This is a genomic window from Pseudomonas alkylphenolica (genome assembly GCF_016009175.1).
GTDB lineage: Bacteria > Pseudomonadota > Gammaproteobacteria > Pseudomonadales > Pseudomonadaceae > Aquipseudomonas > Aquipseudomonas alkylphenolica_B.
Map to the genome: position 1 here is coordinate 1 of NZ_JADUCM010000018.1, position 56,690 is coordinate 56,690.

General features: G+C 61.4%; 51 protein-coding genes (1 of these 51 running past the window's edge). 19 read left to right on the forward strand and 32 right to left on the reverse strand.

Features of this window, described 5'->3' with window-relative positions:
- Positions 1-143: 143 nt before the first annotated feature.
- From I5S59_RS16130 to rpsB, 17 genes are all read right to left on the reverse strand, one after another.
- Positions 144-1,091 carry an acetyl-CoA carboxylase carboxyltransferase subunit alpha gene (locus I5S59_RS16130; protein WP_197877515.1) on the reverse strand — a complete coding sequence of 316 codons (948 nt, stop codon included), beginning with the start codon at positions 1,089-1,091 and terminating at the stop codon, positions 144-146.
- 98 nt (positions 1,092-1,189) lie between these two features.
- Positions 1,190-4,711, reverse strand: coding sequence for a DNA polymerase III subunit alpha (gene dnaE / locus I5S59_RS16135; protein WP_197877516.1), 3,522 nt, complete (start codon positions 4,709-4,711; stop codon positions 1,190-1,192).
- A 108-nt stretch (positions 4,712-4,819) separates the two neighbouring features.
- A complete protein-coding gene (rnhB, locus tag I5S59_RS16140; RefSeq protein ID WP_197877517.1) occupies positions 4,820-5,449 on the reverse strand; it encodes a ribonuclease HII in 630 nt (209 codons plus the stop codon).
- The gene (gene lpxB / locus I5S59_RS16145; RefSeq protein WP_197877518.1) at positions 5,450-6,577 is read right to left on the reverse strand and encodes a lipid-A-disaccharide synthase; all 1,128 of its coding nucleotides are present in this window, start codon (positions 6,575-6,577) and stop codon (positions 5,450-5,452) included.
- Between the two features lie 2 nt (positions 6,578-6,579).
- A complete protein-coding gene (gene lpxA / locus I5S59_RS16150; RefSeq protein WP_128322419.1) occupies positions 6,580-7,356 on the reverse strand; it encodes an acyl-ACP--UDP-N-acetylglucosamine O-acyltransferase in 777 nt (258 codons plus the stop codon).
- Positions 7,353-7,793, reverse strand: a complete 441-nt coding sequence (fabZ, locus tag I5S59_RS16155) for a 3-hydroxyacyl-ACP dehydratase FabZ (protein WP_010224833.1) — start codon at positions 7,791-7,793, stop codon at positions 7,353-7,355. Before fabZ ends, lpxA begins: the two co-directional genes overlap by 4 nt.
- A 112-nt stretch (positions 7,794-7,905) precedes the next feature.
- Complete coding sequence (gene lpxD / locus I5S59_RS16160) at positions 7,906-8,961, reverse strand: UDP-3-O-(3-hydroxymyristoyl)glucosamine N-acyltransferase (RefSeq protein ID WP_420066458.1); 1,056 nt, start codon at positions 8,959-8,961, stop codon at positions 7,906-7,908.
- A 2-nt stretch (positions 8,962-8,963) separates the two neighbouring features.
- On the reverse strand, positions 8,964-9,467 hold the full coding sequence (locus I5S59_RS16165; protein ID WP_197877520.1) for an OmpH family outer membrane protein: 504 nt from the start codon (positions 9,465-9,467) through the stop codon (positions 8,964-8,966).
- A 44-nt stretch (positions 9,468-9,511) separates the two neighbouring features.
- The gene (gene bamA, locus I5S59_RS16170) at positions 9,512-11,860 is read right to left on the reverse strand and encodes an outer membrane protein assembly factor BamA (protein ID WP_197877521.1); all 2,349 of its coding nucleotides are present in this window, start codon (positions 11,858-11,860) and stop codon (positions 9,512-9,514) included.
- Positions 11,861-11,934: 74 nt separating this feature from the next.
- On the reverse strand, positions 11,935-13,287 hold the full coding sequence (rseP, locus tag I5S59_RS16175; RefSeq protein WP_197877522.1) for an RIP metalloprotease RseP: 1,353 nt from the start codon (positions 13,285-13,287) through the stop codon (positions 11,935-11,937).
- Positions 13,288-13,329: 42 nt separating this feature from the next.
- Positions 13,330-14,520, reverse strand: a complete 1,191-nt coding sequence (gene ispC, locus I5S59_RS16180; protein ID WP_197877523.1) for a 1-deoxy-D-xylulose-5-phosphate reductoisomerase — start codon at positions 14,518-14,520, stop codon at positions 13,330-13,332.
- A complete protein-coding gene (locus tag I5S59_RS16185) occupies positions 14,517-15,332 on the reverse strand; it encodes a phosphatidate cytidylyltransferase (protein ID WP_197877524.1) in 816 nt (271 codons plus the stop codon). The genes ispC and I5S59_RS16185 overlap by 4 nt, the downstream gene beginning before the upstream one ends.
- Positions 15,332-16,087, reverse strand: a complete 756-nt coding sequence (uppS, locus tag I5S59_RS16190; protein ID WP_197877525.1) for a polyprenyl diphosphate synthase — start codon at positions 16,085-16,087, stop codon at positions 15,332-15,334. Before uppS ends, I5S59_RS16185 begins: the two co-directional genes overlap by 1 nt.
- Positions 16,088-16,104: 17 nt before the next feature.
- Entirely contained in the window at positions 16,105-16,662 is a 558-nt protein-coding gene (frr, locus tag I5S59_RS16195; protein WP_197877526.1) for a ribosome recycling factor, read from the reverse strand.
- Entirely contained in the window at positions 16,659-17,402 is a 744-nt protein-coding gene (pyrH, locus tag I5S59_RS16200; protein ID WP_027920035.1) for a UMP kinase, read from the reverse strand. The genes frr and pyrH overlap by 4 nt, the downstream gene beginning before the upstream one ends.
- Positions 17,403-17,583: 181 nt before the next feature.
- Positions 17,584-18,447, reverse strand: a complete 864-nt coding sequence (gene tsf / locus I5S59_RS16205) for a translation elongation factor Ts (RefSeq protein ID WP_197877527.1) — start codon at positions 18,445-18,447, stop codon at positions 17,584-17,586.
- A gap of 181 nt (positions 18,448-18,628) precedes the next feature.
- Complete coding sequence (gene rpsB / locus I5S59_RS16210; protein ID WP_038614011.1) at positions 18,629-19,363, reverse strand: 30S ribosomal protein S2; 735 nt, start codon at positions 19,361-19,363, stop codon at positions 18,629-18,631.
- Positions 19,364-19,703: 340 nt separating this feature from the next.
- On the opposite strand from rpsB, the gene map reads away from it, so the two are divergent.
- Genes map through dapC form a run of 3 tightly spaced genes read left to right on the forward strand, consistent with a single transcriptional unit; the run spans position 19,704 to position 24,436 of the window.
- The gene (map, locus tag I5S59_RS16215) at positions 19,704-20,486 is read left to right on the forward strand and encodes a type I methionyl aminopeptidase (RefSeq protein WP_128322427.1); all 783 of its coding nucleotides are present in this window, start codon (positions 19,704-19,706) and stop codon (positions 20,484-20,486) included.
- 34 nt (positions 20,487-20,520) lie between these two features.
- Positions 20,521-23,220 carry a [protein-PII] uridylyltransferase gene (locus I5S59_RS16220; protein ID WP_197877528.1) on the forward strand — a complete coding sequence of 900 codons (2,700 nt, stop codon included), beginning with the start codon at positions 20,521-20,523 and terminating at the stop codon, positions 23,218-23,220.
- Positions 23,221-23,242: 22 nt separating this feature from the next.
- The gene (dapC, locus tag I5S59_RS16225; protein WP_197877529.1) at positions 23,243-24,436 is read left to right on the forward strand and encodes a succinyldiaminopimelate transaminase; all 1,194 of its coding nucleotides are present in this window, start codon (positions 23,243-23,245) and stop codon (positions 24,434-24,436) included.
- Positions 24,437-24,524: 88 nt separating this feature from the next.
- Here the strand turns inward: dapC and I5S59_RS16230 are convergent, their stop codons facing one another.
- Positions 24,525-26,171, reverse strand: a complete 1,647-nt coding sequence (locus I5S59_RS16230) for a Na+/H+ antiporter (RefSeq protein WP_197877530.1) — start codon at positions 26,169-26,171, stop codon at positions 24,525-24,527.
- Between the two features lie 232 nt (positions 26,172-26,403).
- On the opposite strand from I5S59_RS16230, the gene I5S59_RS16235 reads away from it, so the two are divergent.
- Genes I5S59_RS16235 through I5S59_RS16250 form a run of 4 tightly spaced genes read left to right on the forward strand, consistent with a single transcriptional unit; the run spans position 26,404 to position 29,510 of the window.
- Positions 26,404-26,766, forward strand: a complete 363-nt coding sequence (locus tag I5S59_RS16235) for an ArsC family reductase (protein ID WP_197877531.1) — start codon at positions 26,404-26,406, stop codon at positions 26,764-26,766.
- Positions 26,767-26,808: 42 nt separating this feature from the next.
- Positions 26,809-27,843: a 2,3,4,5-tetrahydropyridine-2,6-dicarboxylate N-succinyltransferase gene (gene dapD / locus I5S59_RS16240; protein WP_128322432.1), complete on the forward strand. Its 1,035-nt coding sequence runs from the start codon at positions 26,809-26,811 to the stop codon at positions 27,841-27,843.
- 54 nt (positions 27,844-27,897) lie between these two features.
- Positions 27,898-29,103 carry an aminotransferase class V-fold PLP-dependent enzyme gene (locus I5S59_RS16245; RefSeq protein ID WP_197877532.1) on the forward strand — a complete coding sequence of 402 codons (1,206 nt, stop codon included), beginning with the start codon at positions 27,898-27,900 and terminating at the stop codon, positions 29,101-29,103.
- On the forward strand, positions 29,100-29,510 hold the full coding sequence (locus I5S59_RS16250) for a SufE family protein (protein ID WP_197877533.1): 411 nt from the start codon (positions 29,100-29,102) through the stop codon (positions 29,508-29,510). The genes I5S59_RS16245 and I5S59_RS16250 overlap by 4 nt, the downstream gene beginning before the upstream one ends.
- Here the strand turns inward: I5S59_RS16250 and tcdA are convergent.
- Entirely contained in the window at positions 29,489-30,313 is an 825-nt protein-coding gene (gene tcdA, locus I5S59_RS16255) for a tRNA cyclic N6-threonylcarbamoyladenosine(37) synthase TcdA (RefSeq protein WP_197877534.1), read from the reverse strand. The genes I5S59_RS16250 and tcdA overlap by 22 nt on opposite strands.
- 289 nt (positions 30,314-30,602) lie before the next feature.
- Here tcdA and I5S59_RS16260 point away from each other — a divergent pair, with 289 nt between their 5' ends.
- The 4 genes from I5S59_RS16260 to I5S59_RS16275 all read left to right on the forward strand — a co-directional run bounded on the left by I5S59_RS16260 (position 30,603) and on the right by I5S59_RS16275 (position 35,779).
- Complete coding sequence (locus tag I5S59_RS16260; protein ID WP_128322436.1) at positions 30,603-33,194, forward strand: glycosyltransferase; 2,592 nt, start codon at positions 30,603-30,605, stop codon at positions 33,192-33,194.
- A 224-nt stretch (positions 33,195-33,418) separates the two neighbouring features.
- Complete coding sequence (gene dapE, locus I5S59_RS16265; protein ID WP_197877535.1) at positions 33,419-34,570, forward strand: succinyl-diaminopimelate desuccinylase; 1,152 nt, start codon at positions 33,419-33,421, stop codon at positions 34,568-34,570.
- On the forward strand, positions 34,570-35,382 hold the full coding sequence (locus tag I5S59_RS16270; RefSeq protein ID WP_197877536.1) for a putative RNA methyltransferase: 813 nt from the start codon (positions 34,570-34,572) through the stop codon (positions 35,380-35,382). Before dapE ends, I5S59_RS16270 begins: the two co-directional genes overlap by 1 nt.
- A gap of 19 nt (positions 35,383-35,401) precedes the next feature.
- A complete protein-coding gene (locus tag I5S59_RS16275; protein WP_128322439.1) occupies positions 35,402-35,779 on the forward strand; it encodes a hypothetical protein in 378 nt (125 codons plus the stop codon).
- Between the two features lie 88 nt (positions 35,780-35,867).
- Here I5S59_RS16275 and I5S59_RS16280 read toward each other — a convergent pair whose 3' ends face one another.
- Positions 35,868-36,077 carry a cold-shock protein gene (locus tag I5S59_RS16280; protein WP_028942973.1) on the reverse strand — a complete coding sequence of 70 codons (210 nt, stop codon included), beginning with the start codon at positions 36,075-36,077 and terminating at the stop codon, positions 35,868-35,870.
- 218 nt (positions 36,078-36,295) lie between these two features.
- On the opposite strand from I5S59_RS16280, the gene plsB reads away from it, so the two are divergent.
- From plsB to I5S59_RS16295, 3 genes are all read left to right on the forward strand, one after another.
- Positions 36,296-38,782 (forward strand): glycerol-3-phosphate 1-O-acyltransferase PlsB, encoded by a 2,487-nt coding sequence (gene plsB, locus I5S59_RS16285; RefSeq protein ID WP_197877537.1) that lies wholly within the window; start codon positions 36,296-36,298, stop codon positions 38,780-38,782.
- 83 nt (positions 38,783-38,865) lie between these two features.
- Entirely contained in the window at positions 38,866-39,264 is a 399-nt protein-coding gene (locus tag I5S59_RS16290) for a YbaY family lipoprotein (RefSeq protein WP_197877538.1), read from the forward strand.
- 32 nt (positions 39,265-39,296) lie between these two features.
- The gene (locus I5S59_RS16295) at positions 39,297-39,986 is read left to right on the forward strand and encodes a DUF4197 domain-containing protein (RefSeq protein ID WP_197877539.1); all 690 of its coding nucleotides are present in this window, start codon (positions 39,297-39,299) and stop codon (positions 39,984-39,986) included.
- A gap of 54 nt (positions 39,987-40,040) precedes the next feature.
- Here the strand turns inward: I5S59_RS16295 and I5S59_RS16300 are convergent, their stop codons facing one another.
- Positions 40,041-43,106, reverse strand: coding sequence for an efflux RND transporter permease subunit (locus I5S59_RS16300; RefSeq protein ID WP_197877540.1), 3,066 nt, complete (start codon positions 43,104-43,106; stop codon positions 40,041-40,043).
- Positions 43,107-43,112: 6 nt separating this feature from the next.
- Positions 43,113-44,213, reverse strand: coding sequence for an efflux RND transporter periplasmic adaptor subunit (locus tag I5S59_RS16305; protein ID WP_197877541.1), 1,101 nt, complete (start codon positions 44,211-44,213; stop codon positions 43,113-43,115).
- Positions 44,214-44,407: 194 nt separating this feature from the next.
- On the opposite strand from I5S59_RS16305, the gene I5S59_RS16310 reads away from it, so the two are divergent.
- Positions 44,408-45,043 carry a TetR/AcrR family transcriptional regulator gene (locus I5S59_RS16310; RefSeq protein ID WP_128322445.1) on the forward strand — a complete coding sequence of 212 codons (636 nt, stop codon included), beginning with the start codon at positions 44,408-44,410 and terminating at the stop codon, positions 45,041-45,043.
- On the opposite strand, the gene I5S59_RS16315 is transcribed toward I5S59_RS16310, so the two are convergent.
- Positions 45,044-45,826 (reverse strand): class I SAM-dependent methyltransferase, encoded by a 783-nt coding sequence (locus I5S59_RS16315; protein WP_197877542.1) that lies wholly within the window; start codon positions 45,824-45,826, stop codon positions 45,044-45,046.
- A 95-nt stretch (positions 45,827-45,921) separates the two neighbouring features.
- Between I5S59_RS16315 and I5S59_RS16320 the strand changes: the two genes are divergently transcribed.
- A complete protein-coding gene (locus I5S59_RS16320; protein ID WP_197877543.1) occupies positions 45,922-46,545 on the forward strand; it encodes an energy transducer TonB in 624 nt (207 codons plus the stop codon).
- A 3-nt stretch (positions 46,546-46,548) separates the two neighbouring features.
- Here the strand turns inward: I5S59_RS16320 and I5S59_RS16325 are convergent, their stop codons facing one another.
- The 7 genes from I5S59_RS16325 to ppc form a co-directional block, all read right to left on the reverse strand.
- The gene (locus I5S59_RS16325) at positions 46,549-47,241 is read right to left on the reverse strand and encodes an extensin family protein (RefSeq protein ID WP_232239794.1); all 693 of its coding nucleotides are present in this window, start codon (positions 47,239-47,241) and stop codon (positions 46,549-46,551) included.
- A 5-nt stretch (positions 47,242-47,246) separates the two neighbouring features.
- Entirely contained in the window at positions 47,247-48,077 is an 831-nt protein-coding gene (locus I5S59_RS16330; protein ID WP_197877544.1) for an isocitrate lyase/PEP mutase family protein, read from the reverse strand.
- Between the two features lie 33 nt (positions 48,078-48,110).
- Positions 48,111-48,980, reverse strand: coding sequence for a DUF72 domain-containing protein (locus tag I5S59_RS16335; RefSeq protein ID WP_197877545.1), 870 nt, complete (start codon positions 48,978-48,980; stop codon positions 48,111-48,113).
- A gap of 3 nt (positions 48,981-48,983) precedes the next feature.
- On the reverse strand, positions 48,984-49,271 hold the full coding sequence (locus I5S59_RS16340; RefSeq protein WP_197877546.1) for a hypothetical protein: 288 nt from the start codon (positions 49,269-49,271) through the stop codon (positions 48,984-48,986).
- Between the two features lie 130 nt (positions 49,272-49,401).
- Positions 49,402-50,076 (reverse strand): tRNA (adenosine(37)-N6)-threonylcarbamoyltransferase complex dimerization subunit type 1 TsaB, encoded by a 675-nt coding sequence (tsaB, locus tag I5S59_RS16345; protein WP_197877547.1) that lies wholly within the window; start codon positions 50,074-50,076, stop codon positions 49,402-49,404.
- An 87-nt stretch (positions 50,077-50,163) separates the two neighbouring features.
- A complete protein-coding gene (adk, locus tag I5S59_RS16350; protein ID WP_197877548.1) occupies positions 50,164-50,814 on the reverse strand; it encodes an adenylate kinase in 651 nt (216 codons plus the stop codon).
- Positions 50,815-51,068: 254 nt separating this feature from the next.
- The gene (gene ppc / locus I5S59_RS16355) at positions 51,069-53,696 is read right to left on the reverse strand and encodes a phosphoenolpyruvate carboxylase (RefSeq protein ID WP_197877549.1); all 2,628 of its coding nucleotides are present in this window, start codon (positions 53,694-53,696) and stop codon (positions 51,069-51,071) included.
- 135 nt (positions 53,697-53,831) lie between these two features.
- Here ppc and I5S59_RS16360 point away from each other — a divergent pair, with 135 nt between their 5' ends.
- The 3 genes from I5S59_RS16360 (at position 53,832) to I5S59_RS16370 (ending at position 55,680) form a co-directional block, all read left to right on the forward strand.
- A complete protein-coding gene (locus I5S59_RS16360; protein ID WP_197877550.1) occupies positions 53,832-54,176 on the forward strand; it encodes a pilin assembly protein in 345 nt (114 codons plus the stop codon).
- 252 nt (positions 54,177-54,428) lie between these two features.
- On the forward strand, positions 54,429-54,842 hold the full coding sequence (locus tag I5S59_RS16365) for a DUF4398 domain-containing protein (protein WP_197877551.1): 414 nt from the start codon (positions 54,429-54,431) through the stop codon (positions 54,840-54,842).
- Between the two features lie 49 nt (positions 54,843-54,891).
- Positions 54,892-55,680 carry an OmpA family protein gene (locus I5S59_RS16370; protein ID WP_197877552.1) on the forward strand — a complete coding sequence of 263 codons (789 nt, stop codon included), beginning with the start codon at positions 54,892-54,894 and terminating at the stop codon, positions 55,678-55,680.
- A gap of 81 nt (positions 55,681-55,761) precedes the next feature.
- On the opposite strand, the gene I5S59_RS16375 is transcribed toward I5S59_RS16370, so the two are convergent.
- Together I5S59_RS16375 and I5S59_RS16380 are read right to left on the reverse strand one after the other, a co-directional pair.
- Positions 55,762-56,088 (reverse strand): hypothetical protein, encoded by a 327-nt coding sequence (locus I5S59_RS16375; protein WP_197877553.1) that lies wholly within the window; start codon positions 56,086-56,088, stop codon positions 55,762-55,764.
- Positions 56,085-56,690: the 3' portion of an alpha/beta hydrolase gene (locus I5S59_RS16380; RefSeq protein ID WP_197877554.1), read on the reverse strand. The gene runs 318 nt beyond the window's last position; the window shows 606 of its 924 coding nt (coding positions 319-924); the start codon falls outside the window, past its right edge; the stop codon is at positions 56,085-56,087. Before I5S59_RS16380 ends, I5S59_RS16375 begins: the two co-directional genes overlap by 4 nt.

Sequence of the window (56,690 nt, forward strand, 5' to 3'; positions counted from 1 at the left end):
CCCCCCCCCCCCCCCCCCGCGCGCGCGCGCCCCCCCCGCCCCCGCGCCCCCCCGGGGCGGGGGGGGGGGGGGGCGGGGGGGCGGGGGGGGGGGGGGGGGGGGGGGGGGGGCCCCCCCCCCCCCCCCCGGCAGCTGACCTCAGATCAGAGGCCGTAGCTCATCAGGCGGTCATAACGGCGCTTGAGCAGCGCGTCATTGTCGAACTTCCTGAGCATGTCCAGCTGTTCGATCAGTTCGCCACGGATAGCGCCCGACATTTTCGCCGGATCACGGTGAGCGCCGCCCAGCGGCTCGGGGATGACCTTGTCGACAATACCCAGGCCCTTGAGGCGCTCAGCGGTGATACCCATGGCTTCGGCTGCGTCCGAGGCCTTCTCGGCGGTCTTCCACAGAATCGACGCGCAGCCTTCCGGCGAGATCACCGAATAGGTGGAGTACTGCAGCATGTTCAACTGATCGCACACACCGATGGCCAATGCGCCACCCGAACCACCTTCACCGATAACAGTGGCGATGATCGGGGTCTTCAGGCGTGCCATGACGCGCAGGTTCCAGGCAATCGCTTCGCTCTGGTTACGCTCTTCGGCGTCGATACCCGGGTAGGCACCCGGGGTATCGATAAAGGTCAGGATCGGCATCTTGAAGCGCTCGGCCATTTCCATCAGGCGGCAGGCCTTGCGGTAGCCTTCCGGACGCGGCATACCGAAGTTGCGGCGGACCTTCTCGCGCACTTCACGGCCTTTCTGGTGACCGATGACCATTACCGGCTTGTCATCCAGACGGGCGATACCGCCAACGATCGCAGCGTCATCGGCGAAGTGCCGGTCGCCGTGCAGCTCGTCGAACTCGGTGAAGATGTGATCAATGTAGTCCAGGGTGTAAGGACGACGAGGGTGACGGGCCAAGCGGGCAATTTGCCAGCTGGTCAGGTTGCCGAAGATGCTTTCGGTCAGGGTGCTGCTCTTGTCTTGCAGACGGGCGATTTCATCGCCGATGTTCAGCGAGTTGTCATTGCCGACCAGGCGAAGCTCTTCGATCTTGGCTTGCAGGTCAGCAATCGGCTGTTCGAAATCCAGAAAATTCGGGTTCATAGGCATCCGTCTTGGGTCTACGGCCAGGCGGCCGGCCGGTTGATCCGTTTGGCGCCCTACCTTAAGGGATCAGGCGCGTTCAGGTCGAGATTAAAAATTCATCGATATTGCAAAAAGACGTTCTCACGCCCGAACTGGTCACGCAGCGCCTGAATCAGGCCGTCTGCCGGGTCGATTCGCCAGCTCTCACCAAACTGCAGCATGGCTTTGGCGTCATTGCCGGTGTATTCCATGGTGATCGGGCAGGCACCGCGATGGCGCTTGAACAGCTCACCCAGCCAGGTCAGGCGATCGCCCTTGAGCGCATCGGTGCTGACCTTCAGGCGCAGGCTTTCCGCCAGGTTGGTACGCGCATCTTCCATGCTCATGACCCGCTTGACCCGCAGGCGCAGGCCGCCGGAAAAGTCGTCGTTGCTGACCTCGCCTTCGACCACCACCATCGCGTCGGTCTGCAACAAGGCCTGGGCCGCCATGAAGGCATCGGCAAACAGCGAAGCCTCGATGCGCCCCGAGCGGTCATCAAGGGTGACAAATCCCATCTTGTCACCCTTTTTGTTCTTCATGACGCGCAGCGCAATGATCATGCCGGCCACGGTCTGGGTATCGCGCGCAGGCTTGAGGTCAACGATGCGCTGGCGGGCGAAGCGTCGGATCTCGCCTTCGTACTCGTCGATCGGGTGACCGGTGAGGTACAGGCCCAGTGTGTCTTTCTCGCCGCGCAGGCGCTCCTTGAGTGTCAGCTCGCGGGCTTTGCGGTGGTTGGCGTAGACATCGGCGTCCTCTTCGACAAACAGCCCGCCGAACAGGTCGGCGTGGCCGCTATCGGCGGTACGGGCGGTTTGCTCGGCCGATTTGATCGCCTCTTCCATCGCGGTCAGCAATACCGCGCGGTTACGGTCGATGTTGGCCTGGTAAGCCTTGATCTCGTCATGGAAGTACGGCCCGAGGCGGTCCAGGGCACCGCTGCGCACCAGTGCATCCAGGGTGCGCTTGTTGATACGCTTGAGGTCCACCCGCTCACAGAAGTCGAACAGGTCCTTGAACGGGCCTTCCTTGCGCGCTTCGACAATAGCCTCGACCGGCCCCTCGCCCACACCCTTGATGGCACCGAGGCCATAGACAATGCGGCCGTCGTCGTTGACGGTGAACTTGAAGTCGGAGGTGTTTACGTCCGGCGCATCAAGGCGCAGCTTCATGCTGCGCACTTCTTCGATCAAGGTCACGACCTTGTCGGTGTTGTGCATATCCGCCGACAGCACAGCCGCCATGAACGGTGCAGGGTGGTGCGTTTTCAGCCAGGCGGTCTGGTAAGAGACCAGGCCATAGGCCGCGGAGTGCGATTTGTTGAAGCCGTAACCGGCGAATTTTTCTACCAGGTCGAAGATGTTACCGGCAAGGTCCGGGTCGATGTTGTTGGTCGCACAGCCCTCAATGAAACCGCCGCGCTGCTTGGCCATTTCTTCAGGCTTTTTCTTACCCATGGCCCGGCGCAGCATGTCTGCACCACCGAGGGTATACCCGGCCATCACCTGGGCAATCTGCATCACCTGTTCCTGGTACAGGATGATGCCGTAAGTCGGCGCCAGAACGGGCTTGAGGCCTTCGTACTGGTAGTCCGAATGCGGATAGGCCAGTTCGGCCCGACCGTGTTTACGGTTGATGAAGTCGTCCACCATGCCCGATTGCAACGGCCCCGGACGGAACAGGGCCACCAGTGCAATAAGGTCTTCCAGGCAGTCGGGCTTGAGCTTTTTGATCAGCTCTTTCATGCCGCGCGATTCAAGCTGGAATACCGCTGTCGTTTCGGCTTTCTGCAGCAGGTCGTAGGTTTTCTTGTCATCCAGCGGGATGAAGTCGATGTTCAGGTCATCCAGGCCTTGCTTGGCCTGCTCGCGGTTGATGGTTTCCATCGCCCACTTGATGATGGTCAGGGTCCGCAGGCCGAGGAAGTCGAACTTCACCAGGCCCGCCGCCTCAACGTCGTCCTTGTCGAACTGGGTAACCAGGCCGCCGCCCTCTTCATCGCAGGCGATCGGCGAGAAGTCGGTGAGCTTGGTCGGGGCGATTACCACACCACCCGCGTGCTTGCCGGTACCCCGGCAGACACCCTCAAGCTTGAGGGCCATGTCCCAGATTTCCTTGGCGTCCTCATCGGTTTTGAGGAAGTCGCGCAGCACCTCTTCCTGCTCGTAGGCTTTTTCCAGGGTCATGCCGACTTCGAACGGAATCATCTTCGACAGACGGTCGGCCAGGCCGTACGACTTGCCTTGAACCCGTGCGACGTCCCGCACCACCGCCTTGGCGGCCATGGTACCGAAGGTGATGATCTGGCTCACGGCATTGCGGCCGTAGGCGTCGGCCACGTACTCGATCACCCGGTCGCGACCGTCCATGCAGAAGTCGACGTCGAAGTCGGGCATGGAAACCCGTTCCGGGTTAAGGAAACGTTCGAACAGCAGGTCATAGGCCAGCGGGTCGAGGTCGGTAATTTTCAGCACATAGGCGACCAGCGAGCCGGCACCCGAACCCCGGCCCGGGCCTACCGGCACGCCGTTGTTCTTGGCCCACTTGATGAAGTCCATAACGATCAGGAAGTAACCGGGGAAGCCCATCTGGATGATGATATCCAGCTCGAACTTCAGCCGGTCCAGGTAGACCTGACGTTTTTCTTCATAGTTGGGCGTGGTTTCCTTGGGCCATAGCACGGCCAGGCGCTCTTCCAGACCCTCGTGCGAGACATGGCGCAGGTAATCGTCGATCCCCATGCCGTTAGGCGTAGGAAAGTCGGGCAGGAAGTGCTTGCCCAGCTGCACCTGGATATTGCAGCGCTTGGCAATCTCGACGGTGTTGGCAATGGCGTCAGGCAGGTCACTGAACAGCTCGGCCATTTCTTCCGGACTTTTCAGGTACTGCTGGTCGCTGTAGTTGCGCGAGCGCCGCGGGTCATCCAGTGCGCGGCCTTCACCGATGCAAACACGGGTTTCGTGGGCGTCGTAGTCCGATTGCTTGATGAAGCGCACATCGTTGGTCGCCACCAGCGGTGCGCCGACCTTGTCGGCCAAGGCTACGGCGGCGTGCAGGTATTCTTCGTCACCGGCACGGTTGGTACGCTGAATTTCGACATAGAAACGATCGGGAAACATCGCCATCCAGTCACGCAGCAAGGCTTCGGCTTCATCAGGGTTGCCGTTGAGCAACGCCATGCCGATATCACCTTCCCTCGCTGCCGAAAGCGCAATGACGCCTTCGCTGGCTGCGGCAATCCACTCACGTTCGATGATCACCAGGCCGTTGCGCTGACCGTCTACCCAGCCACGCGAGATCAACTCGGTGAGGTTGCGGTAGCCCTGCGGGTCCATGGCAAGCAGACAGATACGTGCCAGTGGCGCATCCGGGTCGCCATTGCTCAACCACAGGTCAACGCCACAGATCGGCTTGATCCCGGCCCCCATGGCGTTTTTGTAGAACTTGACCAGCGAGCACATGTTGCTCTGGTCGGTGACGGCTACGGCCGGCATGTTCATCGAGGCCAATGCCTTGGCCAGCGGCTTGATCCGCACCAGGCCATCGACCAGCGAGAATTCGGTGTGCAGGCGAAGATGAACGAAAGAAGCCGACATGATGATCCTATAGCAGCACAAAACAACAAGGCCCGGATTGTACCGGGCCTTGATCAAAACATCAGCCGGTACAGGGTGATCCTGACCGCTGAAACCAGCCCGACGTCCTCAGACCTCGGCGAAACCGTTGCTCAGGGCGTCGCGGGCTTCATACGCGGCACGCACCGGCGCAAAGGAACGCCGATGAATGGGCGTTGGCCCCAGCCGTGCCAGGGCTTCAAGGTGTACCGGGGTCGGGTAACCCTTGTGACCACCGATACCATAACCCGGATAGATCAGCTCGAAGGCTGCCATTTCCCGGTCGCGGGTAACCTTGGCCAGGATCGAGGCAGCGGCAATTGCCGGCACCTGGCTATCACCTTTGACCACCGGTGCCGACGGCACCGACAACTTGGGACAACGGTTACCGTCGATCAGCGCCAGTTTCGGCGTGACACTCAGCCCTTCGACCGCGCGCTGCATGGCCAGCATGGTGGCATGCAGGATGTTCAGTTCGTCGATTTCTTCGACTTCAGCACGGGCAATGCAAAAGCTCAGGGCTTTCTCGCAAATTTCGTCGAACAGCTTTTCACGGCGTGCTTCGGTGAGCTTCTTCGAATCGTTCAGGCCCAGAATCGGCCGTTGAGGATCGAGGATCACGGCTGCTGTCACTACCGCGCCACACAGCGGGCCCCGACCGACTTCGTCGACGCCGGCAACCAGGTCTTCGACCAGGGTAAAATCCAGTCCCATTTGCATCTATCGGGTTTCCAGCAGGGCCAGCACCGCTTCAGCCGCCTGATTCGAGGCGTCGCGGCGCAAGGTACGGTGAATCTGGTCAAAGCCTTCGGTCTGCTGTACGCCAGCCTCGACCAGCGGCGCCAACGCCTGGGCCAGGGCCTCGGGGGTGGCGGCATCCTGCAGCAACTCCGGAACCAGCATGCTCTGGGCCAGCAGGTTGGGCAGGGATACGTAAGGACTTTTGACCAGTCGTTTAAGAATCCAGTACGTCAGCGGTGCCAAGCGGTAGGCGACGACCATCGGCCGCTTGAACAGCAGTGCTTCCAGGGTGGCCGTACCCGACGCGATCAACACCGCATCGCAGGCCGCCAAGGCCTGGTGTGAACGGCCATCAAGCAAGGTCAGCGGCAGGTCCCGGCCCTCGAGCATCTGCTCAAGCTGGGCACGCCGCTCGGCATTTGCGCACGGCGAAACAAAGCGAACACCCGGCACCAGTTCACGCAAGCGCTGTGCGGTATCGAGAAACAGCGCACCCAGACGCCCCACTTCGCCGCCACGACTGCCAGGCATCAACGCGACCAGCGGCCCGTTGTCGAGCCCGAGCTGCTCGCGAGCAGCGCGGCGATCGGCTTCAAGGGGAATGGTGTCAGCCAGCGGATGGCCGACAAAGCGTACCGGCACGCCCTGCTCTTCGTAGAATTTCGCCTCGAAGGGCAGCAGGGTCAGCATCAGGTCGCAGCCTTCGCGGATCTTCAGCACACGCTTCTGCCGCCAGGCCCAGACCGAAGGGCTGACATAGTGCACCGTCTTGATACCGGCCTTGCGCAGCTTCAACTCGATATTGAGAGTGAAGTCGGGGGCGTCGATACCGATGAACACATCCGGGCGTTCCTCGATCAGGGTCTGGATCAGAGCCTTGCGCCGCTTGAGCAGCTCACGCAGGCGACCCAGCACCTCGACCAGGCCCATGACAGCCAGGCGTTCCATGGGGAAGTACGAGACCATCCCTTCGGCCTGCATCAACGGCCCGCCGACACCAATGAAACGCACCTGCGGGTGACGCGCTTTCAGCGCACGCATCAACCCGGCGCCAAGAATGTCGCCACTGGCCTCACCCGCCACCAGCGCTACACAGAGCTCAGCCATGATCAGCGTGTAATGCCGCGGGTGGAATTCTGGATCGACTTGAGGAACACATCGACTTCAGGGAACTGGGCTGCAGGCTCGGCCAGCTCGGCAATAGCCTGTTCAACCGTAAGGCCTTGGCGATAGACCACCTTGTAGGCCCGGCGCAGCGCATGAATGGCATCTTCGCTGAAACCACGACGGCGCATGCCCTCGAAGTTCATGCTGCGGGCCTCGGCCGGGTTGCCGAACACGGTGACATAAGCCGGTACGTCCTTACCGATGGCGGTCCCCATGCCGGAAAAGCTGTGGGCACCGATATGGCAGAACTGGTGTACCAGGGTGAATCCCGACAGGATCGCCCAATCGTCGACATGAACATGCCCGGCCAACGCAGTGTTGTTGACCAGAATGCAATGGTTGCCGATGACACTGTCGTGGCCGATGTGGGCGTACGCCATGATCAGGTTGTGGTCACCCAGGGTGGTTTCCGAACGGTCCTGCACGGTACCCCGGTGAATGGTCACCCCTTCACGAATGACGTTGTGATCGCCGATCACCAGACGCGTGGGTTCGCCTTTGTACTTGAGGTCCGGGGTGTCTTCGCCTACCGAAGAAAACTGGTAGATGCGATTGTGCCGACCAATGCGGGTCGGCCCTTTGAGAATCACGTGCGGACCGATAACGGTCCCCTCCCCGATCTCGACCCCGGCACCGATGATCGACCAAGGGCCGACCTCGACGCCATCGGCGAGCTTCGCCGAAGGATCGATGATTGCCCGAGGGTCAATCAACGTCATAGTTTACGTTCCGCACAAATGATTTCAGCCGAGCAGACTGGCTTGCCGTCTACCGACGCCTGGCATTCGAACTTCCAGATCTGACGCTTGCAGCTGATGAACTTGGCTTCAAGGATCAACTGGTCACCCGGCAGTACTGGCTGGCGAAAGCGCAGCTTGTCGGAGCCGACGAAGTAGTACAAGGTGCCGTCCGCAGGTTTCACGTCGAGCATCTTGAAGCCGAGAATACCGGCTGCCTGGGCCATCGCCTCAATGATCAGCACGCCCGGCATGATCGGGTGCGCCGGGAAGTGGCCATTGAAGAACGGTTCGTTGATGCTGACATTCTTGTAGGCACGAATGCGCTGAGCCTCGACGTCCAGTTCCACTACCCGGTCCACCAGCAGGAACGGGTAACGGTGAGGCAGGTATTCGCGAATCTCGTTGATGTCCATCATTTCGGGGGGAAGCCTGTAGTAAAGATAGGGAGCGCCTGCTTTCTTGCCAGGCGCTCCTTTTGCAAATCAAAGAGTCAGCCAGCGGCTATTCACTCTCGATCAGGAAATGGTATCAGCCTTCTGATGAAGGCTGGCTGCCTGAGGTCACGACCTCGACACGCTTTTCCAACTGTTGAAGGCGTTTCGCCATCTCGTCGAGCTGGCGGATCCGAGCGGCACTTTTGCGCCACTCGCCCAGCGGTTGCATCGCCGTACCGGAAGAATAAGCCCCGGGCTCGGTGATCGAGCGCGTGACCATGGTCATGCCGGATACGAAAACGCCGTCGCAGACATCGATATGCCCCACCATGCCAACACCGCCGGCAATAGTGCAATGCTTGCCGATCTTGGTACTGCCGGAAATGCCGACGCAGGCCGCCATTGCCGTGTGATCACCAATCTGTACGTTATGCGCGATCTGGATCTGGTTGTCGAGTTTGACCCCGTCGCCGATCCGGGTATCTGCCAGTGCGCCACGGTCGACCGCGGTGTTCACACCGATTTCGACATCGTCACCGATACTGACGCCGCCGATCTGGGCGATCTTCTGCCACACACCTTTCTCGTTGGCAAAACCGAAGCCTTCGCCACCGATTACCGCGCCCGACTGGATCACCACGCGCTTACCGATACGCACGTCATGGTAGAGGGTGACACGCGGGGCCAGCCAGCCACCTTCACCGATCACGCAACGCGCGCCAATGAAGCACTGGGCACCGATGGTCACACCCGGACCGATCTGCGCGCCACTCTCGATAACCGCACAAGCACCGACACTGGCACTGGCATCCACCCGGGCGTCGGCCGCAACCACGGCGCTGGGATGAATTCCCGCTACAGCCTTTGGTTTTGGATCGAACAGGTGGGAAATGCGCGCGTAGGCGAGGTACGGATCAGGGACGATCAACGCATGCCCGGCAAAGCCTTCGGCATCGCCGGCCTTGAGCAGCACGGCAGCTGCATGGCTGCTCCCCAGGTACTTGCGGTACTGGGGATTGGCGAGAAAGCTCAACTGACCCGGCCCGGCTTCCTGAAGGGTCGCCAGACCAGTGATTTCCAGCTCCGCAGGGCCACTGAGCGTAGCCCCGAGGAACTCGGCCAATTGACCGAGCTTCATAGTCACAGTCATGTTCAACGGGACTGGTTCATGCGCTCGATGACCTGGCGGGTGATGTCGTACTGAGGCTTGACATCAATTACCGCGCCACGCTCGAGCACCAGGTCAAAACCGCCCTTCTTGATCACTTCTTCAACTGCGCCGTCCAGCTTTGGCTTCAGTTGCTTGAGCATCTCGCGGTCGGCAACGGCTTTGGACTCGTTCAGCTCTTTGGACTGGAACTGGAAGTCACGGGCCTTTTGCTTGTACTCAAGCTCCAGGCGCTCGCGCTCTGGCTGGGCCATTTTGTCGCCACCGGCACGGATCCGGTCAGCAATGCCCTTGGCGCTGCTTTCCAGGTTCTTCAGCTTGGTCAGTTGAGGACCGAATTTCTTCTCGGCATCGACTGCGTACTTCTTCGCCGAGTCCGATTCCAGCAGGGCCATCTGATAGTTCAGGACGGCAATTTTCATTTCGGCGAAAGCCGGGGTTGCAACCAGGGTCGCAGCCAGTACTGCCAGTTGGGTCAACTTACGCACGATGCACTCCTACAGAATCCGATGTCGTTAGCAAGGGGCAGACCTTAGAAGGTCTGACCCAGAGAGAATTGGAACACCTGGGTATCGGCGTCGTCCGGCTTCTTCACCGGCATCGCCAGGCTGAAGCTCAGCGGGCCCAGTGCAGTAATCCACGTCACACCCAGACCAACGGAGCTGGCCAGGCCAGACAGACCGATGTCCTCACAGTCCGGCTTGGAACCACAGTTGGTGTCGAACACGTTACCCACGTCCCAGAATACCGAGGTACGCAGCGAACGCTGGTCCTTGACGAACGGCAACGGGAACAACAGCTCTACACCACCCTGAACCAGGACGTTACCACCAAACGGCAGCGGGTCCTGGTCCGGGTCGGCAATCGTGCCCGGGTTATGGCCATCACTTGGGGTACTGCGTGGACCCAGGCTGCTGTCCTTGAAGCCACGAACCGAGTTGAAACCACCGGCGTAGTAGTTCTCGTAGAACGGAAGGCCCGAAGTACCACCGAAACCATCACCATAGCCCAGCTCTGTGTGCATGCGCAGGGTGTAGTCGTTGGTGATCGGCTTGAACAGCTGGCCGCGGTAGTCGAGTTTGAAGAACGACAGGTCGCTGCCTGGCGTGGTTGCCTCGAGCACCAGGCTCTGGGAGTGACCACGGGTAGCCAGTACACCTTTGTTCAGGGTCGACTCGGACCAACCGGCGGACGCCTTGAAGTTCAGGTACTTGTCGCCTTCTTCGTTGACGAAGTCGAAAATCTCGTCGACGGTGTAACGACCGGTTTTGATTTCATCCTGCTGTGCAGTCAGGCCAAAGGTCAGACGCGAGGTTTCGCTGATTGGATAACCGACGCTGACACCGGCACCCAGGCTGTCAACCGCATAGCTGGCAACGTCGACGTCGAGGTCATCGTAGTCAGTGGTGCGATAGAAGGCGTTGTAGCCCAGGCTGACGCCGTCGGCAGTCCAGTAGGGGTCCACAAAGCCGAAGTTGTAGCGGCTCTGGTATTCACTGCGGGTCAGGCCGATGGACACCTTGTTACCGGTACCCAGGAAGTTGGTCTGGCTGATCGAACCACCGAGGATCAGACCGGCGCTCTGCGCAAAACCGACGCTGGCGGTGATCGAACCCGATGCCTGCTCTTCAACGCTGTAGTTGACGTCGACCTGGTCGTCAGTGCCCGGTACGGCCGGAGTTTCGACGTTGACTTCCTTGAAGAAGCCCAAGCGCTCCAGACGGGTCTTGGACTGGTCGATCAGGTAGGTCGAAGCCCAGCCGCCTTCCATCTGGCGCATTTCACGACGCAGCACTTCATCTTCCGACTTGGTGTTGCCACGGAAGTTGATGCGGTTGACGTAGGCACGCTTGCCCGGATCGACCACGAAGGTGATGTCGACAGTGTGGTCCTGGTCGTTTGGCTGCGGCACGCCGTTGACGTTGGCGAAGGTATAGCCTTCGTTACCCAGACGACGGGTGATCAGCTCGGAGGTGGTGGTCATCACTTTACGCGAGAACACCTGGCCCGGCTGAACCAGCATCAGCGACTTGACCTGGTCTTCCGGTACCTTCAGGTCACCGGACAGCTTCACGTCACGAACGGTGTACTTCTCGCCTTCGTTGACGTTGACAGTGATGTAGACGTGCTTCTTGTCCGGGGTGATCGACACCTGGGTGGAAGCGATGTCCATGTTGATGTAGCCGCGGTCCAGGTAGTAGGAACGCAGACGCTCCAGGTCACCAGAGAGCTTTTCACGGGCGTACTTGTCATCGTTCTTGAAGAACGACAGCCAGTTGGTGGTCTTCAGTTCGAACAGGCCGACCAGGTCTTCTTCAGGGAAGACGGTGTTGCCGACCACGTTGATGTGCTGGATCGCAGCAACGGTACCTTCGTTGATCTTGATCTTCAGACCGACGCGGTTGCGCGGCTGCGGTACGACTTCGGTGTCGACCTCAGCCGAGTAGCGACCCTGGGCAACGTACTGACGCTGCAACTCGTTACGCACACCTTCAAGGGTGGCGCGCTGGAAGATCTCGCCTTCGGACAGGCCAGACTGTTTCAGACCCTTCATGAGGTCTTCGGTGCTGATGGCCTTGTTGCCCTCGATCTCGATGCTGGACACCGAAGGACGCTCGACCACGGTAATGATCAGGACGTTACCGTCACGGCCCAGTTGGATGTCCTGGAAGAAGCCGGTCTTGAACAGTGCCCGGGTGGAATCCACCAGGCGACGGTCATCGGCCTCATCCCCGACGTTGAGGGGTAGCGCGCCAAAAACGCTGCCCGCGGAAACCCGCTGCAGACCGTTGACACGAATATCGGAGATGGTGAAGGACTCGGCGTGAACTTCAGCGATCATCAGTACGGCGAGAACCGCAGTTAGCAGCAGACGTTTCATGAAGTCCTTTCTTATTCCAACTGGCAATAAACGACCCGCCGCGGGACGCGGAAGGTTCGCAATTGAGCGAAGCTTTACAGTCGACCCAAATCGTTGATCAGGGCTAGCAACATCACCCCGACTACCAAACTGATACCGATCTGGATCCCCCAACCTTGCACCCGATCCGACAGCGGACGACCACGCGCCCATTCGATCAGGTAGAACAGCAAATGCCCCCCATCCAGCACTGGTATGGGCAGCAAGTTAAGAACCCCCAGGCTAATGCTCAGGTAAGCGAGGAAATTAAGGAAATCCCCAACGCCCGACTGGGCTGAAGCGCCCGCCACTTTAGCAATGGTTATCGGTCCACTCAAGTTTTTTACCGAGAGCTCGCCGAACAGCATTTTCTTCAACGATTCGAGGGTCAGGACGCTCATGTTCCAGGTCCGGGAAAGCCCCTCGCCTACAGCCTCCAGCGGGCCATAACTGACCTCTCGAAGCATGGCTTCTGGCCACTTGACTGGCTTTACGCCAGCCCCCAGGTAACCACTGGCCGATTTCCCCTCACCCCGGGTCGCCAGAGTGACAGGTACATCCAGTGTCGCGCCATCGCGCTCTACCTGCAGCACGACCTTGCCGCCAGCACGCGCCCGGACGCTGTCGACCACCTGCTGCCAGTCATTGAGCGCCTGGCCATCAAGGGCCAGCAAACGGTCGCCGGTCTTCAGCCCAGCAGCCTGAGCCGGGCCTTTCGGGTCCAGCTCGGCCAATACCGGAGCAAGCGCCGGGCGCCACAGGCGAATCCCCAGCGAACGGATCGGATCCGGCTCGTCCGCACCTTTGAGCCAGCTATCCAGCTTCAGTACGTGGGGGCTATCAACCGTCGCACCCTCTTCACGCACATTGATATGCAACTGGCCGCTTTCACCCAGGCGGCGGATCAATTGCAAATTGACCGCGGCCCAACCGCTGGTCGGCTTGCCATCGATTGAAACAATTTCTTGCCCGGCTTTGAGCCCGGCCACTTCAGCAATACTGCCGGTCTCAACCCCACCAATCACCGGGCGCTCTTGCTGAGTGCCGAGCATCGCCAGGATCCAGAAGAAGAAAATCGCCAGAAGGAAGTTGGCGACGGGACCTGCCGCGACAATGGCGATACGCTGGCGCACCGACTTGCGGTTGAAGGATTGATCGAGCTGATCGGCCGGCACCTCGCCTTCACGCTCATCGAGCATCTTGACGTAGCCACCCAACGGAATCGCTGCCACCACGAACTCGGTGCCATGCCGGTCGTGCCAACGAATCAACGGCGTACCGAAACCGACCGAAAAACGCAAAACCTTGACGCCACAACGCCGGGCCACCCAGAAGTGACCAAATTCGTGAAAGGTGACCAGCACACCCAACGCCACCAGGGTGCCGATAATCATGTAGAGCGCACTCATGTCTTTCTCCGAATGACGTTCAGCCCAACCAGGCGCACAACCTCAGCGCCCGCGATGATTCAACCACTGCCCGGCCAGCTGGCGGGCGCGCTGATCGGCAGCAAACACGGCATCGAGTGTCTGCACCGCCACGACCGGCTCCTGATCGAGTACTTGTTCGATCATACTCGCGATCTCTGGAAAGCGAATGCGTCGTTGGAGAAACGCCTCGACGGCCACTTCGTTGGCCGCATTGAGCATCGCCGGCGCACTGTTGCCTGCCTCTGCCGCCTGGCACGCCAAGCGCAGGCAGGGGAATCGCTGCTCATCGGGCGCCTGAAAGTCCAGGCGGGCGACGGCAAACAGGTCCAATGGCGCGACACCGGAGTCAATCCGCTGCGGCCAGGCAAGGGCATTGGCAATCGGTGTGCGCATGTCCGGGTTGCCCAATTGGGCCAACACCGAACCGTCAACATAATCGACCAGCGAGTGAATCACGCTCTGCGGGTGCACGACCACTTCAACCTGAGCTGGGCGCGCATCGAACAGCCAGCAGGCCTCGATCAACTCGAGCCCCTTGTTCATCATGCTGGCCGAATCAACTGAAATCTTGCGCCCCATGGACCAGTTCGGGTGCGCACAAGCCTGCTCCGGCGTCACCCCGGCCAGTTCGGCCAGCGGTGTTTCCCGGAAGGGCCCGCCAGAGGCCGTCAGCAGAATGCGTCGCACGCCCACCTGGGACAAGCCGCGGGCATAATCGCTCGGCAAACACTGGAAAATGGCGTTGTGTTCGCTGTCGATCGGCAACAATACGGCACCGCTGCGCTGTACGGCCTGCATGAACAGCGCACCGGACATCACCAGTGCTTCCTTGTTGGCCAGCAACACCTTCTTGCCCGCTTCAACTGCCGCCAAGGTTGGACGCAGGCCAGCTGCCCCCACAATCGCCGCCATCACCGCGTCGACCTCCGGAGCAGCTGCCACCTGGCACAAACCGGCCTCGCCTTCGAGCACTTCGGTGCGCGATCCGGCAGTGCTCAAGCCTGCACGCAACTGCTGCGCGGCTTCAGCCGACGGTACGACGGCAAATGCCGGCGCATGGCGAAGACACAGCGCCAACAGCTCGTCGAGCCTCGAGTAACCGCTCAGGGCGAAGACCTGGTAGCGGTCAGGATGCCGAGCGATCACATCCAGCGTGCTCAGGCCGATGGAGCCGGTGGCACCCAGTACGGTAATCCGCTGCACGCTGCTCACATCACGCCCCAGTTGGCAGCCCACAACAGCACGGCAAACAATGGAATGGCTGCTGTCAGACTGTCGATACGGTCGAGCACACCACCGTGTCCGGGCAACAGGTTGCTGCTGTCCTTGATACCGGAGCGTCGCTTGAACATGCTTTCGGTCAGGTCACCGACCACCGACACCAGCACCACGACAGCCGCACCGAGCAGCCCCAGCAGCAACTGTGCAACGCCCCAGTCGCGATTGAGCCCCACCACCAGGGTGATGACAAGGCTCAATGCCAAACCACCGTAAACACCTTCCCAGCTCTTGCCTGGGCTCACCTGTGGCGCCAGCTTGTGCTTGCCGAAGGCACGGCCGGAGAAGTAGGCACCGATATCCGCACCCCACACCAGCACCATGACGGCCATGATCAACCAGTTGCCCAGCGGCCAGTGCTTGAGCAGCACCAGGCCTTGCCAGGCAGGCAGCAGGATCAGCAAGCCAATCAGCAAGCGACAGGCGACACTGGACCACAGCTCACTGGTGCGCGGGTAGGTCAGCACCAGCCAGGTCGCTGTACCCCACCACAACACCGAGGCTCCCAGCACCCAGGGCGCCAGGTCCGGCATGAGATAAAGCAGCATCAGCAGCCCGGCCACCACGGCGGCGTAGGCGATGCGCACCGGTTGCGCAACAAGGCCGGCCAGACGCGCCCATTCCCAGGCACCCAGGGTGACGACCAGGCCGATGAACAGGGCGAAGTCGCCGCCCTCAAGGAGGAAAAAACCACCCAGAGCGATCGGCAACAGGATCAGCGCAGTGATGATGCGTTGTTTAAGCATTAAGCACGGGCTCCAGCTTCGACCTGCTCGCTGGTTTTCCCGAAGCGGCGCTGACGCGAAGCATAATCGGCCAGCGCTTTGCGCATGGCCTCGTGTTTGAAGTCCGGCCAGTACAGGTCGGAGAAGTACAGCTCGGCATAGGCCAGCTGCCACAGCAGGAAGTTGCTGATGCGGTGCTCGCCACCGGTACGGATGCACAGGTCAGGCAGCGGCAGATCACCGGTTGCCAGGCACGTCTGCAGCAGCTCGGGAGTGATGTCGTCCGGGCGCAGATGGCCGGCCTGAACCTCGCGCGCCAGGCGCTGGGCGGCCTGGGCGATATCCCACTGGCCACCATAATTGGCGGCAATCTGCAGGATGAAACGATTGCTGCCAGCGGTCAGCGCTTCGGCCTCGCGCATGGCGGCCTGCAGCTCAGGGTGAAAGCGTGAGCGATCACCAATGATACGCAGACTGATGTTGTTATCGTTGAGGCGCTTGGCTTCCCGGCGCAAGGCCGAGAAGAAAAGCTCCATCAACGCTCCGACCTCATCGGCCGGTCGCTGCCAGTTTTCGCTGGAGAAGGCAAACAGGGTCAGTACCTCGACCTTGGCCTCGGCACACACCTCGATGACCGCGCGCACTGCGTCAACGCCCGCCTTGTGCCCGGCAACTCCGGGCAACAGGCGCCGTTTCGCCCAGCGATTATTCCCATCCATGATGATCGCGACATGGCGCGGCACCGATGGGGACCCACCCTGTTTGGTCTTTTCCATTAAAAAAGTCCCGACCCTTAAACGGCCATCAGGTCCTTTTCTTTCTCTTCGGTGGCCTTGGTGATCTGGGCCTCGGTATCTTTCGTCAGCTTGTCGATATCAGCGATGGCACGACGCTCTTCGTCTTCACTGATTTCCTTGTCTTTGACCAGCTTCTTCAGTTCACCCAGAGCATCGCGGCGAATGTTGCGCACAGCAACGCGAGCGTCTTCGGCGGCACTGCGTGCCTGCTTGGTGAAGCCCTTGCGGGTTTCTTCAGTCAGGGCTGGCATGGTGATCAGCAGCAACTCACCCAGGTTGGTCGGGTTGAGATTCAAACCGGCGCTCTGGATGGCCTTGTCAACGGCTGCGAGCATGTTGCGCTCGAAAGCCACGACCTGCAGGGTGCGCGAATCTTTCACGGTGACGTTGGCAACACCGCTGATCGGGGTGTCGGCACCGTAGTAAGGCACCATCACGCTTGCCAGGATGCTCGGGTGTGCCTTGCCGGTACGAATCTGGCCGAACGCGTAAGCCAGAGACTCCAGGGATTTCTGCATCCGCGCTTGGGCGTCTTTCTTGATTTCGTTGATCATTTTTGAACTTCCTCGATCAGAGTTCCTTCAGCGCCGCCATGCACGATGTTCAGCAGGGCGCCGGGCTTGTTCATGTTGAAGACGCGCAGCGGCATCTTGTGGTCGCGGCACAGGCAGATTGCCGTCAGGTCCATTACGCCCAGCTTGCGATCCAGTACTTCATCGTAAGTCAGATGATCGAACTTCTCGGCATGCGGGTCTTTGAATGGATCTGCAGTGTATACACCATCGACCTTGGTTGCCTTCAATACCACGTCGGCATCGATTTCGATGGCGCGCAGGCAAGCGGCGGAGTCTGTGGTGAAGAACGGGTTGCCGGTGCCGGCAGCGAAGATTACAACTTCTTTCGCATTGAGGTGACGCATCGCTTTGCGGCGGTCGTAGTGATCGGTCACACCGACCATGGAGATGGCGGACATGACGATGGCGGTGATGTTCGCACGCTCCAGCGCATCGCGCATGGCCAGGCCGTTCATTACCGTTGCCAGCATACCCATGTGGTCACCGGTAACGCGGTCCATGCCAGCTGCACTGAGCGCTGCGCCACGGAACAGGTTGCCACCACCGATCACCAGGCCTACCTGGACGCCGATACCGACCAGCTGGCCGACTTCCAGCGCCATGCGATCCAGGACCTTGGGGTCGATCCCGAACTCTTCCGAGCCCATCAGGGCCTCGCCGCTAAGTTTGAGTAGAATGCGTTTATAGCGAGCTTGATGACCACTGCCCTGCTGAGCCATTGCGAATCTCTCCTGCGGCGTTTGTAAAAATCTGGCGGGCTGTTTTCAGCCTGCGCGTAACTCTAAGCGTGGCGCAGCGACTGCGCCAGCGAAAGGCGGTCTCGTAAACCGTCCTCGCTTTGACAAAGAGGCTGCGCGCGTGAGCGGGCAGCCTCTTCGGGGCGACAGATGTAAATCCGTCTTATTGCTTGGCAGCAGCCAGCTGTGCGGCAACTTCTTCAGCGAAGTTGTCGACTGGCTTCTCGATGCCTTCACCGACTTTGAAGTAGGTGAAGGAAACGATTTCAGCGCCAGCCTTCTTGGCCAGTTCGCCAACTTTGATTTCCGGGTTCATGACGAAAGCTTGCTCGACCAGCGAAGCTTCAGCCAGGAACTTCTTGATACGACCGTCGATCATGTTGGTGACGATGTTCTCAGGCTTACCCTTCATCTTCTCTTCGTTCAGCTGCATGAATACAGCCTTCTCGCGCTCGATTGCTTCAGCGGAGACTTCCGATGGGTTCAGGAACTCAGGGTTGCTTGCAGCTACGTGCATGGCGATTTCTTTGGCCAGCTGGACGTCGCCGCCCTTCAGGACAACAGCAACACCGATCTTGTTACCGTGCAGGTAGGTGCCGACAACGTCACCTTCAACACGTACCAGACGACGGATGTTGACGTTTTCGCCAACTTTGGCAACCAGCGCTTCACGAGCAGCTTCACGCGAAGCGATCAGCGGAGCGGCATCGGTCAGCTTCTCGGCGAAAGCCTGTTCAACGCTTTCAGCGACGAAGTTTTTGAAGTCGTCTTGCAGAGCCAGGAAGTCGGTCTGCGAGTTCACTTCCAGCAGGACGGCGGACTTGTCGTCGGCCTTGATGGCGATGGCGCCTTCAGCAGCAACGTTGCCAGCTTTCTTGGCGGCCTTGATGGCACCCGAAGCACGCATGTCGTCGATTGCTTTTTCGATGTCGCCGCCAGCCTTGGTCAAGGCTTTCTTGCAGTCCATCATGCCTTCGCCGGTACGCTCGCGCAGTTCTTTGACCAGCGCTGCAGTAATCTCTGCCATTTCAAATTCCTCTTGGATAGGTTTTCAACCATTCCACCCGATACTTGACGGGCGTTCAAATCTGTAAATCCAGTGCCAGCACACATGCAGTTTGCAACGGCGATGCTGACAGGAGGATTTCAAGGTGGCAAAAAGGGGGCCTAGCCCCCTTTTTGCGTGCCGAGTAGACGCCAGGCGTCAATTACTCAGCAGCTGGTGCGGCTTCTTCAGCGTAAACTTCAGTGCCGCCGGCAACGTTGTTGCGGCCACGGATAACGGCGTCAGCCATCGAACCCATGTACAGCTGGATGGCGCGAATGGCGTCATCGTTGCCTGGGATGATGTAGTCAACGCCTTCCGGGCTGCTGTTGGTATCGACAACGCCGATGACCGGGATGCCCAGCTTGTTGGCTTCGGTGATAGCAATGCGCTCGTGGTCAACGTCGATCACGAACAGGGCATCAGGCAGGCCGCCCATGTCCTTGATACCGCCCAGGCTGCGATCCAGTTTTTCCAGATCACGGGAGCGCATCAGGGCTTCTTTCTTGGTCAGCTTGGCGAAGGTGCCATCTTCGGCCTGGGTTTCCAGGTCGCGCAGACGCTTGATCGAAGCACGGATGGTTTTGTAGTTGGTCAGCATGCCGCCCAACCAGCGATGATCGACGTACGGCGAACCGCAACGTGCTGCTTCTTCAGCAACGATCTTGCCAGCGGAACGCTTGGTGCCGACGAACAGAATCTTGTTTTTGCCCTGGGCCAGACGCTCGACGAAAGTCAGTGCGTCATTGAACATTGGCAGGGTTTTTTCAAGGTTGATGATGTGAATCTTGTTGCGCGCGCCGAAAATGTACTTACCCATTTTCGGGTTCCAGTAACGGGTTTGGTGACCGAAGTGCACACCGGCCTTCAGCATATCGCGCATGTTGACTTGGGACATGATAGTTCCTTGATAAGTCGGGTTGGGCCTCCACGTATCCCAATGACCAACCCAGGATCCGTAGATCGAAGGCACCCAGGTCATCGTGTCGACACGTGTGTGGGTTTAAGCTTTCGGGGCTATCCCCGCAAAGCGGCGCATTTTATATCACAGAAGCAGGCCAAACGGAACCCGAATTAACAATGTCTGCCAGCTGCTTTTGCACCCGTGCGCTAATCGCGCCAGAATGCCCCTATATAAAGGCTGTATCACAGTCGTGGCCGCCGAAGCGGGCACTGCTCTGGTAGAATTCGGCCTTTCCCAGAATATTCGCGCTTCGATGCGCCGTAGAGAGCCTGCAATGACCGTTACCATCAAAACCGCCGAAGACATCGAAAAGATGCGCGTCGCCGGCCGCCTGGCCGCCGAAGTCCTGGAGATGATCGAAGAGCACGTCAAGCCCGGTGTCACCACCGAAGAACTCGACCGCCTGTGCCACGACTACATCGTCAACGTCCAGAAGGCAATTCCGGCCCCGCTCAACTACAAGGGCTTCCCCAAGTCGATCTGCACGTCGGTCAACCACGTGGTGTGCCACGGCATCCCGGGCGACAAGCCGCTCAAGGATGGCGACACCCTGAACATCGACGTCACGGTCATCAAGGATGGCTACCACGGCGACACCAGCCGCATGTTCCACGTCGGCAACGTGCCGGTCTGGGCCGAGCGCCTGTCCCAGGTCACCCAGGAATGCATGTACAAGGCCATCGAACTGGTCAAGCCCGGCTGCCGCCTGGGCGATATCGGTGAAGTGATCCAGAAGCACGCCGAAAAGAACGGTTTTTCGGTGGTCCGCGAGTTCTGCGGTCACGGCATCGGCAAGGTGTTTCATGAAGAGCCACAGATTCTGCACTACGGCCGTGCTGGCACCGGCATGGAGCTCAAGGAAGGCATGACCTTCACCATCGAGCCGATGATCAACCAGGGCCGTGCCGATACCAAGGTACTGGGCGACGGCTGGACCGCCATCACCAAGGACCGCAAGCTCTCGGCGCAGTGGGAACACACGCTGGTGGTCACCGCCACGGGTTACGAGATTTTCACCCTGCGCAAAGACGACACCATTCCCCGCACGTCGGCCTGATTCAAACAGGAAAGCCAAACAGGAAAGTCACTCGATGCCCCAGGTGGATCCCGAGCTGTTCGATCGTGGTCAGTTCCAGGCGGAACTGGCCCTCAAGGCTAGCCCTATCGCAGCCTTCAAGAAAGCCATCCGTCAGGCGGGCGAAGTACTCGACAAACGGTTTCGCGAGGGCCGCGAGATCCGCCGGCTGATCGAGGACCGTGCCTGGTTCGTCGACAACATCCTGCAGCAGGCCTGGAACAAGTTCGACTGGAGCGATGAAGCCGACATTGCCCTGGTCGCCACCGGTGGCTACGGCCGGGGTGAATTGCACCCTCACTCGGACATCGACCTGCTGATCCTGCTCGACAGCGCCGATCACGAGGTGTTTCGCGACTCGATCGAACGCTTCCTGACCCTGCTCTGGGACATCGGCCTGGAAGTCGGCCAGAGCGTGCGCTCGATCGACGAGTGCGCCGAGCAGGCTCGTGCCGACCTGACCGTCGTTACCAACCTGATGGAAAGCCGCACCATCGCCGGCCCCGAGCGTCTGCGCCTGCGCATGCTGGAGGTCACCAGCACCGCACACATGTGGCCGAGCAAGGAGTTTTTCCTGGCCAAGCGTGCCGAGCAAAAAGCCCGGCATCACAAGTACAACGACACCGAATACAACCTTGAGCCCAACGTCAAAGGCTCTCCCGGCGGCCTGCGCGACATCCAGACGGTACTGTGGATTGCCCGGCGCCAGTACGGCACCCTCAATCTGCACGCATTGGCAGGGGAAGGTTTCCTGCTGGAAAGCGAAAACGCCTTGCTGGCGTCCTCCCAGGAATTTCTCTGGAAGGTCCGTTATGCCCTGCACATGCTTGCCGGCCGCGCCGAAGACCGGTTGCTGTTCGATCACCAGCGCAGTATTGCTGCCCTGCTCGGCTTTGCCGATGAAAACCCCAAGCGCGCCATCGAGCAGTTCATGCAGCAGTACTACCGGGTGGTGATGAGCATCGCCGAGCTCAGCGACCTGATCATCCAGCACTTCGAGGAAATCATCCTCGATGATGACAGTGGTAGCACGCAGCCGCTCAATGCCCGTTTCCGACTGCACGACGGCTACATCGAGGCGGTACGCCCGAACGTGTTCAAGCGTACGCCGTTCGCCATGCTGGAAATCTTCGTATTGATGGCCCAGCACCCGGAGATCAAAGGGGTGCGTGCCGACACCATTCGCCTGCTGCGCGAGCACCGGCACCTGATCAACGACGAATTTCGCAACGATATCCGCAATACCAGCCTGTTCATCGAGCTGTTCAAGTGCGAAATCGGCATTCACCGAAACCTGCGGCGCATGAACCGCTATGGCATCCTCGGCCGCTACCTGCCGGAGTTCGGCCTGATTGTCGGGCAGATGCAGCACGACCTGTTCCATATCTATACGGTTGATGCCCACACCCTGAACCTGATCAAGCACCTGCGCAAATTGCAGTACACGCCGGTCTCGGAGAAATTCCCGCTCGCCAGCAAGCTCATGGGGCGCCTGCCCAAGCCCGAGCTAATCTACCTGGCCGGGCTTTATCACGACATCGGCAAAGGCCGCCAAGGCGATCACTCGGAACTCGGCGCGGTCGATGCCCAGGCCTTCTGCGTACGCCATCAGTTGCCCGTCTGGGACAGTCGCCTGATCGTCTGGCTGGTGCAAAACCACCTGGTGATGTCGACCACCGCCCAGCGCAAGGATTTGTCCGACCCGCAGGTGATCCACGATTTCGCCCAGCAAATGGGTGACGAAACCCGCCTGGACTACCTCTACGTGCTGACCGTGGCCGACATCAACGCCACCAACCCCAGCCTGTGGAACTCCTGGCGTGCCAGCCTCCTGCGCCAGCTCTACACCGAGACCAAGCGCGCCTTGCGCCGCGGCCTGGAGAACCCGCTGGACCGCGAAGAGCAGATCCGCCAGACGCAGACTTCCGCCCTGGACATCCTGATCCGCGAAGGCACCGACCCGGACGACGTCGAACAACTCTGGTCGCAACTGGGCGATGACTATTTCCTGCGCCACACCGCCGCCGACGTGGCCTGGCACAGCGACGCCATCCTCCAGCAACCCGCCGACGGTGGCCCGCTGGTACTGATCAAGGAAACCACGCAACGCGAGTTCGAGGGCGGTACGCAGATTTTCATCTACGCCCCCGACCAGCACGACTTCTTCGCCGTGACCGTGGCGGCCATGGACCAGCTCAACCTGAACATCCATGACGCCCGCATCATCACCTCGAGCAGCCAGTTCACCCTCGACACCTACATCGTGCTCGACAACGATGGCGGCTCGATCGGCGACAATCCGCAGCGCGTCAAGGAGATTCGCGACGGCCTGACCGAAGCCCTGCGCAATCCGGACGATTACCCGACCATCATCAAGCGGCGGGTACCGCGTCAACTCAAGCATTTCACCTTTGCACCGCAAGTCACCATCCACAACGACGCCCAGCGCCCGGTGACCATTCTCGAGCTCAATGCCCCCGACCGCCCGGGCCTGCTGGCGCGGATCGGCAAGATCTTCCTGGAGTTCGACCTGTCGCTGCAAAATGCCAAGATCGCCACCCTCGGCGAGCGGGTTGAAGACGTGTTCTTCATCACCGACGCCGACAACCAGCCGCTGTCCGACCCCCAGCTGTGCAGCCGCCTGCAGGATGCCATCGTCGAGCAATTACGCGTCGACCAGGCCACCGTGGCTTCTGTTTCCCGCCTGACCATTTAACGTTTGACGAGACCTTGTGCCGATGAACACCGATTTGCTCCAGCTTCAGCCCTACCCGTTCGAGAAACTTCGGGCATTGCTCGGCGGCGTCCAGCCTGCCGCCGACAAACGCGCCATTGCCCTGTCGATCGGTGAGCCCAAGCATGAATCGCCTGCGTTCGTCGCCAAGGCCCTGGCCGACAACCTGTCGCAAATGGCGGTGTACCCCACCACCGTCGGCCTGCCGGCACTGCGTCAGGCCATTACCCGCTGGTGCGAGCGTCGTTTCAACGTGCCGAGCGGCTGGCTGGATGCAGACAAGCATGTACTGCCGGTCAACGGTACCCGTGAAGCGCTGTTCGCCTTCACCCAGGCCGTGGTAAACCGCGAGGCCGATGGCCTGGTGATCAGCCCCAACCCGTTCTACCAGATCTACGAAGGCGCAGCCCTGCTGGCCGGCGCCACGCCGCACTACCTGGCGTGCCTGGACAACAACGGGTTCAACCCGGATTTCAACGCGGTGTCGGCCGAGACCTGGAAGCGCTGCCAGATCCTGTTCCTCTGCTCCCCCGGCAACCCGACCGGCGCTTTGGTGCCGATGGAAACCCTGAAAAAGCTTATTGCCCTGGCTGACGAGCACGACTTTGTGATTGCTGCCGACGAATGCTACAGCGAACTGTACTTCGACGAGCAAAGCCCGCCGCCAGGCCTGCTCAGCGCCTGCGTGGAACTCGGGCGTAGCGACTTCAAGCGCTGCGTGGTGTTCCACAGCCTGTCCAAGCGCTCCAACCTGCCGGGCCTGCGCTCGGGCTTTGTCGCTGGCGACGCCGAGATCATCAAGCCGTTCCTGCTGTACCGCACCTACCACGGCTGCGCGATGCCGGTGCAGACCCAGCTGGCAAGCATTGCCGCCTGGAATGACGAAGAGCACGTACTGGCCAACCGTGACCTGTACCGCGAGAAGTTCGACGCGGTGCTGGAAATCCTCGCGCCTGTCCTTGACGTCCAGCGCCCGGACGGTGGCTTCTACCTGTGGGCCAAGGTACCGATGGACGATGCCGAATTCTGTCGCCGCCTGTTCGAAGGCGAGCATGTCACCGTGGTGCCGGGCTCGTACCTGTCGCGGGAAGTGAATGGCGTCAACCCGGGTGCCGGGCGTGTACGCATGGCACTGGTGGCACCGTTGGCCGAGTGCGTGGAAGCGGCGCAGCGCATTCGCGCGTTTCTGAAGGGCTGACGCACGTAGGAGCCGGCTTGCTGGCGATGGCATCACCCAGGTTTCAGTACCGGGCAGTGCCATCGCTGGCAAGCCAGCGCCTACGGGGTTACTTCACCGGCCCCAGATTCGCTTCACTCAGGTCCAGTTCACCCAGCACCTGTCTGACCACATCATCCCCCACCTGATGATGGCGATGCAGCTTGTACAGTTCCAGGCGCTGTGCCCGCAGCGCACGCAGGCGCAAACGCCGCTCCAGCTGGTCCATCTGTTCGGCCAGGGCCTGGGCCTCGGCGCTGTCGTTGAAGTTTTCCAGTTGATGCCGGTACTCAGCCATCAGACGCGCCTTCAGTTCCGCTGCCAGCGCAGCCTGAGCCGCATCCTGTGGCGCACCGGGTTCGGCCAGTTCTTCAGCCTCGAGGGCGTGGATCGCCGCCTCAGCCGTACGCCGCCAGACCTCTTTGGCTTCCTGGCGCAAGGCATCGTCCGGACTGCGGGCCACACCACGCAACAACAACGGCAAGGCAATCACCGCCGATACCAGCGATAGCAGGATCACGCCGGCGGCAATGAAAATCAGCAAGTCACGCTCAGGGAACGCCTTTCCGGCACTGATCAGCAACGGCACCGACATTACACCCGCCAGGGTTACCGCACCGCGCACCCCACCCACGGTCAGCAGCCAGGCCGAGCGGGCATTGGGCAGCAACACCAGGTCTTCCTTGCCGCGCCAGCGCCGGATCACGCCAATCAGGCGCCACACGCTCTGCACCCAGACGAACCGCAGCCCCAGCAGCACCGCAAAGATCGCCACGACATCCAGGCAGCGCCACATCAGAGTGGGCCACAGCGATGCTTCGTGACTGGTCACCGCCTTGATGATGTCAGGCAGTTGCAGGCCCAGCAGCAGGAAAATCAGGCCGTTGAAGCTGAACTCCAGCAGCGACCAGACACTGCGGTTGAGCAGACGGGTGCTGGTCTGACGCGGCAGCAGGTCAAGCCAGCTTTGCATCATGCCGGCGGCCACGGCCGAAAGAATTCCCGAAGCCCCCAGACGCTCGGCCAGTACATAGGCCGCAAACGGCAGCAACAACATGAACACCACATGAGTGGCCGGGTCATCCCAACCACGGGCGATCATCCACGCACGCAAGCGCCCCACCAGCCAGCTCAGGGCCACACCGATGGCCAGGCCGCCGACAGCCACCAGGACAAAAGTGACGCTGGCCTCGGCCAGGGAAAACACCCCGGTAATCGCCGCCACCAGGGCAAACTTGAAGGTCACCAGGCCCGACGCATCGTTCATCAGCGCCTCGCCCTGAAGCATATGCATCAACGGTGTCGGCAAACGGTCCTGGGTAATGGCCGAAACCGCCACCGCATCGGTGGGCGACAGCACTGCAGCCAGGGCGAACGCCACCGGCAAGGGAATACTCGGCAGGATCCAGTGGATGAAGTACCCGGCACCGACCACCGTAAACAGCACCAGGCCCACGGCCAGGGTCAGAATCGGGCCACGCAGGCGCCACAGGTCGCGTTTGGGCATGCGCCAGCCATCGGCGAACAGCAGCGGAGGCAGGAACAAAAACAGAAACAGTTCGGGATCCAGCGCCACGTGCAGCCCCAGGGTCGGCCAGGCCAGTAGCGCCCCTGCGGCGATCTGCACCAACGGCAACGGCAGTGGTATCACGCGACCGACAAGTTTGGAGACACTCACCAGCATCAGCAGGATGAGAACGGTGTAGGCTGACTGCATACGGCGTGTTCCTTTCAATTCATGCACGATCAATGGCGCATCGTCTGCCCATTCTGGACATTGCCATTGAATCGACATAGTAGCCGTTCAGGCTGCTGACGCACCGCTGCACAAAAGTCGCAGAAGGTGCCGAAACCTGTAACACAATGCTACAAAGTGCCCCGGCAAGGCCAACCCAAACCGGTTGACCGTGGCATAATCCTTCACCAATTTTTCCCAGGAGGGGCAAGACATGACCAAACGCGACACGCCATTGCACCTTTATGGAATCAAGGCCTGTGACACCATGAAGAAAGCCCGTACCTGGCTGGAAGACCAAGGCCTGAGCTACGACTTTCATGATTACAAGACCCAAGGCATCGACCGTACCAGCCTGACCCGCTGGTGCGACGAGCATGGCTGGGAAACCGTCCTCAACCGTGCTGGCACCACCTTCCGCAAGCTCGAAGACGCCCAGAAGGCCGACCTCGACCAGGCCAAGGCCATCGAATTGATGGTGGCCCAACCGTCGATGATCAAGCGCCCGGTACTCGACCTCGGCGAGCGGACCCTGGTCGGCTTCAAGCCGGACCTGTACGCAGCCGCCCTTCAATAACGCGGCGTCACGCTTTCACTCTAATTCGCAAGAGGTAACTGCATGTCCACTACCCTGTTCAGCCTGGCCTTCGGTGTCGGCACCCAGAACCGTCAAGGCGCCTGGCTGGAAGTTTTCTACGCCCAACCGCTGATCCAGCCAAGCGCCGAACTGGTCGCTGCCATCACGCCTGTGCTGGGTTACGAAGGTGGCAACCAGGCCATCGCCTTCAGCAATGCCCAAGCTGCACAGCTGGCTGACGCCCTCAAGGGTGTCGACGCTGCCCAGGCTGCACTGCTGACCCGCCTGGCCGAAAGCAACAAACCGCTGGTGGCAACCGTGCTGGCCGAAGACGCTGCGCTGACGTCCACTCCGGAAGCCTACCTGAAGCTGCACCTGCTCTCGCACCGCCTGGTCAAGCCGCACGGCCTGAGCCTGGCCGGTATCTTCCCGCTGCTGCCAAACGTCGCCTGGACCAGCCAGGGTGCCATCGACCTGGCGGAACTGGCCGAGCAACAACTCGAAGCTCGCCTGAAGGGCGAACTGCTGGAAGTGTTCTCGGTGGACAAGTTCCCGAAAATGACCGACTACGTCGTACCTGCCGGCGTGCGTATCGCCGACAGCGCCCGTGTGCGCCTGGGCGCCTACATCGGCGAAGGCACCACCATCATGCACGAAGGCTTCGTCAACTTTAACGCTGGCACCGAAGGCCCTGGCATGATCGAAGGCCGCGTGTCGGCTGGCGTGTTCGTCGGCAAGGGTTCGGACCTGGGCGGCGGTTGCTCGACCATGGGCACCCTGTCCGGCGGCGGCAACATCGTGATCAAAGTGGGCGAAGGCTGCCTGATCGGCGCCAACGCCGGTATCGGTATCCCGCTGGGTGACCGCAATACCGTCGAAGCAGGCCTGTACATCACTGCGGGCACCAAGGTGAACCTGCTGGACGAGAACAACCAACTGGTCAAAGTCGTCAAGGCACGTGACCTGGCCGGCCAGACCGACCTGCTGTTCCGCCGCAACTCGCTGAACGGTGCCGTGGAATGCAAGACGCACAAGTCGGCGATCGAGCTGAACGAAGCGCTGCACGCCCACAACTAAGTGGTACCATCGGGTCTGGCTTACCGCCAGGCCCGATATTCAGGTTCGATCATCATGTTTCAGCCCTCCCCTTGGCGCGCCGATTTTCCGGCCATCGCCGCCCTGCAACGGCAGCACCAGACCTACCTGGACAACGCTGCAACCACGCAAAAACCACAACTGCTGCTCGATGCACTGAGCCATTATTACGGCCATGGTGCTGCCAATGTGCACCGTGCCCAACACCTTCCTGGCGCCCTGGCTACCCAGGCCTTTGAGCGCAGCCGGGAAAAGGTTGCCAGCTGGCTGAATGCCAGCGATCCGCAACAGATCATTTTCACCCATGGTGCAACCTCGGCAATCAACCTGCTGGCCTATGGCCTGGAGTCGTTGTTCGAGGCAGGCGACGAAATCGTCATCAGTGCCGTGGAGCACCACGCCAACCTGTTGCCCTGGCAACAACTGGCCCACCGTCGTGGGCTGCGGTTAATCGTGCTGCCATTGAACAGCCATGGCGTGATCGATCTTGACGTCGCCTTGCAACTGATCGGCCCACGTACGCGGCTGCTGGCGGTGAGCCAGCTGTCCAACGTCCTGGGCACCTGGCAACCGCTTTCGCCACTGCTGGCCCATGCGCAGGCTCAAGGCGCCCTCACCGTCGTCGACGGCGCACAGGGTGTGGTCCACGCTCGCCAGGACATGCAGTTACTCGGGTGCGACTTCTACGTATTCTCCAGCCACAAACTGTACGGCCCTGATGGGCTCGGCGTGCTTTACGGCCGTACCGAGGCACTGGCACGGCTGCGCCACTGGCAGTTCGGTGGCGAGATGGTGCAGGTGGCTGACTATCAAAGTGCCAGCTTCCGCCCGGCACCACTGGGCTTTGAGGCCGGCACCCCGCCCATCGCCAGCGTGATAGCACTGGGTGCCAGCCTCGACTATCTGGCAGGGCTGGATGAAAACGCGGTCGCCACCCACGAAGCGAGCCTGCATCGCCAGCTACTGCGCGGCCTGGACGATCGCGAAGGCATTCGCCTGCTTGGCACACCGCAATGCGCCCTGGCCAGCTTCGTGGTCGACGGCGTGCACAATGCCGACCTCGCTCACATGCTGACTGAACAGGGCATCGCCGTGCGCGCCGGGCACCATTGCGCCATGCCGCTGCTGAAAAGCCTCGGGCTGGACGGCGCGATCCGCGTCTCGCTGGCGCTGTACAACGACTCCGACGACCTGCAACGCTTCTTTGCGGCATTGGACCAGGCCCTGGAGCTATTGCGATGAGCCTGAACGATCACGCCCAGGCGGCACTCGACAGCTTCGAACAGGCCGCAGGCTGGGAGCAACGGGCACGGTTGCTGATGCAATGGGGGGAACGCCTGCCCCCACTGGAGGCGGCAGAACAGTGTGAAGCCAACCGCGTCCACGGCTGTGAAAGCCAGGTATGGCTGGTAGCGGAACAGCATGGGGGGCAGTGGCGCTTCAAAGGCGCCAGCGACGCCCGGATCATTCGAGGCCTGTTGGCGTTGCTGCTGGTCAGGGTCGAAGGCTTGTCCAGCCGCGAACTGCAACAGCTGGACTTACCCGGCTGGTTCAACCAGCTGGGCCTTGGCCGCCAGCTCTCACCCTCGCGCAGCAACGGCCTTAATGCCGTGCTGCAGCGCATGGCTCAGCTTGCCGCTGAGGCCTGAACCTGCTTGCGCTCGGACGGCCGCCGGGCACCAGCCACCAGTTTTTCCACGGCCTTGCTTGCCGCGACCATGCCAAAGGTCGCGGTCACCATCATCACCGCACCAAAGCCACCCGAGCAGTCGAGCTTGACGCCCTCGCCGACAAAACTTTTCTGCAGACAGACACTGCCGTCACCCTTGGGATAGCGCAGCTGTTCGGTGGAGAACACGCACGGCACGCTGTAGTTGCGGGTGACCGTGCGGGAAAAATTGTAGTCGCGGCGCAAGGTCGAACGTACCCGCGAGGCCAGCGGGTCGTTGAAGGTCTTGTTGAGGTCGGCGACCTGAATCTGGGTCGGGTCGATCTGCCCACCGGCGCCACCGGTGGTGATGATGGTGACCTTGTGCCGCTTGCACCAACCAATCAACGCTGCCTTGGCCATCACGCTGTCGATGCAGTCGATCACGCAATCGATGTGCTCGCCGATGTACTCAGGCAAGGTTTCCTTGGTAACGAAGTCCACCACTGCGTGCACCGTGCACGCCGGGTTGATCGCACGCAGGCGCTCGGCCATCACTTCAACCTTGGAGCGGCCGATATTGCCCTCCATGGCGTGCAACTGACGGTTGGTGTTGCTGACGCAGACGTCGTCCAGGTCGAACAGGGAGATTTCACCCACACCACTGCGGGCCATGGCTTCGGCAGCCCAGGAGCCAACGCCGCCAATACCGACGATAGCCACATGGGCTTCGCGCAGGCGCTGCAAACCGTTGTCGCCGTACAACCGGGCAACACCGGCAAAGCGTGGATCATCTGTACTCATGGCCATACCCCAAAAAACCGGCGCGCATTATAGGCCTCTTGGGGCCCGATGCCACCCTGCTTGAACCCGGAACCCCAGCAGTAATTGGTAAAGTCGGCGCTAATCCTGCTTTAATGTGGGGCGTAACCCCTAGTCCTGGACGACAACTGCACGGGCACAAGAACTTCAACGCTTGAAGTCAATCTAACCTACTGTCGCCGAACTGTTCCTACACAGCATAGGCGTGTAAAGCGCAGAATCCGCGCCCCGAGGCGCTCGCCCGTTCCACCCTTCGGAACCCGTACTATCTATGTCATCGCGTAAATTTGGTATCAACCTGGTGATAGTCATGGCCATTGCCGCGCTATTCACCGGGTTCTGGGCGCTGATCAACCGCCCGGTTTCCGCCCCCAACTGGCCGGAGCAGATTTCCGGCTTCTCCTACTCGCCGTTCCGCCTCGGAGAAAGCCCGCAAAAGGGTCAGTATCCCACTGAGGATGAACTGCGCCAGGACCTCGAACAACTGAGCAAGCTGACCGACAGTATTCGTATCTATACCGTCGAAGGCACACAGGCCGACATTCCGCGCCTGGCTGAAGAGTTCGGCCTGCGGGTGACCCTCGGCGTGTGGATCAGCCCGGACCTTGAGCGAAACGAGCGAGAGATCCAGAAGGCGATCGAACTGGCCAACAGTTCACGCAGCGTGGTACGGGTAATGGTCGGTAACGAAGCCCTGTTCCGCGAGGAAATCACCCCCGAGGCACTGATCCAGTACCTGGACCGTGTGCGTGCGGCAGTGAAAGTACCGGTGACCACCAGTGAACAGTGGCACATCTGGAAAGAACACCCGGAACTGGCCAAGCACGTCGACCTGATTGCGGCGCACATCCTGCCGTACTGGGAATTCATCCCGATGAAGGACGCCGGCCAGTTCGTACTCGACCGTGCCCGCGACCTCAAGCAACTGTTCCCGCGCAAACCGCTGCTGCTGTCCGAAGTCGGCTGGCCGAGTAACGGCCGCATGCGTGGCGGTGCCGATGCAACCCAGGCCGACCAGGCGATCTACCTGCGCACGTTGGTCAACCAGCTCAACCGCCGGGGCTACAACTACTTCGTCATCGAAGCCTATGACCAACCCTGGAAGGCCAGTGACGAAGGCTCGGTGGGCGCCTATTGGGGCGTGTTCAACGCAGCCCGCCAACAAAAGTTCAACTTCGAAGGCCCGGTAGTGGCCATTCCTCAATGGCGTGTGCTGGCCGTAGGTTCGGTTGTACTGGCGATGCTCTCGCTGACCTTGCTGCTGATCGATGGCTCGGCCCTGCGCCAACGGGGCCGCACCTTCCTGACGTTCATTGCCTTCCTCTGTGGCTCGGTGCTGGTGTGGATCGGCTATGACTACAGCCAGCAGTACAGCACCTGGTTCAGCCTGACGGTGGGCTTCCTGCTCGCGCTCGGCGCGCTGGGGGTATTCATCGTCCTGCTGACCGAAGCCCACGAACTGGCCGAGGCGGTGTGGATTCACAAACGTCGCCGCGAGTTCCTGCCGGTGCAGGCCGACAGCGCCTACCGTCCGAAAGTCTCGGTGCACGTGCCGTGTTACAACGAGCCCCCCGAGATGGTCAAACAGACCCTCAATGCTCTGGCGGCGCTGGATTATCCGGACTACGAAGTGCTGATCATCGACAACAACACCAAAGACCCTGCGGTGTGGGAGCCAATCAAGGCGCATTGCGAGATGCTCGGCGAACGCTTCAAGTTCTTCCACGTCTCGCCGCTGGCCGGCTTCAAGGGCGGTGCGCTGAACTACCTGATTCCGCACACCGCCAAGGACGCCGAAGTGATTGCGGTGATCGACTCGGACTACTGCGTGGACCGCAACTGGCTCAAGCACATGGTGCCGCATTTCGCCGACCCGAAAATCGCCGTGGTGCAGTCGCCGCAAGACTACCGCGACCAGAACGAAAGCACCTTCAAGAAGCTTTGCTACAGCGAATACAAGGGTTTCTTCCACATCGGCATGGTGACCCGCAACGATCGTGACGCGATCATCCAGCATGGCACCATGACCATGACCCGGCGCTCGGTGCTTGAAGAGCTGGGCTGGGCCGACTGGTGTATCTGTGAAGACGCCGAGCTGGGCCTGCGCGTGTTCGAAAAGGGCTATTCCGCAGCCTATTCGCACGAAAGCTATGGCAAGGGCCTGATGCCCGACACCTTTATCGACTTCAAGAAGCAGCGCTTCCGCTGGGCCTACGGCGCCATCCAGATCATCAAGCGCCACACCGCCAGCCTGCTACGCGGCAAGGACACCGAGCTGACCCGTGGCCAGCGCTATCACTTCCTCGCGGGCTGGCTGCCGTGGATTGCCGATGGCATGAACATTTTCTTCACCGTCGGCGCCCTGCTCTGGTCGGCAGCGATGATCATCGTGCCGCAACGGGTCGATCCGCCCCTGCTGATCTTCGCGATCCCGCCGCTGGCGCTGTTCGTGTTCAAGGTTGGCAAGATTGTGTTCCTCTACCGCCGCGCGGTCGGGGTCAACCTCAAGGACGCCTTCGCCGCAGCCCTGGCTGGCCTGGCGCTGTCGCACACCATTGCCAAGGCTGTGCTCTACGGTTTCTTCACCTCGAGCATTCCGTTCTTCCGCACGCCGAAGAACGCCGACAGCCATGGCTTCATGGTGGCCCTGTCCGAAGCCCGTGAAGAGCTGTTCATCATGTTGCTGCTGTGGAGCGCCGCAGCCGGTATCTACCTGGTCCAGGGGCTGCCGAGCAATGACATGCGCTTCTGGGTGACCATGCTGCTGGTGCAGTCGCTGCCATACCTGGCGGCGCTGATCATGGCGATGCTGTCGTCGCTGCCCAAGCCCGTGGATGCCGCTCAACCGGCGCAGGCCTCCTGACCTTCTGGGCGGCCTTGCCGCCCTTTTACCGGCAAGGCCGGCTCCCACAGGAATGTCATACACCCAGCCTACTGTGATGACATACACCCCACCTGTGGGAGCGGGCCCTGCCAGCAATGAGGCCCGGACAGACAGCATCGATCCACAGTCCTCACTCCCGCCGAATTGCTATAAGATAACGCCCCTCGAATTCGTGCCCCTGCCTTGCCCCCGGAGTTCCTTCAATGACGGCCCCAGCCGACCTCTCGCCTACCCTCGCACTGGCCTGCGACCTGATTCGTCGCCCCTCGGTGACCCCGGTTGACGCCGACTGCCAGAAACAGATGATGCAACGCCTGGGCGATGCCGGTTTCATGCTTGAGCCGATGCGTATCGAAGACGTCGACAACTTCTGGGCCACCCACGGCACCCAGGACGGCCCGGTACTGTGCTTTGCCGGTCACACCGACGTCGTTCCCACCGGCCCTGTACAGGCCTGGCAGAACGACCCGTTCGATGCCCTGATCGACGCTGACGGCATGCTCTGCGGCCGTGGTGCCGCCGACATGAAAGGCAGCCTCGCGGCAATGGTCGTGGCGACCGAGCGTTTTGTTGCCGACTACCCGAACCACCGCGGCAAAGTCGCGTTTCTGATCACCAGCGACGAAGAAGGCCCGGCCCACCATGGCACCAAGGCCGTGATCGAGCGCCTGGCAGCGCGCAAAGAGCGCCTGGATTGGTGCATCGTCGGTGAGCCATCGAGCACCAGCCTGGTCGGTGACGTGGTCAAGAACGGCCGCCGCGGCTCGCTCGGCGCCAAGTTGACCGTGCGCGGTGTGCAGGGTCACGTGGCCTACCCGCACCTGGCGAAGAACCCGATTCACCTCGCCGCCCCGGCCCTGGCGGAACTGGCAGCCGAGCACTGGGACGAAGGCAACGCCTTCTTCCCGCCGACCAGCTTCCAGATCTCCAACCTCAACTCCGGCACCGGCGCCACCAACGTCGTCCCTGGCGAGCTGACGGCGCTGTTCAACTTCCGCTTCTCCACCGAGTCGACCGTCGAAGGCCTGCAACAGCGGGTGGCGGCGATCCTCGACAAACATCAGCTGAACTGGCACGTAGACTGGGCATTGTCCGGCCTGCCGTTTCTCACCGAGCCGGGCGACCTGCTCGATGCCGTGTCGGCCAGCATCAAAGCCGTAACCGGCCGCGACACCCAGGCGTCGACCAGTGGTGGCACTTCCGATGGCCGCTTCATTGCCACCCTTGGCACCCAGGTGGTCGAGCTGGGCCCGGTCAACGCTACCATTCACCAGGTCAACGAACGCATTCTGGCCAGTGACCTCGACGTGCTGACCGAGATCTACTACCAGACCCTGACCCGGTTGCTTGCCTGATGCTCATCTGCCCGCTCTGCAGTGCACCGCTGAACACGCTCGACAACGGCGTGGCGTGCCCTGCCGGCCATCGTTTCGACCGTGCCCGCCAGGGCTACCTGAACCTGTTGCCGGTGCAGCACAAGAACAGCCGCGACCCGGGCGACAACCAGGCCATGGTTGAAGCCCGCCGCGACTTTCTCAATGCCGGCCACTATGCCCCGGTGGCCCAGCGCCTGGCGCAACTGGCTGCCGAGCGCGCGCCTGCGCGCTGGCTGGATATCGGCTGTGGTGAAGGCTATTACACCGCACAGATCGCGCAGGCGCTGCCGACGGCCGACGGTTACGCCCTGGACATCTCCCGTGAAGCGGTCAAACGCGCCTGCAAGCGCAACCCGGCGCTGACCTGGCTGGTCGCGAGCATGGCCCGTGTGCCGCTGGCCGACGCCAGCTGCCAGTTCCTGGCCAGTGTCTTCAGCCCGCTGGACTGGCAGGAAGCACTGCGCCTGCTCGCTCCCGGCGGCGGCCTGATGCGTGTCGGCCCGACCAACGAACACCTGATCGAGTTGCGCCACAAGCTCTATGATGAGGTGCGCGATTACGCCGACGACAAACACCTGGCCCTGGTCCCGTCGGGCATGCAGCACGCCCACAGCGAAACCCTGAAATTCCGCCTGAGTCTTGTCGATGGCAAGTCTCGCGCCGACCTGTTGGCCATGACCCCTCATGGCTGGCGTGCCAGCGCAGAAAAACGAGCCCGCGTCATCGAGCAGGCCGAGCCTTTCGAGGTCACGGTATCGATGCGTTACGATTATTTCGTGCGCCAAGACTGAGCACACCCGGAGCCCCTTCATGCGCCAACCCGATATCGAGATTTACCTCAAAGACGCCGACGTCGATCACAAACAGATCGCCGCCTGGCTCGGCGAGTCCCTGGGCCCATGCAGCGACTGGGTACAGAAAGGCCAGACCTATAAGTGCAAGGCCGGTAACATTCCGGTTACCTGGTTACCGAAGGCTGTAGGCAAATGGAACAGTCTCTACCTGGAAAGCGATCAGACGCCTTGGGAAGACGACATCGCCTGTGCCCGCGCGGCCTTTGCTGCACTGAACGTCGAAGTGCGCTGCGCCCCGGGAAGCTGGGTCGAGGAAGAAGGTGAGGAAGATGCCGACCGCTGGATCCGCATCAGTGCCGACGGTGAAGAGGAAATCACCTGGCGTACCGGCTGAACCGGCTTCTACGAAAAGGCCCGTCCCGGTCGTCCGGCGACGGGCCTTTTCGCGTGTGGACCCAGGCTCTAGGCCCGTGGCCCGGCGCTTACAGACCGATTACGTCTTCTGCCTGCAGGCCTTTCTGGCCCTGAGTCAGACTGTATTCGACCTGCTGCCCCTCAATCAGAGTGCGATGCCCTTCACCACGAATGGCACGGTAGTGAACGAACACATCCGCGCCACCTTCACGCTGAATGAAGCCATAACCTTTGGCGTCATTGAACCACTTAACACTTCCAGTCTCACGAGACGACATCTGAACTACTCCGGATTTTTATTTTGGAATCGCCTTGCAAGCGGAGAATCACCCCTCCGCCGACACAGCTTGAGGATTAACCCTGCAAGCTGCGGACCGAGTATATGACAGGCCACAAAGATTTTTTATGACCGGCCGGCTTTTTGCTGAACTTGCGCATATACGTCACACTAACCGACTGAGCCACCACTCGAAAAATCACCCAGAGCACACACTGTATGACCCGTTCCCCCCTGCGCCGCCTGATCTTTGGCGCCCTGCGTCGCCTGTTGTACTTGTGGGTTCGCTCCGAGACTATCAATCAGTCGTCCTTCACCCTGAACCTGGACCGTAGCCGTCCGGTGTTCTACGCCCTTCAGTCGCCTTCGTTGACCGACCTGGCCGTACTGGACCGTGAATGCACCAAAGCCGGGCTTCCGCGCCCGGTACTGCCGGTTGCGGTGGGTACCCTGCAGGAGCCCGCGGCGTTTTTCTACCTGACGCCCGAGCCGGACTGGCTGGGCCGTCAGGACAAACGCGGCGCACCACCGACCCTGGCACGCCTGGTCAATGCCGTTAGCCAGCACGCCGAAGAAGACGCGCAGATCATTCCCGTCAGCGTATTCTGGGGCCAGTCGCCGGCCAGCGAGTCCAGCCCGTGGAAACTGCTGTTTGCCGACAGCTGGGCGGTGACCGGCCGCTTGCGCCGCCTGCTGACCGTGCTGATCCTCGGCCGCAAGACCCGCGTGCAGTTCTCTGCACCGATCCACCTGCGCGAACTGGTGCAACACAACAAGGGCCACGAACGCACCGTGCGCATGGCCCAACGCATGCTGCGCGTGCATTTTCGCAACCTCAAGACCGCAGTCATCGGTCCGGACATCTCGCACCGACGCAACCTGGTCAAAGGCCTGGTCCACGACCCGCTGGTACGCCAGGCCATCGCCGATGAAGCCGAGCGTGAGAAAATCCCCCTGGCCAAGGCCGAAGCACAGGCCTTGCGCTATGGCAACGAGATCGCCTCGGACTACACCTATACCGCCATCCGCTTCCTCGAAGTGGTGCTCAGCTGGTTCTGGAACAAGATCTACGACGGCATCAAGGTCAACCACATCGAACAGGTGCAAGGCATTGCCCCCGGTCATGAGGTGATCTACGTGCCCTGTCACCGCAGCCACATCGATTACCTGCTGCTCTCCTACCTGCTGTTTCGCAACGGTCTGACCCCGCCGCACATTGCCGCCGGGATCAACCTGAACATGCCGGTCATCGGCGGCTTGCTGCGCCGCGGCGGGGCGTTTTTCATGCGCCGCACTTTCAAGGGCAACCCGCTCTACACGGCGGTGTTCAACGAGTACCTGCACACCCTGTTCACCAAGGGCTTTCCGGTCGAGTACTTCGTCGAGGGCGGTCGCTCACGTACCGGGCGCATGCTGCAGCCCAAGACCGGCATGCTGGCCATCACCTTGCGCAGTTACCTGCGTTCGTCGCGCACCCCCATCGTCTTCGTGCCGGTTTACATTGGCTACGAGCGGGTGCTTGAAGGGCGTACCTACCTGGGCGAACTGCGCGGTGCGAGCAAGAAGAAAGAGTCCATCTTCGACATCTTCAAGGTCATCGGTGCACTCAAGCAGCGCTTTGGCCAGGTGGCGGTGAACTTTGGTGAACCGATCCGCCTCGGCGCCTTCCTCGACGAACAGCAACCCGGCTGGCGTGAACAGTCGCACGCCCCGCAGTTCCGCCCGGCCTGGCTCAACGAAACCACCTCGCGCCTGGGTGAAAAGGTGGCCCGCCACCTGAACGAAGCCGCTGCGATCAACCCGGTCAACCTGGTCGCCCTGGCCCTGCTCTCCACCAGCCGCCTGGCTCTGGACGAGCGCGCCCTGGCGCGCGTGCTGGACCTGTACCTGGCATTGCTGCGCCAGGTGCCCTATTCGCCGCATACCACCCTGCCGGAGGGTGACGGTCTGGCCCTGATCAGCCACGTCAAAGGCATGGACCTGCTGGCCGAGCAGAGTGACGCCCTGGGTAAAATCCTTTATCTGGACGAGCAGAACGCCGTCCTGATGACCTACTACCGCAACAACGTCCTGCATATCTTCGCCTTGCCGGCATTGCTGGCGAGCTTCTTCCAGAGCAGCTCGCGCATGAGCCGCGACCTGATCCTGCAGTACACCCGGGCCTTGTACCCGTACCTGCAGTCGGAGCTGTTCATTCGCTGGGACCCGGAAGAGCTGGACGCGGTGATTGACCAATGGCTGCAGGCGTTTGTCGAGCAAGGCCTGCTGCGCTTCGAAAATGACGTCTATCTGCGGCCGGCGCCAAGTTCACGCCAGTTCGTGCTGCTGACCCTGCTGGCCCGGGCGATTACCCAGACACTGCAGCGCTTCTACATGGCCACCGCGCTCTTGCTCAACAGCGGCCAGCACACCCTGAGCGCCGAAGAACTCGAAGACCTCTGTGTGGTCATGGCCCAGCGCCTGTCGATCCTGCACGGTCTGAACGCGCCCGAGTTCTTCGACAAGACGCTGTTCCGCCACTTCATCCAGACCCAGATCGAGCAAGGCGTGTTGCGTCCGGACACGCACGGCAAGCTGGGCTACCACGAGAAACTGAGTGAGTTGGCCGAGGGGGCGGCCAAACGTGTGTTGTCGGCGGAGATTCGCCTGTCGATCCGGCAGGTGGCTTTGCATCGCAACGAGGAAACTACCGATACATCGGCATAGTCCATACTGGCCTGTGCCCTGGAGCCATACGACTTTACCTGGACGGCCGCCGACACTGTGGCACCGTCCTCAAGGAGCTTTACATGAAAAAACTGTCCCTGGTTCTACTCGGTGGCCTGCTGGCCGCTTGCAGCAGCACCCCGCCCGCCTCCAAGGTCAGCCTCGACGGTGAGGTGTTCTACCTGCAGCGCATTGCCCTGCCACCCGCGGCCACGTTGAGTGTCAGTCTGCAGGACGTTTCGCTGATGGACGCCCCCGCCGTCACCCTCGCCAGCCAGAACGGTCCGGTAAAGGGCAACGTTCCGCTGCCTTTCCACCTGAGCTATGACCAGGCCCAGGTCAAGCCAGGCCATCGCTACGCGATCAGCGCGCGGATCGAACTGGACGGCAAGCTGCTGTTCATCAACACCGAACACCATGGTGTCACGCTCGATGGCAAGGACCAGCAGTCGCTGCGCATTAAAGTCGATGCCGTTCGCTGATCGCCGTTCTGATTACTGATAAGGATGCTGCCATGTTTCGCCCTGCTCTCACCTTCACCGGCCTGTGTGCCGGCCTGCTGCTTTCGGCCAGCGCACTGGCACTGTCGCTGAGCGACCTGTCGCAAAAAGATGCAACGGGGGGACTCAAGGATGCCCTGACCCAAGGCGCCCAGGTGGCTGTAAAGCAGCTCGGCACACCGGGTGGTTTCAGCGCAAACCCGGACGTACGCATCGAACTGCCGGGCAACCTCGGCAAAGTTGCAAAAAAAATGAAACAGTTCGGCATGGGTGATCAGGTCGAGCAACTGGAAGCCAGCATGAACAAGGCCGCCGAAGCTGCCGTGCCGCAGGCCCAGGCGCTGCTGGTCGATGCCGTGAAGAAAATGACCGTCGATGATGCCAAGGGCATTCTTGCCGGTGGTAACGATTCGGCGACCCAGTACCTGAGCAAAACCAGTCGCGAGCAGATCCGCGCCAAGTTCCTGCCAATCGTCAAGCAAGCTACCGACCAGGTCGGCCTGGCCAAGCAGTACAACAGCTTCGCCGGGCAAGCCGCGACCCTGGGCGTGCTGGATGCCAAGAACGCCAATGTCGAAGGCTACGTGACCGAACAGGCACTCAACGGCCTGTTCGAGATGATCGCCAAGCAGGAAGAAGGCATTCGCCAGAACCCGGCGGCGGCAGCCACCGGCCTGGCCAAGAAGGTGTTTGGCGCGCTCTAAGCGCTCTCTGCAGGAGCCGGCTTGCCGGCTCCTGCAGTTTCAGGCAACGCCCATTCAAGCCTTTTTCACCCGGAACCACGCCGCATACAGCGCCGGCAGGAACAATAGCGTCAACGCCGTCGCCACGATCAGCCCGCCCATGATCGCTACCGCCATCGGCCCGAAGAACACACTGCGCGACAGCGGTATCATCGCCAGCACCGCCGCCAGCGCGGTCAGCACGATCGGCCGGAAACGCCTCACCGTCGCCTCGATAATCGCCTGCCAGCGGTCCAGCCCGGCCGCGATGTCCTGTTCGATCTGATCGACCAGGATCACCGAGTTGCGCATGATCATCCCCGACAGGGCGATGGTCCCGAGCATGGCGACAAAGCCGAACGGCTGACGAAACACCAGCAGGAACAAGGTCACGCCGATCAAGCCCAACGGCGCCGTGAGGAACACCATCACCGTGCGCGAGAAGCTGCGCAATTGCAGCATCAACAGCGTCAGCACCACGACGATGAACAGCGGCACACCGGCATTCACCGACTTCTGCCCACGCGTCGAATCTTCCACCGTGCCGCCCACTTCCAGCAGGTAGCCATCTGGCAGTTCGGCGCGCACCGGGTCCAGGGTCGGCAATATCTGTTTGACCAGGGTTACCGGCTGCTCCTTGCCGTAGATGTCGGCCCGCACGGTGACGCTAGGCAGGCGGTTACGGTGCCAGATGATGCCTTCTTCAAAGCCGTACTCCAGGGTAGCCACCTGCGACAGGGCGACACTGCGGCCATTGTCGGTAGGCACCGCCAGACTTGGCAGGTTGGCAAGCTCGGTGCGTTCCTGTTGCGTACCGCGCAACAGGATCTCGATCAGCTCGTTGTCTTCACGAAACTGGCTGACCGAGGAGCCGGTCAACGAGCTCTGCAGGAACTTGGCGAGGTTGGCCGTACTGACCCCCAAAGCACGGGCACGGTCCTGGTCGATGTTGAGATAGACCACCTTGCTCGGCTCTTCCCAGTCCAGGTGCACGTTGACCACATGCGGGTTCTCGCGCACCTTGACCGCCACCTTGCGGGCCAACGCGCGCACCTGTTCGATGTGCTCGCCGGTTACCCTGAACTGCACCGGATAGCCCACGGGCGGGCCGTTCTCCAGGCGCGTGACCCGTGAGCGCAGGTCCGGGAACTGCTCATCGAGGGTGGCAATCAACCAGCTGCGCAAGGCTTCGCGCTCTTCGATGGTTTTTGCCAGCACCACAAACTGGGCAAAGCTGGCTGCAGGCAGTTGCTGGTCCAGTGGCAGGTAAAAACGCGGCGAACCGGTACCGATGTAGGCCACATAGTTGTCGATGCCCGCACGCTCCTTGAGCATCGCCTCCAGCCGTTTGACCTGCTCGGTGGTATTGCTCAGCGAAACACCTTCGGCCAGTTTCAGGTCGACCATCAGTTCAAGGCGCCCGGAGGCCGGGAAGAACTGCTGTGGCACGAAACGAAACAGCAGGATGCTGCCAATGAACAATGCCAGCGTCGCCACGATCACGGTCTTGCGATGCCCGACACACCAGCCGACCAGGCCTCTTACGCGCTGGTAGAACGGGGTGCCATACGGGTCCGGGCCACCCTCGGTGGTACCGTGTTTGGCCGCGTGCAGCTTGGCCAGATCGGGTAACAGCTTTGCCCCGAGGTAAGGCACAAAGACAACCGCAGCGACCCAGGAGGCGAGCAAGGCGATAGTGACTACCTGGAAGATCGAACGGGTGTACTCGCCCGTGCCCGACTGAGCCGTCGCAATCGGCAGAAAACCCGCAGCGGTGATCAGCGTACCAGTCAGCATCGGGAAAGCGGTACTGATCCAGGCGTAGCTGGCCGCCTTGAAGCGGTCGAAGCCCTGTTCCATCTTGATTGCCATCATCTCGACGGCAATGATCGCGTCATCCACCAGCAAGCCCAGGGCCAGTACCAGCGCGCCCAGGGAAATCTTGTGCAGGCCGATCCCCAGGTAGTACATGGCGGCGAAGGTCATCGCCAGCACCAGTGGAATCGCCAGGGCGACAACCAGTCCGGTACGCATGCCGAGGGAGAAGAAACTCACCAGCAACACAATCGCCAGGGCCTCGACCAGTACCTGGACGAACTCACCCACACCGGTCTTCACCGCCGCTGGCTGATCCGACACCTTGCGCAGCTCCATGCCCACCGGCAGGTTGTGGGCAATCCGCGCGAACTCGGTCTCCAGCGCCTTGCCCAGTACAAGGATGTCGCCACCCGCTTTCATCGACACCGCCAGACCGATCGCATCCTGCCCCATGTAGCGCATGCGCGGTGCGGGAGGATCGTTGAAACCACGGCGTACCGTGGCAACGTCACCGATACGGAAGGTGCGTTCACCTACACGGATGGGAAACTGCTCGATCTGCTCGACAGTATCAAAGCGACCGCTGACCCGCAGTTGCAGACGCTCGCTGGGCGTCTCGAAGAAGCCCGCGGTACTGACCGCGTTCTGCTCCTCGAGGGCCTGCTGCACGGCAGCCAGCGGCAAACCCAGCGTCGCCAGCTTGAGATTGGACAGTTCGATCCAGATCTTCTCGTCCTGCAACCCCAGCAGCTCGACCTTGCCGACATCCTTGACCCGCTGCAGCTGTATCTGCACCCGGTCGGCATAGTCCTTGAGCACGGCATAGTCGAAGCCATCGCCGGTCAGCGCGTAGATGTTGCCAAAGGTGGTACCGAACTCGTCGTTGAAGAACGGCCCCTGGATACCCGGCGGCAAGGTGTGGCGGATATCGGCCACCTTCTTGCGGATCTGGTACCACAGCTCGGGAATCTCCACTGAGTGCATCGAATCGCGGGCGACAAAGGTGACTTGCGATTCGCCAGGGCGCGAGAACGAGACGATTTTCTCGTACTCCCCCGTCTCCATCAGCTTCTTTTCAATGCGCTCGGTGACTTGGCGCGAGACTTCCTCGGCGCTGGCGCCTGGCCACTGGGTGCGAATCACCATGGCCTTGAAGGTAAAGGGCGGGTCTTCACTCTGCCCCAGTTTGGTGTAGGACAGTGCGCCGACCACAGCCAGGAGAATCATCAGGAACAGCACGATCTGCCGATTGCGCAGGGCCCAGGCGGAAAGGTTGAAACCCATCGGGACTTACTCCTTGGCCGCCAGATTCACCACACGATTGGAACGATCCACCGGTCGTACCTGCTGCCCCTCCTGGAGCACATGCACGCCAGCCGCCACTACCCAGTCCGAGGCATTGAGCCCTTCGAGCACCGGGACACTGTGTTCACCATAAGGCCCTACCCGCACCGGAACGCGCTTGAGGGTATTGCTGGCGTCCACCCGCCAGACATAGGTCTGGCCGTTTTCGGCAGTCAACGCCGACAGCGGTACCGCCAGGGGTGCCTGTTGATCATGCTGGATATAAACGCGGGCGCTCTGTCCCAGCTCTGCCGGCACCTTGCCGGCGGTGAAGGCAATGCGTGCGGCGAATGTCCGCGAACGCGGGTCGGCCGACGGCGACAACTCGCGGATGCGCCCGTTGAAACGCTGGTCCGGTTGCGACCACAGTTCAACCGAGACCGGTTGGCCCACCTTGAAATGCCCGAACTGCTGCTCAGGCAGGCCGATCAGTACTTCGCGCTCGCCATCGGTGGCCAAGGTAAACACCGTCTGGCCTGCCGAAACCACCTGCCCCACTTCAACCTGGCGCTTGGCAATCACGCCATCCTGGGAGGCTCGCAGCACCGCGTATTCGGCCTGGTTACCGGCCACATCAAACTCTGCCCGCACCTGCTTGAGCCTGGCCAGGCCTGCGCGGTAGAGGTTTTCCGCGTTGTCGTACTGGGAGTGGCTGACCATTTGCCGGTCGAGCAGGGTTTTGTAGCGATCACGCTCGGCCTTGACCAGGGACAGGTTGGCTTCGGCTGCGGCCAACTGGGCGCGACTGGCTTCAAGCTGCAGACGCACGTCTTGCGGGTCCAGTTCGGCCAAGGGTTGTTCGGCCTTGACCCGTTGCCCCTCCTCCACCAGGCGCTTGCTGACCTTGCCACCGATCCGGAACGCAAGGTCCGGCTCGAAGCGTGCATGCACCTCGCCGGGGTAGCTGTCGGCAGCAGAGCTGGCGGGTTGCGGCTGCACCACCATGGCGGGACGCAGGGACGTCTGCGGCTCGCTTTCCTGCCCACAGGCGGAAAGCAGCAAGACAAGGCTGACGGGCAAAGCGAGGGGCAAGGCATGGCGCAACATGATGAATGACCTTTCGCGAATGGCGCTTTGAATATTTATACTGGCGAGTATATTAAATCAGCACGCAAGAGCGGGGAAGCCGCAGCCCAAGAGAAAAAACGCATTAACAATTACGCGTTATGACGATATCGGCCAGCCAGGACCGGGCTGGCGATGTACCCTATGCACTTACTGAAACGTGTAAACAGAGAACCATGCCCAACGATCTCACCGCTCCCGTCGGCCCCGGCCGGCCCAAGGATCTGGCAAAGCGCCAGGCCATACTCGAGGCGGCCAAGCAGCTATTTCTAACCCTTGGCTATGCCAGCACCAGCATGGATGCGGTCGCGACAGCGGCAGGTGTTTCAAAATTGACGGTCTACAGCCACTTTACGGACAAGGAAACGCTGTTCACCGCAGCCATCTCGGCCACGTGCACGGCGCAGTTGCCCGAGCTGATCTTCGACCTGCCTGACGATGTGCCACTGGAGCAGGTGCTGCTCAATATTGGCTGCGGGTTTCAGGCACTGATCAGCAGCGAACAGTCGGTGCAACTGACGCGGCTGATCATGACCCTGGGCAGCCAGGATCCGAAGCTGACGCAGATCTTCTTCGAAGCCGGGCCGCTACGGGTGCTGGGCGAGATGGAGGCATTGCTGCAGCGCGCCGACCAGCGCGGCCTGCTGCGCATCGAACATGCGGACAAGGCGGCGGAACATTTCTTCTGCCTGCTCAAGGGCGCGCCGAACTATCGTCTGCTACTGGGCTACGCCCCTGCACTGAATGCACAGGAGGCGCAGACGCACGTGGCAGAAGTGGTCAGCATGTTCCTGCGCGCCTATCGCTGCTGATCACGCCTTGAGGGCTTTTTTCGGGTAGATGTCGTAACGGCTCGACTTGCCCTCAAGACTATGGCTCGGCTTGGGCCCGTCGATGATCGGCGCCTTGCGTGGACGCTTGACCACCACCCGGTGGCTGGCCAGCGCCAGTGCCGCTTCCAGCAGTGCCGGGGCGTCCAGGTCGTCGCCCACCAGCGGACGGAACACGCGCATTTCCTTTTTCACCAGGGCGCTCTTGTCCCGGTGCGGGAACATCGGGTCGAGGTAGATCACCTGAGGCGGCTCGCCCTGCCAGTTGCGCATGCGCTCGATGGCATTGCCGGTGAGCAGCTGCATGCGCGCGACGATGGGGCCGACCTCGGCATCGCTGGCCGCCCGTGCCAGGCCGTCCTCAAGCAAGGCAGCGACCAGTGGCTGGCGCTCGATCAGGGTCATCTGACAACCAAGGCTTGCCAACACGAACGCGTCCTTGCCCAACCCCGCCGTGCAATCGAGCACTTGTGGCCGCACGCCCTGGGCAATGCCCACGGCCTTGGCAATCATCTGCCCGCTGCCGCCACCAAACACCCGACGGTGCGCAGCCGCGCCTTCGACGAAGTCGACACGCACCGGGCCGGGTGCCTGCGGCCCCAGTTGCTGGATCTGCAACCCGGCGGCACCGACCTGCACCGCAAATGCGGCGGTGTCATCTGCCAGCGGCAGTTCCAGGCGCTGCGCCCACTGCTCGGCTGTGGCCTGATAATCGGCCGTCAGTGCCTCGACCCGAATGCCGCCGTCCGCCAGTTGCTCCACCATCACATCCCGTACTCAAAAAAATTAAATGATCGCCGGCCACGGCCGATATACGAAGTATTCGCCATTTTGCCAGACCTTCACGGCCCGCGACTGCCATGACCGATATTCTTCAGCTCAGCTCAGGTTACTTATCGCCCGTCGGCGATTATGGCCGGCACAATACCCAGGAACTGGGCGGCGTCAGCCACCTGTGGCAGGATTTTTTTGCCCGCGCCCTGGCCGAGCAACAAGAAGCGCAAGGCAGCGAAACAGGCAGCGTTGCCCCCGAAACTGTCGACAAGACTACCGGTGAACCCCTGGGTGGCAGCCAGGTGCTGGCGCAGATCCACAACCAGCGTCTGTGCAACGTGCACGACACCGAGGTTGTACCGCCCGAACCGTTGTTCCTGCCGATTGCCGAGCTCGAACCACAACTGCTGGAAAAACTCGCCCCACCCTTCAGCGACGTCGAACTGATCGAGCAGCAGCGCCAGCTCGACATCAGCAACACCTGGGTGCGTCCGGTGGTCATGAGCCAGGGCCATCCGCTGCCTGAGCCAGGCCCTGGACCGGCGCCTAAAGCCCTGTACCTGCCGATCGCCGAGTTTGAAATGGATCTGCTGGACAAAGCACCCGAGCCGTTCGATGAACCAACCCTGGTTGCCCAGCAATCGGCGCTGGACTTCGACACCCGTTGGGCCCGCCCGGTGGTGCTGAACAACGTGCGCATCGCCGCCTGAGCCTCAGCGACAGATCTGCCAGAACCCCATGTCCAGGTGGAAGTGATTGCGGTGCGCGGCGTTGTAGTCCGGCCCCAGCACGGTATTGAAGCTGTCACAGGCACTGGCGTGCACATCCCTCAGAAAGCGTGCCTTGGCGCCCTCCCCCGGCCAGTCCTTGAGCAACTGGATACGCTGACCGTCAGCCAGCCGAAAGCCGGCAATGTCCAGCGCATTGGCCGAGGCATGCTGACTGAGCCGGCCGTTCTTGCGGTTGTACAGGTTGCGACAGGCAAAGCTGCCGAGGTGATCGACCTGCACCACCGTTTGGGAAAACGCCCGTTGCGCCGCCGGCTGCAGGGCATGGCGCTCAAACAGGGCGTACGCGACCGCCAACGGACAGCTGGCCAGAAAGCTGCTGCTCAGGCGCACCGAGGAGCCTTCGACACGTACCACGTTGACCAGTGGACAGGGCGTATCTGCCGGGCTGTCCGCTTGCTGGCGATAACGCAGGCCGGAGGTGGCCAGCGCCTGTTCGCACAGCTGCGGGTTGTCTTGCAGGCGCCCGAGCTTGTAAGGCGTCAACAGGTTCGGCGGCTCACGCACATCAAGTACGGCCCAGGGGTTCCAGGCATCCGGCAAGTGCCAACCCAGGCGCCAGGCATACACCGCCAGTGCCACCACTACCAGGCACAGCACCAGCATGCCCTTGCGCATTCGGCTCAACGCCGGAACAGTTGATTCAACCGGTCAAAGGGCAGCGCCTGTTCGCCATAGGAGAACGTGCCCTGGCCCAGAATTTCCTCGGCGCCCCGGTAAAACGCGCCGAAGGCTGCACGCATCAGCGAAGAACCGACACTGATGCGCCGCACACCCAGGTCCTGCAACTGGTTGACGCTCAGGTTCACGCCACTCATGCCCATCAGCACGTTCACAGGTTTGGGCGCGACGGCCTGGACCACGGCACGAATTTCATCGGCTGTGCGTAATCCGGGTGCATACAGCACATCGGCGCCCGCCTCGGCGAACGCCTGCAAGCGGGCGATGGTGTCGTCCAGGTCCATGCGCCCATGCAGAAGGTTCTCGGCACGCGCACAGAGCATGAACGGGAACTCAAGGCTGCGCGCAGCCGACACTGCCGCTTCAACGCGCTCGACCGCATGGTGGAAGCTGTAGATTGGCTCGTCTGGATTACCGCTGGCATCTTCAATGGAGCCACCTACCAGCCCCGCCTGTGCGCCTTGCAGAATTGCCTCGGCGCAGCCTTTGGGATCGTCGCTGAAACCGTTTTCCAGGTCAGCAGCCACCGGCAGCGCCGTGGCATCGACGATGGTGCGGGCGTTGTCGAGGGTCTCTTCCAGGGTCATGGCACCTTCGGCATCCGGCCGCCCCAGGGAGAACGCCAGACCGGCACTGGTGGTGGCCAGGGCCTCGAAGCCGAGGCTCGCCAGCAACTTGGCGGAGCCGGCATCCCACGGGTTGGGAATGACAAAAGCGCGTTCGCGCTCATGCAGGGCTTTGAACGCTTCGGCACGCAGGGTTTGTACATCCATGATCACGGCTCCCGGGCAGGCGGCAGGGCGCGTTCAAAGCAGACCGAGCTGTTCGGCCTCAGGCGTCCTGTCCAGTTCAGGCAAAGCCGGCAATCCGGGCAAGCGCTCCATCAGTCCACGATGAAAACGCTGCGCCAGGGCAGCGGCCAGGCGATTATCGGCAGTATGCAGGAAAACATAGGGGCTGCGACCCTCCTCGATCCAGGCCGCAACCTTGTCCAGCCATGGCAGCAGAAAGGGTTCGTTGGCCGCCAGTTCCGGATGGCCGATAAAACGCACCTGCGGATGCTGACTGAAGGCGGTCGGCCGTGGCGGCACCCGCGGCTTTTTCGACTGGGCATGCAACACGCCCGGGTCACGTAAGGTACAGCTGAACAAGGCCCGCGGGTCCAGGCAGATACGCTCCACGCCACGGCCCTGCAGCAGCCGATTGAGCAGGCGCTCCTCCTCGCCCTTGGCGAAGAACGCGCGATTGCGCACCTCGACGGCGATCGGCACGTTGATTTCGTCCAGAAAGGCCACGAGCTCGCCCAGCCGCGCCGGACCAAACGTCGCCGGCAATTGCAGCCAGTAGGGAGCAACCCGTGGCCCCAGCGGCTTGAGCAATTCAATGAAGGTTTGCGCTGCCACCCACTGCTCGCGCAGGTCACCCGCGTGGCTGATATCGCCCGGAAACTTGGCGGTAAAACGAAAGTGCGCCGGCATGATCTGCGCCCACCGTTCGATAGTTGCTGGCGCCGGTCGGGCATAAAAAGTGGTATTGCCTTCTACGGCATTGAAGACCTGGCTATAGAGGCCAAGAAACTCGCCGGTTTTGGCATCTGCAGGGTAGAGGTAATCGCGCCAGGCGCTCTCACTCCAGGACGGGCAACCGAGAAAATAGGGAAGCGTGGACAGGTTCATCCATCAAATGTACAGGTCCAGCCCCAGCACTTCCATCTCCCAGTCAACGAACCCTGCAGTGGTCAGGTAGCTGGCCAGGGCCTGGGCGGTGCGCTTGTCGCGCGCACGGGGAAAAATCATGTCCTGCTGACGGGCAGGCAGCCCGCCGCTGCGCGCCTGGCCGGCAGTGGCCTGCGGCTGCACTTCTAACTCGCCTGGCAGATCCTCGTCCACGTCATCGTTACGAACGGGCGCTTTGCGCGGCGCACGCTTGATGGGATAGGACTGTGAGGAAAAGCCGTCGATACGCATGGCGATCTACTCAGGAGCAATGATGGCAATTTAGCAGCATCAGAGATCCTTCGCTAATGCCCGACTGATAACTGGACCACAGTTCGGGCAAAAGGTTTTATTTGCCTTGGGAATAACCGACGAACTGCACTCAGCGCGCTTTTGGCGTCGCCACGTTGTCACGCAGGTACACCGGCTGGGCGAGGTCGGCGGCAATCGCCTCACCGCGTTCCCAGGCAAAGGTGGCCAGGGTCAGCAGGTCCTGTGCATGCGGCAGCAGGCTGGCATCCTGGCCGCTCGGCGCGACCGCAATGCGCTCAGCATAGCCCCAGCCAGTACCGGCGCCAAACCAGTCGCCGCTGGCTCCGCCAGGCAGCACCGCGCGCTCCGGGGCCAGCACGGCTTCGTTACCGAGCAGGCGCATTTCGCCGGCAACGTTGTGATAGCAACCCCAGTACACCTCATCCATGCGAGCATCAATGGCAGAAGCGACCTGATTGACACCATGCTCACGCAGCGCGCGCTGGGCCAGTACCGCCAGGTTGGACACCGGCAGCACCGGACGCTCCAGGGCGAAGGCCAGGCCCTGAACCACGCCTATGGCAATGCGCACGCCCGTGAAGGCCCCAGGCCCACGGCCAAAGGCAATGGCATCGACCGCCGCCAGGCTGGTGCCAGCGTCTGCCAGCAACTGCTGGATCATCGGCAACAGCTTCTGCGCATGCAGGCGCGGGATCACCTCGTAGTGGCTGGAAACCTTGCCGTCATGCAGCAAGGCAACGGAGCAGGCTTCAGTGGCGGTATCCAGGGCCAGCAAGGTGGTCATCGGTGTATCCAGGCAAAAGAAAAAAGAGCGGCATTATAAACAACAACGGCCCGCAAGCGGGCCGTTGTCTTCACCTTCAGGTACCGATCAGCTCAGGGCTGCGAGGACCTTGGCAGTGATTGCATCAACCGAGCCCACACCTTCGATGTGCGAGTACTTCGGCTTGCCACCATGGGCAGCGGACAGCTTCTGGTAGAAGTCTACCAGTGGCTTGGTCTGCTCGTGGTAAACCGCCAGGCGGTGACGCACGGTTTCTTCGGTGTCGTCTTTACGCTGAACCAGCGCTTCACCGGTTTCATCGTCCTTGCCTTCAACCTTCGGCGGGTTGTAGACCACGTGGTAGACGCGGCCCGAACCTTCGTGAACGCGGCGGCCGGCGATACGCTGAACGATCTCTTCGTCTTCAACGGCGATTTCAACCACTGCATCCAGCTCGACACCGGCAGTCACCAGGGCTTCAGCCTGAGGAATGGTGCGCGGGAAGCCGTCGAACAGGAAGCCGTTCGCGCAGTCTGGCTGGGCGATGCGGTCTTTGACCAGGTTGATGATCAGCTCGTCGGAAACCAGCTTGCCAGCGTCCATGATCGCCTTGGCTTCCAGGCCCAGCGGAGTGCCGGCCTTGACCGCCGCACGCAGCATGTCGCCGGTGGAGATCTGTGGAATGGCGAATTTTTCGGTGATGAACTTTGCCTGAGTACCTTTACCGGCCCCGGGAGCTCCCAGCAGAATCACGCGCATATTGTGCTCCTCATTTTTGTAAGCAAATCAATGGAGTCGGCGCAGAGGGCCAAGTCCGGAATTTGGGTCATGACCACAAATCGGTCAAAAGGCTGCTCAAGATACACAGCGCCTTCAAGCCACACAAGCGGTCGAAAGTTGGAAAAAACCCCACACACTACTGCTGCAAAGCACAGGTTGCGCCCGGCGCAACCTATTGCTTTGCAAGCATTCTTCCCACCCCCGAGACGCGATTGAGGCGGCGCTGCAATCACTCAACCGGTGTTGCGCAAGCCTGCCGCAATACCTGCCACAGTGACCAGCAGGGCCTGCTCCAGCGGGCTGTCCAGAGCGGCTTCGCGCTGTCGCGAGCGTGCCAGCAGCTCAGCCTGCAATAGATGTAGCGGGTCCAGGTAGGTGTTGCGCAAGCGGATGAATTCCAGCGTTTCCGGGCTGTGCGCCAGTAGCACCCGCTGCCCGGTCAGGCCCAGCACCACCTGGCACGCCTGCGACAATAGGTCGCGCAAATGTGCACCCAAAGGTCGCAGTTCTGGTTGCACTAGACGTTCGTCGTAGGAGCGCGCGATGTCCGCATCCGCCTTGGCCAGGACCATTTCCAGCATGTCGATGCGGGTGCGGAAAAACGGCCACTGCTCGCGCATTTCGGCCAGCAGATCGCCCTGCCCGCGCGCCAGAGCGTTGTTCAGCGCCGCTTCCCAGCCTAGCCAGGCGGGCAGCATCAGGCGAGTTTGCGTCCAGCCGAAAATCCACGGAATAGCCCGCAGGCTTTCGATGCCGCCAGCCCGGCGCTTGGCCGGACGACTGCCCAGCGGCAGGCGGCCGAGCTCCTGCTCGGGCGTCGACTGGCGGAAATACTCGACGAACTCGGGGTTATCGCGAACCACCCCGCGGTATTGCGCGACGCCATCGGCCGCCAACTCATCCATCAGCGCCCGCCAGGCCGGTTGCGGTGGCGGCGGTGGCAGCAAGGTCGCTTCGAGTACGGCGGCCAGGTACAGGTTGAGGTTCTGTTCGGCGATGTCCGGCAGGCCGAATTTGAAACGGATCATCTCGCCCTGTTCGGTGGTACGGAAGCGCCCTGCGACCGAGCCCGGTGGTTGCGACAGAATCGCCGCGTGGGCGGGGCCGCCGCCACGTCCGACAGTGCCGCCACGACCGTGAAACAGCAGCAACTCGACCTGTTGCTCGTGACAGATGCGCACCAGGGTTTCCTGAGCCCGGTACTGCGCCCAGGCGGCCGCCGTGGTGCCGGCGTCCTTGGCCGAGTCGGAATAGCCGATCATGACCTCCTGCGGGCCATGCAAGGCGCTGCGATAGCCCGGCAGGCCGAGCAGGCGCTCCATCACCGGGCCAGCGTTGTCGAGATCGGCGAGGGTTTCGAACAGGGGCACGACGCGCATCGGGCGCAGCACACCGGACTCTTTGAGCAGCAGTTGCACGGCGAGCACATCGGAGGCGGCTCCCGCCATAGAGATCACGTAAGACCCCAACGATGCCGCCGGTGCAGCGGCAATCTCACGGCAGGTGGCGAGGACCTCGGCGGTGTCGGCCTGGGGCTTGAAGTAACCCGGCAGCAGCGGCCGGCGGCTGCCGAGCTCCTGCTGGAGGAAGGCGATTCGCGCTTCTTCGTCCCAGTCCGCGTAACGCCCCAACCCCAGGTACTCGGTGATTTCGCTCAGCGCGGCGGTGTGCCGGGCGGCGTCCTGACGTACGTCCAGGCGTACCAGAAACAGACCGAACGTCACTGCCCGGCGCAAACAGTCGAGCAACGGACCATTGGCGATCACGCCCATGCCGCAGGCATGCAGCGACTCGAAGCACAGGTGCAGGGGTTCGAACAGTTCGTGGTTATGCTGCAACACCAACGGCGACGGCGTTTGCGGCGATTTCAAGGCACTCTGCGCCCAGGCGCGGGTTTCCCGCAGGCGATCACGCAGTTGCTTGAGCAGTACCCGATACGGCTCGGCCGCATCGCCCACCTTGGCCCTCAGTGCCTCGCTGGCCTGCTGCATGGACAGCTCGGCTGCCAGGGCATCGATATCACGCAGGAACAGGTCAGCGGCCATCCAGCGCGCCAGCAACAGCACCTCGCGGGTTACCGGGGCGGTGACATTCGGGTTGCCGTCGCGATCGCCGCCCATCCACGAAGCAAAGCGAACAGGCGCGGACTCCAGCGGCAGATGCAGACCGGTAGCTTCATGCAACGCCTTGTCGACTTTGCGCAGGTGATGGGGAATGGCATGCCAGAGCGAATGCTCGATGACCGCAAAGCCCCATTTGGCTTCGTCTACCGGGGTTGGCCGGGTACGGCGGATTTCCTCGGTGTGCCAGGCTTCGGCAATCAGCCGCTGCAGGCGCTCGCGGATCTGCTCCCGTTCGGAAGGGGTCAGGTCGCGATGATCCTGGGCCGCCAATTGCGCCGCAATGGCATCGTACTTCTGGATCAGCGTACGGCGCGCCACCTCGGTGGGGTGCGCAGTCAGCACCAGCTCGATGTTCAGCTTGCCCAGCTGACGTGCCAGGGCATCGTCAGTGTGCCCGGCAGCCTTGAGCCGTGCCAGCAGTTCAGGCAACACCCGTGACTCGAATGGCGCGGCCTGGCCGGAATCGCGGCGGCGAATCAACTGGTACTGCTCGGCGATGTTGGCCAGGTTGAGAAACTGGTTGAACGCCCGCGCGACCGGCAGCAACTCATCATCAGCCAGGTCATTGAGGGTCGAGCTCAACTGCTCGGCAGCGCCGCTGCGGTCGGCCTTGGCACTGCGGCGGATATCTTCGATTTTCTGCAGGAACGCTTCGCCGTGCTGCTCACGAATGGTGTCCCCCAACAACTCGCCCAACAAATGAACATCTTCACGCAAGCGCACATCGATATCAGTCATCAGCCTTGTCTCCGGCATTCCAGAAAAACAGCTCTGGCTTCAGAGTGCCCCAGTACCGGTCGTGCTTTCAAGGCAGACCAAAGGCTGTGCAGTGACTACGCTGAAATGAGACACACGAGGATCAATGAGGACATCATGAAAATTCGTGACCTTGCCCAGTACTGGGAACAAAACGCCAAGGGTCGTCTGAGCCCCACCGGCCATGTCCTGCACCTGGATGTGGAGTCGGCGGCGCGCCTGGCCGCCCTGGCCGAAATGTACCCCAAGCGCCGCCCCGAAGAACTGCTCGGCGAACTGCTCGGGGCGGCCCTGGAAGAGCTCGAAGCGAGCTTTCCCTACATCCGCGGGCAGCAGGTGATTGCCACCGATGAGGAAGGTGATCCGCTGTATGAGGACATCGGCCCGACCCCGCGCTTTCTTGCCTTGTCACGCCGTTACCTGCACGACATGAGCAGCCGCAAAGACGAATCGACCCACTGACGCCCCGCCACCAGGCCGATACCGGGTGCCCGCTCGGGCGCCCGCGTACACCGCCCAGCACCTGAAGTTCCGGAAAAAAACTTGCTGACCGGTCAGCCAGCAAATGCCGCACAGCAGCGGCAATTTTTCTGAACTATTGAAAAAACGTTTCGGTCACAGCCAGTAGCCATCACGGTACAACCCGCCTCCTCGAGTCGGTGGGGTTGCGCCGATGGACTGTTACGGAATTCGTTGTTCATCAGGAGTGATCCAATGGAGTTGACCACCATGAAGACCCGTCCCGTTAACACCTCATCCACTCACCTGCGCAGGTTCAAGCTGGCCGCCCTGGCGCTGGGCAGCAGCCTGGTACTGGCTGGCTGCGCCGGTAACCCGCCCACCGAGCAGTACGCCGTGAGCCAATCGGCAGTCAACTCGGCCGTCACCGCCGGGGGCACAGAGTTTGCCGCCGTGGAAATGAAAGCCGCCCAGGACAAGCTCAAACAGGCTGAAATCGCCATGCATGACAAGCAATACGATGACGCCAAGCGCCTGGCCGAGCAGGCCGAATGGGATGCCCGCGTTGCCGAGCGCAAGGCGCAGGCCGCCAAGGCAGAAAAAGCCCTGCAGGATGCCCATCAAGGCGTTCAGGACCTGCGTGAGGAAGGCTTGCGCAACGCTCAGTGAAGCGGCGCTAACGCCCCATGCATTCGTAACTGATCAAAGGATGAAGACCATGCGCAATCACTTGATGATCCCCACCCTGCTGGCCCTGAGCATTGGCCTGAGCGCCTGCGCCACACCGCCCAACGCCAACCTGGAATCGGCCCGGAGCAATTTTTCTGCGCTGCAGAGCAACCCGCAATCGACCAAAGTGGCTGCCCTTGAAACCAAGGATGCCCAGGAATCGTTGAACAAAGCCGACGCGGCCTACCTGAACAAGGAGGACCCGAAGAGCGTCGATCAGCTTGCCTACCTGACCAACCAGCGCGTTGAAGTGGCCAAGCAGACCATCGCCCTGCGCACGGCCGAAGGCAACCTGGAGGATGCCTCCGCCCAGCGTACCCAGGCGCGCCTGGATGCACGCGATGCACAGATCAGAAAGCTGCAGGACAGCCTGAATGCCAAGCAGACTGATCGCGGCACCCTGGTGACCTTCGGTGACGTGCTGTTTGATTTTGACAAGGCCACGCTCAAGAGCAGCGCCCTGCCCAACGTCACCACCCTGGCGCGTTACCTTCAGGAAAACCCTGATCGCAAGGTGATTGTCGAGGGCTATACCGACAGCAAAGGCAGCGCCAGCTACAACCAGTCGCTGTCGGAGCGCCGTGCAGCCTCTGTGCGCGCGGCGCTGGTGCGTGCCGGGGTAGAGCCTACCCGGGTTGTTGCCCAGGGCTATGGCAAGGAATACCCGGTGGCCGACAACACGAGCAATTCCGGCCGGGCGCAAAACCGTCGGGTGGAAGTGACGATTTCCAACGATAACCAACCGGTGGCGCCGCGCTCGGTGAGCCAGGCGTATTGAAGGTAGCTTCGCCGGCAAGCCCGGTTCCTACAGGTGATCGCCGCCTGTAGGAACGAGGCTTGCCCGCGATGAACCCACCGCCTACTGGACTTGCTGCGGTGTCTCTTCACCCAGGCAACGCACCGCCTGTTTCTTGTTGTTCACCAGCACACCGGTCAAGCCTTTTTGCGCGGTATCGAACAGCACCAGCACGCCATCGACGCACTGGGCAACCTGCGTCGCCGGCTGCAGGGAAATCTTGTAGTCCTCCCCCGGCACCGTCTTGAGCATGGTGAAATCGGACAACAGCAGCGCGTCCTGTGGCTTGGCGAAATGCAGATAACCGTAGTACCACAAGGCACCGACAGTACCGATGATGCTGCAGACACCGGTGATGATCAGGGGGATCGCGTTGCGTTCTTCACTCATTGTGACGTCTCGTCAGGGTAATTGGGGACCTCGGCCAGACGCCGCAATCCATTGAAATGTTCAGGGTCATCGAGAAATTTCAGCATCACCTGGCGCCAGGTACGGTCGGCAAAGGTCTGTACGTGCCCGCCGCGGGTCAGTTGCAGCACCCGCGGCGGTGGCGCCGCCTGGTACAGTTCGATGCCGTTGCGCAGCGGTACGATCGGGTCGTCAATGCTGTGGAAAAACAGTTTGGGTGGCGTCTTGATCTGCGCAATCGAACGAATCGCACTGTCGCCATCAGGCACCAGCCAGGACAGCGGCACCTGCAGCGGCCAGGTCAGCCATGAGTTGCTCAGGGCAAATCGCCCGACCTGGCGGTAGCTGGCGGGCACACCGTCGAACACCAGGGCCTTGAAACGTTGCGCCTGTTGCGGTTGCTGGGCCAGGTAATGAATGGCCATGGCGCCGCCCAGGCTTTGCCCCAGCAGCACCTGTGGCTTGCCTTGCACCTCGGGGGCCTTGTCCAGCCAGTCGAGCGCTGCAGTAATGTCCTGGTAGACCTCCGGTAAAGTCGGCTTGCCTTCGGACAAGCCGTAACCGCGATAGTCCAGCAACAGCAC

What these genes read in the sequence shown, in the direction of transcription:
- I5S59_RS16340 (WP_197877546.1), bottom strand. Translation starts at nt 49,271, where the DNA reads ATGCGTATCGACGGCTTTTCCTCACAGTCCTATCCCATCAAGCGTGCG.
- I5S59_RS16280 (WP_028942973.1), bottom strand. Translation starts at nt 36,077, where the DNA reads ATGTCGTCTCGTGAGACTGGAAGTGTTAAGTGGTTCAATGACGCCAAA.
- I5S59_RS16295 (WP_197877539.1), top strand. Translation starts at nt 39,297, where the DNA reads ATGTTTCGCCCTGCTCTCACCTTCACCGGCCTGTGTGCCGGCCTGCTG.
- I5S59_RS16330 (WP_197877544.1), bottom strand. Translation starts at nt 48,077, where the DNA reads ATGGATGTACAAACCCTGCGTGCCGAAGCGTTCAAAGCCCTGCATGAG.
- tsf (WP_197877527.1), bottom strand. Translation starts at nt 18,447, where the DNA reads ATGGCAGAGATTACTGCAGCGCTGGTCAAAGAACTGCGCGAGCGTACC.
- dapE (WP_197877535.1), top strand. Translation starts at nt 33,419, where the DNA reads ATGACGGCCCCAGCCGACCTCTCGCCTACCCTCGCACTGGCCTGCGAC.
- pyrH (WP_027920035.1), bottom strand. Translation starts at nt 17,402, where the DNA reads ATGGCTCAGCAGGGCAGTGGTCATCAAGCTCGCTATAAACGCATTCTA.
- plsB (WP_197877537.1), top strand. Translation starts at nt 36,296, where the DNA reads ATGACCCGTTCCCCCCTGCGCCGCCTGATCTTTGGCGCCCTGCGTCGC.
- I5S59_RS16275 (WP_128322439.1), top strand. Translation starts at nt 35,402, where the DNA reads ATGCGCCAACCCGATATCGAGATTTACCTCAAAGACGCCGACGTCGAT.
- I5S59_RS16335 (WP_197877545.1), bottom strand. Translation starts at nt 48,980, where the DNA reads ATGAACCTGTCCACGCTTCCCTATTTTCTCGGTTGCCCGTCCTGGAGT.
- rseP (WP_197877522.1), bottom strand. Translation starts at nt 13,287, where the DNA reads ATGAGTGCGCTCTACATGATTATCGGCACCCTGGTGGCGTTGGGTGTG.
- lpxD (WP_420066458.1), bottom strand. Translation starts at nt 8,961, where the DNA reads ATGACTGTGACTATGAAGCTCGGTCAATTGGCCGAGTTCCTCGGGGCT.
- I5S59_RS16370 (WP_197877552.1), top strand. Translation starts at nt 54,892, where the DNA reads ATGCGCAATCACTTGATGATCCCCACCCTGCTGGCCCTGAGCATTGGC.
- tsaB (WP_197877547.1), bottom strand. Translation starts at nt 50,076, where the DNA reads ATGACCACCTTGCTGGCCCTGGATACCGCCACTGAAGCCTGCTCCGTT.
- I5S59_RS16325 (WP_232239794.1), bottom strand. Translation starts at nt 47,241, where the DNA reads ATGCGCAAGGGCATGCTGGTGCTGTGCCTGGTAGTGGTGGCACTGGCG.
- I5S59_RS16320 (WP_197877543.1), top strand. Translation starts at nt 45,922, where the DNA reads ATGACCGATATTCTTCAGCTCAGCTCAGGTTACTTATCGCCCGTCGGC.
- dapD (WP_128322432.1), top strand. Translation starts at nt 26,809, where the DNA reads ATGTCCACTACCCTGTTCAGCCTGGCCTTCGGTGTCGGCACCCAGAAC.
- ppc (WP_197877549.1), bottom strand. Translation starts at nt 53,696, where the DNA reads ATGACTGATATCGATGTGCGCTTGCGTGAAGATGTTCATTTGTTGGGC.
- rnhB (WP_197877517.1), bottom strand. Translation starts at nt 5,449, where the DNA reads ATGCAAATGGGACTGGATTTTACCCTGGTCGAAGACCTGGTTGCCGGC.
- lpxB (WP_197877518.1), bottom strand. Translation starts at nt 6,577, where the DNA reads ATGGCTGAGCTCTGTGTAGCGCTGGTGGCGGGTGAGGCCAGTGGCGAC.
- I5S59_RS16300 (WP_197877540.1), bottom strand. Translation starts at nt 43,106, where the DNA reads ATGGGTTTCAACCTTTCCGCCTGGGCCCTGCGCAATCGGCAGATCGTG.
- fabZ (WP_010224833.1), bottom strand. Translation starts at nt 7,793, where the DNA reads ATGATGGACATCAACGAGATTCGCGAATACCTGCCTCACCGTTACCCG.
- I5S59_RS16250 (WP_197877533.1), top strand. Translation starts at nt 29,100, where the DNA reads ATGAGCCTGAACGATCACGCCCAGGCGGCACTCGACAGCTTCGAACAG.
- dnaE (WP_197877516.1), bottom strand. Translation starts at nt 4,711, where the DNA reads ATGTCGGCTTCTTTCGTTCATCTTCGCCTGCACACCGAATTCTCGCTG.
- I5S59_RS16375 (WP_197877553.1), bottom strand. Translation starts at nt 56,088, where the DNA reads ATGAGTGAAGAACGCAACGCGATCCCCCTGATCATCACCGGTGTCTGC.
- I5S59_RS16185 (WP_197877524.1), bottom strand. Translation starts at nt 15,332, where the DNA reads ATGCTTAAACAACGCATCATCACTGCGCTGATCCTGTTGCCGATCGCT.
- uppS (WP_197877525.1), bottom strand. Translation starts at nt 16,087, where the DNA reads ATGGAAAAGACCAAACAGGGTGGGTCCCCATCGGTGCCGCGCCATGTC.
- I5S59_RS16305 (WP_197877541.1), bottom strand. Translation starts at nt 44,213, where the DNA reads ATGTTGCGCCATGCCTTGCCCCTCGCTTTGCCCGTCAGCCTTGTCTTG.
- I5S59_RS16245 (WP_197877532.1), top strand. Translation starts at nt 27,898, where the DNA reads ATGTTTCAGCCCTCCCCTTGGCGCGCCGATTTTCCGGCCATCGCCGCC.
- I5S59_RS16315 (WP_197877542.1), bottom strand. Translation starts at nt 45,826, where the DNA reads ATGGTGGAGCAACTGGCGGACGGCGGCATTCGGGTCGAGGCACTGACG.
- I5S59_RS16310 (WP_128322445.1), top strand. Translation starts at nt 44,408, where the DNA reads ATGCCCAACGATCTCACCGCTCCCGTCGGCCCCGGCCGGCCCAAGGAT.
- I5S59_RS16365 (WP_197877551.1), top strand. Translation starts at nt 54,429, where the DNA reads ATGGAGTTGACCACCATGAAGACCCGTCCCGTTAACACCTCATCCACT.
- adk (WP_197877548.1), bottom strand. Translation starts at nt 50,814, where the DNA reads ATGCGCGTGATTCTGCTGGGAGCTCCCGGGGCCGGTAAAGGTACTCAG.
- I5S59_RS16360 (WP_197877550.1), top strand. Translation starts at nt 53,832, where the DNA reads ATGAAAATTCGTGACCTTGCCCAGTACTGGGAACAAAACGCCAAGGGT.
- I5S59_RS16290 (WP_197877538.1), top strand. Translation starts at nt 38,866, where the DNA reads ATGAAAAAACTGTCCCTGGTTCTACTCGGTGGCCTGCTGGCCGCTTGC.
- tcdA (WP_197877534.1), bottom strand. Translation starts at nt 30,313, where the DNA reads ATGAGTACAGATGATCCACGCTTTGCCGGTGTTGCCCGGTTGTACGGC.
- I5S59_RS16220 (WP_197877528.1), top strand. Translation starts at nt 20,521, where the DNA reads ATGCCCCAGGTGGATCCCGAGCTGTTCGATCGTGGTCAGTTCCAGGCG.
- I5S59_RS16130 (WP_197877515.1), bottom strand. Translation starts at nt 1,091, where the DNA reads ATGAACCCGAATTTTCTGGATTTCGAACAGCCGATTGCTGACCTGCAA.
- lpxA (WP_128322419.1), bottom strand. Translation starts at nt 7,356, where the DNA reads ATGACGTTGATTGACCCTCGGGCAATCATCGATCCTTCGGCGAAGCTC.
- rpsB (WP_038614011.1), bottom strand. Translation starts at nt 19,363, where the DNA reads ATGTCCCAAGTCAACATGCGCGATATGCTGAAGGCCGGTGTGCACTTC.
- I5S59_RS16230 (WP_197877530.1), bottom strand. Translation starts at nt 26,171, where the DNA reads ATGCAGTCAGCCTACACCGTTCTCATCCTGCTGATGCTGGTGAGTGTC.
- map (WP_128322427.1), top strand. Translation starts at nt 19,704, where the DNA reads ATGACCGTTACCATCAAAACCGCCGAAGACATCGAAAAGATGCGCGTC.
- bamA (WP_197877521.1), bottom strand. Translation starts at nt 11,860, where the DNA reads ATGAAACGTCTGCTGCTAACTGCGGTTCTCGCCGTACTGATGATCGCT.
- I5S59_RS16235 (WP_197877531.1), top strand. Translation starts at nt 26,404, where the DNA reads ATGACCAAACGCGACACGCCATTGCACCTTTATGGAATCAAGGCCTGT.
- frr (WP_197877526.1), bottom strand. Translation starts at nt 16,662, where the DNA reads ATGATCAACGAAATCAAGAAAGACGCCCAAGCGCGGATGCAGAAATCC.
- dapC (WP_197877529.1), top strand. Translation starts at nt 23,243, where the DNA reads ATGAACACCGATTTGCTCCAGCTTCAGCCCTACCCGTTCGAGAAACTT.
- I5S59_RS16260 (WP_128322436.1), top strand. Translation starts at nt 30,603, where the DNA reads ATGTCATCGCGTAAATTTGGTATCAACCTGGTGATAGTCATGGCCATT.
- I5S59_RS16270 (WP_197877536.1), top strand. Translation starts at nt 34,570, where the DNA reads ATGCTCATCTGCCCGCTCTGCAGTGCACCGCTGAACACGCTCGACAAC.